Annotated in this window: 36 protein-coding genes and 1 tRNA gene; 15 read left to right on the top strand and 22 right to left on the bottom strand. The window is 73.9% G+C overall.

Features of this window, described 5'->3' with window-relative positions:
- Positions 1-165: 165 nt before the first annotated feature.
- The 3 genes from malQ to AB0I29_RS25980 form a co-directional block, all read right to left on the bottom strand.
- The gene (gene malQ / locus AB0I29_RS25990) at positions 166-2,415 is read right to left on the bottom strand and encodes a 4-alpha-glucanotransferase (RefSeq protein ID WP_285103175.1); all 2,250 of its coding nucleotides are present in this window, start codon (positions 2,413-2,415) and stop codon (positions 166-168) included.
- 81 nt (positions 2,416-2,496) lie between these two features.
- A complete protein-coding gene (locus AB0I29_RS25985; protein WP_285103044.1) occupies positions 2,497-3,552 on the bottom strand; it encodes a mechanosensitive ion channel family protein in 1,056 nt (351 codons plus the stop codon).
- A gap of 192 nt (positions 3,553-3,744) precedes the next feature.
- A complete protein-coding gene (locus tag AB0I29_RS25980) occupies positions 3,745-3,978 on the bottom strand; it encodes a PTS glucose/sucrose transporter subunit IIB (RefSeq protein WP_020018155.1) in 234 nt (77 codons plus the stop codon).
- A 142-nt stretch (positions 3,979-4,120) separates the two neighbouring features.
- Between AB0I29_RS25980 and AB0I29_RS25975 the strand changes: the two genes are divergently transcribed.
- Both AB0I29_RS25975 and AB0I29_RS25970 read left to right on the top strand, forming a co-directional pair.
- Complete coding sequence (locus tag AB0I29_RS25975; protein WP_285103042.1) at positions 4,121-4,507, top strand: globin; 387 nt, start codon at positions 4,121-4,123, stop codon at positions 4,505-4,507.
- A gap of 46 nt (positions 4,508-4,553) precedes the next feature.
- Entirely contained in the window at positions 4,554-5,510 is a 957-nt protein-coding gene (locus AB0I29_RS25970) for an acyl-CoA thioesterase domain-containing protein (RefSeq protein WP_285103040.1), read from the top strand.
- Positions 5,511-5,532: 22 nt separating this feature from the next.
- Here the strand turns inward: AB0I29_RS25970 and AB0I29_RS25965 are convergent, their stop codons facing one another.
- The 12 genes from AB0I29_RS25965 to AB0I29_RS25910 all read right to left on the bottom strand — a co-directional run bounded on the left by AB0I29_RS25965 (position 5,533) and on the right by AB0I29_RS25910 (position 20,435).
- Positions 5,533-6,183, bottom strand: coding sequence for a hypothetical protein (locus AB0I29_RS25965; RefSeq protein ID WP_285103038.1), 651 nt, complete (start codon positions 6,181-6,183; stop codon positions 5,533-5,535).
- A 78-nt stretch (positions 6,184-6,261) separates the two neighbouring features.
- Positions 6,262-6,762, bottom strand: a complete 501-nt coding sequence (locus AB0I29_RS25960; RefSeq protein ID WP_285103036.1) for an acyl-CoA thioesterase — start codon at positions 6,760-6,762, stop codon at positions 6,262-6,264.
- A gap of 28 nt (positions 6,763-6,790) precedes the next feature.
- Entirely contained in the window at positions 6,791-8,563 is a 1,773-nt protein-coding gene (locus AB0I29_RS25955; RefSeq protein ID WP_357486954.1) for a GTPase, read from the bottom strand.
- Positions 8,560-10,725, bottom strand: a complete 2,166-nt coding sequence (locus tag AB0I29_RS25950; protein ID WP_357486952.1) for a dynamin family protein — start codon at positions 10,723-10,725, stop codon at positions 8,560-8,562. Before AB0I29_RS25950 ends, AB0I29_RS25955 begins: the two co-directional genes overlap by 4 nt.
- A 65-nt stretch (positions 10,726-10,790) precedes the next feature.
- Positions 10,791-11,633, bottom strand: coding sequence for a hypothetical protein (locus AB0I29_RS25945; RefSeq protein ID WP_357486950.1), 843 nt, complete (start codon positions 11,631-11,633; stop codon positions 10,791-10,793).
- Between the two features lie 165 nt (positions 11,634-11,798).
- Positions 11,799-12,752 (bottom strand): phosphotransferase, encoded by a 954-nt coding sequence (locus tag AB0I29_RS25940; protein WP_285103028.1) that lies wholly within the window; start codon positions 12,750-12,752, stop codon positions 11,799-11,801.
- A gap of 160 nt (positions 12,753-12,912) precedes the next feature.
- Positions 12,913-14,595 (bottom strand): energy-dependent translational throttle protein EttA, encoded by a 1,683-nt coding sequence (gene ettA / locus AB0I29_RS25935; protein WP_357486948.1) that lies wholly within the window; start codon positions 14,593-14,595, stop codon positions 12,913-12,915.
- Between the two features lie 126 nt (positions 14,596-14,721).
- Positions 14,722-15,264, bottom strand: a complete 543-nt coding sequence (locus AB0I29_RS25930; RefSeq protein ID WP_285103025.1) for a single-stranded DNA-binding protein — start codon at positions 15,262-15,264, stop codon at positions 14,722-14,724.
- 52 nt (positions 15,265-15,316) lie between these two features.
- Entirely contained in the window at positions 15,317-16,897 is a 1,581-nt protein-coding gene (locus tag AB0I29_RS25925; RefSeq protein WP_357486946.1) for a GTP-binding protein, read from the bottom strand.
- Positions 16,894-18,573 (bottom strand): GTPase, encoded by a 1,680-nt coding sequence (locus AB0I29_RS25920; protein ID WP_357486945.1) that lies wholly within the window; start codon positions 18,571-18,573, stop codon positions 16,894-16,896. The genes AB0I29_RS25925 and AB0I29_RS25920 overlap by 4 nt, the downstream gene beginning before the upstream one ends.
- A 121-nt stretch (positions 18,574-18,694) precedes the next feature.
- Positions 18,695-18,768: transfer RNA gene (locus AB0I29_RS25915), tRNA-Arg, on the bottom strand.
- 56 nt (positions 18,769-18,824) lie between these two features.
- The gene (locus tag AB0I29_RS25910) at positions 18,825-20,435 is read right to left on the bottom strand and encodes an alpha/beta hydrolase (RefSeq protein ID WP_357486944.1); all 1,611 of its coding nucleotides are present in this window, start codon (positions 20,433-20,435) and stop codon (positions 18,825-18,827) included.
- Positions 20,436-20,577: 142 nt separating this feature from the next.
- On the opposite strand from AB0I29_RS25910, the gene AB0I29_RS25905 reads away from it, so the two are divergent.
- The gene (locus AB0I29_RS25905) at positions 20,578-21,729 is read left to right on the top strand and encodes a winged helix DNA-binding domain-containing protein (RefSeq protein ID WP_357486943.1); all 1,152 of its coding nucleotides are present in this window, start codon (positions 20,578-20,580) and stop codon (positions 21,727-21,729) included.
- A 102-nt stretch (positions 21,730-21,831) separates the two neighbouring features.
- The gene (locus tag AB0I29_RS25900; protein ID WP_357486942.1) at positions 21,832-23,448 is read left to right on the top strand and encodes an ATP-dependent DNA ligase; all 1,617 of its coding nucleotides are present in this window, start codon (positions 21,832-21,834) and stop codon (positions 23,446-23,448) included.
- A 77-nt stretch (positions 23,449-23,525) separates the two neighbouring features.
- On the opposite strand, the gene AB0I29_RS25895 is transcribed toward AB0I29_RS25900, so the two are convergent.
- The 5 genes from AB0I29_RS25895 to AB0I29_RS25875 all read right to left on the bottom strand — a co-directional run bounded on the left by AB0I29_RS25895 (position 23,526) and on the right by AB0I29_RS25875 (position 29,354).
- Entirely contained in the window at positions 23,526-23,864 is a 339-nt protein-coding gene (locus AB0I29_RS25895) for a YciI family protein (protein ID WP_357486941.1), read from the bottom strand.
- Positions 23,865-24,167: 303 nt separating this feature from the next.
- Complete coding sequence (locus AB0I29_RS25890; RefSeq protein ID WP_357486940.1) at positions 24,168-25,886, bottom strand: ABC transporter ATP-binding protein; 1,719 nt, start codon at positions 25,884-25,886, stop codon at positions 24,168-24,170.
- Complete coding sequence (locus tag AB0I29_RS25885; protein WP_357486938.1) at positions 25,883-26,710, bottom strand: ABC transporter permease; 828 nt, start codon at positions 26,708-26,710, stop codon at positions 25,883-25,885. The genes AB0I29_RS25890 and AB0I29_RS25885 overlap by 4 nt, the downstream gene beginning before the upstream one ends.
- Entirely contained in the window at positions 26,707-27,648 is a 942-nt protein-coding gene (locus AB0I29_RS25880) for an ABC transporter permease (protein ID WP_357486958.1), read from the bottom strand. Before AB0I29_RS25880 ends, AB0I29_RS25885 begins: the two co-directional genes overlap by 4 nt.
- Positions 27,649-27,686: 38 nt before the next feature.
- Positions 27,687-29,354 (bottom strand): ABC transporter substrate-binding protein, encoded by a 1,668-nt coding sequence (locus AB0I29_RS25875; RefSeq protein ID WP_357486936.1) that lies wholly within the window; start codon positions 29,352-29,354, stop codon positions 27,687-27,689.
- A 254-nt stretch (positions 29,355-29,608) separates the two neighbouring features.
- Here AB0I29_RS25875 and AB0I29_RS25870 point away from each other — a divergent pair, with 254 nt between their 5' ends.
- The 10 genes from AB0I29_RS25870 to AB0I29_RS25825 all read left to right on the top strand — a co-directional run bounded on the left by AB0I29_RS25870 (position 29,609) and on the right by AB0I29_RS25825 (position 42,061).
- Positions 29,609-30,826 carry a toxic anion resistance protein gene (locus AB0I29_RS25870; protein ID WP_285103001.1) on the top strand — a complete coding sequence of 406 codons (1,218 nt, stop codon included), beginning with the start codon at positions 29,609-29,611 and terminating at the stop codon, positions 30,824-30,826.
- Between the two features lie 23 nt (positions 30,827-30,849).
- Entirely contained in the window at positions 30,850-31,452 is a 603-nt protein-coding gene (locus AB0I29_RS25865; protein WP_285102999.1) for a hypothetical protein, read from the top strand.
- Positions 31,449-32,846 carry an AAA family ATPase gene (locus AB0I29_RS25860; protein WP_357486933.1) on the top strand — a complete coding sequence of 466 codons (1,398 nt, stop codon included), beginning with the start codon at positions 31,449-31,451 and terminating at the stop codon, positions 32,844-32,846. Before AB0I29_RS25865 ends, AB0I29_RS25860 begins: the two co-directional genes overlap by 4 nt.
- Entirely contained in the window at positions 32,843-34,174 is a 1,332-nt protein-coding gene (locus AB0I29_RS25855) for a hypothetical protein (protein WP_357486931.1), read from the top strand. Before AB0I29_RS25860 ends, AB0I29_RS25855 begins: the two co-directional genes overlap by 4 nt.
- The gene (locus tag AB0I29_RS25850) at positions 34,171-35,208 is read left to right on the top strand and encodes a glutamate ABC transporter substrate-binding protein (protein ID WP_357486929.1); all 1,038 of its coding nucleotides are present in this window, start codon (positions 34,171-34,173) and stop codon (positions 35,206-35,208) included. The genes AB0I29_RS25855 and AB0I29_RS25850 overlap by 4 nt, the downstream gene beginning before the upstream one ends.
- Positions 35,205-36,308, top strand: coding sequence for a hypothetical protein (locus AB0I29_RS25845; protein WP_357486927.1), 1,104 nt, complete (start codon positions 35,205-35,207; stop codon positions 36,306-36,308). Before AB0I29_RS25850 ends, AB0I29_RS25845 begins: the two co-directional genes overlap by 4 nt.
- On the top strand, positions 36,305-38,596 hold the full coding sequence (locus AB0I29_RS25840; RefSeq protein ID WP_357486925.1) for a tetratricopeptide repeat protein: 2,292 nt from the start codon (positions 36,305-36,307) through the stop codon (positions 38,594-38,596). The genes AB0I29_RS25845 and AB0I29_RS25840 overlap by 4 nt, the downstream gene beginning before the upstream one ends.
- A 111-nt stretch (positions 38,597-38,707) precedes the next feature.
- A complete protein-coding gene (locus AB0I29_RS25835; RefSeq protein WP_357486923.1) occupies positions 38,708-39,823 on the top strand; it encodes a protein phosphatase 2C domain-containing protein in 1,116 nt (371 codons plus the stop codon).
- Positions 39,824-39,848: 25 nt separating this feature from the next.
- Positions 39,849-41,168 (top strand): VWA domain-containing protein, encoded by a 1,320-nt coding sequence (locus AB0I29_RS25830; RefSeq protein WP_357486921.1) that lies wholly within the window; start codon positions 39,849-39,851, stop codon positions 41,166-41,168.
- Positions 41,165-42,061, top strand: a complete 897-nt coding sequence (locus AB0I29_RS25825; protein ID WP_357486919.1) for an FHA domain-containing protein — start codon at positions 41,165-41,167, stop codon at positions 42,059-42,061. Before AB0I29_RS25830 ends, AB0I29_RS25825 begins: the two co-directional genes overlap by 4 nt.
- Before the next feature lie 17 nt (positions 42,062-42,078).
- Here the strand turns inward: AB0I29_RS25825 and AB0I29_RS25820 are convergent, their stop codons facing one another.
- Both AB0I29_RS25820 and AB0I29_RS25815 read right to left on the bottom strand, forming a co-directional pair.
- Positions 42,079-43,377 carry an MFS transporter gene (locus AB0I29_RS25820; protein ID WP_357486917.1) on the bottom strand — a complete coding sequence of 433 codons (1,299 nt, stop codon included), beginning with the start codon at positions 43,375-43,377 and terminating at the stop codon, positions 42,079-42,081.
- Complete coding sequence (locus AB0I29_RS25815) at positions 43,374-44,003, bottom strand: helix-turn-helix domain-containing protein (protein WP_357486915.1); 630 nt, start codon at positions 44,001-44,003, stop codon at positions 43,374-43,376. The genes AB0I29_RS25820 and AB0I29_RS25815 overlap by 4 nt, the downstream gene beginning before the upstream one ends.
- A 729-nt stretch (positions 44,004-44,732) precedes the next feature.
- Between AB0I29_RS25815 and AB0I29_RS25810 the strand changes: the two genes are divergently transcribed.
- Entirely contained in the window at positions 44,733-44,882 is a 150-nt protein-coding gene (locus tag AB0I29_RS25810) for a hypothetical protein (protein WP_285102973.1), read from the top strand.
- The last annotated feature ends 219 nt before the right edge of the window (positions 44,883-45,101 follow it).

Here is a 45,101-nt window from a genome sequence, read left to right as displayed (position 1 = left end):
CGAGGCACAGCTCGTCGATGGCGCAGATGTTCTCCCAGGCCTCCGCGGCCGGGTCCGGCGACGCGTCGACGGTGCCCAGGTGGATGCCGTTGGAGCCCGGAACTCACGTGGTTCCGGGCCCGGCGACTGGGTCGATGCGCACCTTCGGCCGGCCGGCGGACGGCGTCAGCGCGCGGGTTCCGGCTCCGGGGGCTCCTCGTTCATCACCGTGACGAGGGAGCGCAGGCGGGCGTTGGTGAACAGGTCCTCCAGCAGCACCACGGCGCCCGCCGAGTCCGCGAGCGGCACCCGCCAGTTCGGGTACTCGGAGTCGGTGCCGGGCTGGTTCTGCGTGCGGCGCTCGCCCACGGCGTCGGCCAGGGAGACCCCCACCAGCGCGGACGGCGTGTCCTTGAGGTAGCGGTGCAGGCCCTCGACGAGCTCGCGCTCGGACGGGTCGAACGTCGTCAGCCCGCGGCGCGACAGCGCCTCCACGAGCGACTCCCGCTCCTGGCGGGCCCGCGCGCGCAGGATCGTCGCGTCCTCCGTGAGCAGGCCGAGCCGCTCCCGCAGGTCCACGTGCTCCCCCGCCAGGTACCCGGCGGTGGGCGGCAGGTCGTGGGTGGTCACGGTGGCCAGGGCCGCGCTGCGGTAGGCCTCCGGCTCGATCGGCGCCCCGGCGGCGTCCCGCTCGAACAGCAGCACGGACGTGCCCAGGATGCCGCGCTCCGCGAGGTAGTCGCGGATCCAGGGCTCGAACGTGCCCAGGTCCTCGCCCACGATCGCCACCCCGGCGCGGTGCGCCTCCAGGCACAGGATGCCGATCAGGGCCTCGTGGTCGTAGGTGACGTACGCACCCGCAGACGCGCGCGCCCCACCCGGGATCCACCACAGGCGGAACAGCCCGAGCACGTGGTCGACCCGCAGGCCGCCGCAGTGGCGCAGCACGGTGCGCAGCATCTCGCGGTACGGCGCGTAGCCCACCTTGGCGAGCGCCCGCGGGTTCCACGGGGGCTGGGACCAGTTCTGGCCCTGCTGGTTGTACATGTCCGGCGGGGCGCCCACGGACACGCCGCGGGCGAGGACGGCGGAGTCCGCCCAGGCGTCGGCGCCGTCCGGGGACGAGCCGACGGCGAGGTCCTTGAACACCCCCAGCCGCATGCCGGCGTCGAGGCCGGCGCGGTGGGCCGCGCGGAGCTGCTCGTCGGCCACCCACTGCAGCCAGCAGTAGAACTGGACCCGGTCGGACAGGGCGTTGCGCAGGGTCTGCACGGCCGACGAACCCGGGTCGGCGAGCTCCGCCGGCCAGTCCCGGCCGTCGAGGTGCTCCTTGATGGCGCACCAGGTGGCGAAGTCGACCAGGCCGCGCCCCTGGGCCAGCACGAACTCGTCGAACGCCGTCTGCCGGGCCGCCGACCGCGGCGCCGTGTAGACCACCTCGAGCGCTGCCTTCTTGGCCTCCCAGACGGCGTCCCGGTCGATCGGCCCGGAGTCCTCGGACAGCTCCCGGACGGGCTCGGCGGCCCACTCCACGAGCGACCGGTCGGCGGCGGAGAGATACGCCGTCTCACGGATGTCCTCGACGCGGATGTACAGGGGCGACATGAACCGCCGCGACGTCGGCAGGTACGGGCTCGGGGTCACCGGCAGCACGGGCTCGGTCGCGTGCAGCGGGTTGATCGCGACGAAGTCGGCCCCGCCGTTGTGCGCCGTCTGCCAGGCCAGGTCGCCCAGGTCGGCGAGGTCGCCCATCCCCCAGGAGTCCCGGGACCGCACCGAGTAGAGCTGGACCATGAAGCCCCAGGCCTGCTTGCGGGCGATCTTCTTGCGCAGCTCCAGCCGCGCGGGCGTCACCACGAGCGAGGCCTGCGCCGTCTGCCCGCCCGACTCCGCGTGCAGCGTGTGCCAGCCGAGCGGCAGGGTGTCCGGGAGCGTGAACGTGGCCCGGCCGACCTTGCGGCTGTCCACGGTGCGCGGCTCGGCGTAGACGTCGGCCTGGCGCAGCTGCACCCGGGCACCCCGGACGGTGGCGAACGAGCCGGACGTGGGGGCGGCTCCGGGCGCCGTCACCCGCCAGGGCGTCGCGCTCGCCGGGACGACGGGCGTCTCGGCCTGCTCGAGCTCGACCCACGCGGTCACGTCCGCGCCGTCGGCGACGTGCACCGGGACCTGTACCTCGGTGCCCTCGCGCGTGACCACCGTGGGCGGCAGCATGGCACGCCACTCGTCGTCGCGGGCGCGCTCCAGGCTGGCCGTGACGGCGCCGGGGGTCGACGCCTGGACCCCGAGCGCCTCCAGCACCGCGACGAGCGTCGAGGGGCTGACCTGCTGCACGCGGCCGTCGTGGTCGGTGTACTCGCACTGCACGCCGTGGGCTGTCGCCAGCTCGGCCAGCTCCTGCGGCACGGTGGAGCCGTCTCCGGTGGACCCGGGCATCGGTTCGTCGGTCACAAGGAAAGATCCTGCCATCTACCGACCCGTACCGGGCGCAACCCGGCCCGAGAACCCCGTGTCACGTCAGCTGACGCCGGGGGTGTCCCCCGTGACGCCCTCCTCGAACAGGGCGGGTGCGGAGCGCGCCACGATCCCCGCGTCCAGCAGGGCGGCGTGCGCGGCCACGCGCAGCGACCGGGCGACCGCCCACTGCTGGGCCGGGCGCACCTGGGCGTGCAGCGTGAAGGTCAGGCCGCCCTGGTCCACCTCGTCGACGCCGCGCACCGACGGGGTCTCCAGGAGGCTGTCGGCCAGCTCGGGGTCGTTCTTGACGCGGTCGACGGCGCGGCCGAGCGCGGCGCGCACGGCGTCGATGTCGGCCCCCAGCGGGACCTGCACCGGGGCGACCGCGCGGCTCCACTCCTGGGTGCGGTTGCCCGCGCGCAGGATCTCGCCGTTGCGGACGTACCAGAGGGTGCCGTCGAACGCACGGACCTGGGTCAGCCGCAGGCCCATGGCCTCGACCGTGCCGACCACGCCGGCGCCGAGGTCCACGTTGTCGCCCACGCCGAACTGGTCCTCGATGAGCAGGAACACGCCGGAGATGAAGTCCTTGACCAGGCTCTGGGCGCCGAAACCGAGGGCCACGCCGACCACACCGGCACCGGCGATCAGCCCCGCAGGGTTCAGGCCCAGCACCTGCAGGATCGACATCACCATGAGCGTGCCGATCACGATGTTGACGGTCGAGTTCAGCACCGAGCCGACGGTCCGGGCGCGCTGGGCACGCCGCTCGGCGGCACGCGGGTTGACCGCGCCGAAGACGTCGGCCAGCGCCTGCGGGGTCATCAGCACGTTCTTGCGCTTGCGCTTGCCACTCGTGCCGGGCGCGGCACCCGGGGTGGTCACCGGGACCGCACCCGTGGTGGTGCCGACCGGAGGTGCCATCGTCTCGACCACGGAGCGCGGCTTCTGGCCGATCGCGATGCGCTCGGTGAGGGCGGTGACGACCCGCCGGAGGACGGCGATGGCGATCATCCCGATCACGACGATCAGGATGACCTTCAGGGGCTTGTTACCGAACCAGGCCCAGAAATCCTCGGCGCTGTCGAACACGGAGGCAGCAAGAGACTCGAACACGGCCCCCAACCTACTCGGGTCGAGCCTGCGGACCGGTACATCTCCGGCCGCGTCCGAGGGACCACTGCGCGACCTTCACAGCCCGTTCGCGCCCCGGTTGCACGCGGCCGACCAGCAGTGAAGCAGATCACGGGCCCGGGAGCTCGTCCCGGGCCCGCGCACGTCACTCTCTACGGGTTCACGCCCTCGTGATCACACCCTGAGCGTGTCGAGCTCGGCCGCGAGGTTGTCCGCCTCGGGGCCGACGATCACCTGAACCACCCTGCCCGACCGCACCACGCCGAACGCTCCCGACGACTTCAGTCCGGGCTCGTCCACGAGGGACGGGTCGCTCACCTCGACTCGGAGCCGGGTGATGCACGGTTCCAGCTCGACGACGTTCGAGGTTCCCCCGAGTGCCGCAAGGATCTGGTCAGCCTTGGTCATGTCTCAACTCCCACCGTGCGTCGCTGCAGGTTTGTCCCCACCCTATCTGTGCTGGCAAGCCCTTCGCCCGGGCAATTGTCGACTTGCTCACACGAGACCGAGTTTCACCGGACCGTCATAGGCGGGTGGCAGGATGACTGGCGTGACACAGGAACCTTCCTTCTTCGAGGCCGTCGGCGGCCACGACACGTTCGTGCGCCTCGTCGACGCGTTCTACGACGGCGTCGCGGACGACCCGGTGCTGCGCCCCATGTACCCCGAGGAGGACCTGGGGCCGGCCAAGGAGCGTCTGACGCTGTTCCTCGAGCAGTACTGGGGCGGCCCCGGCACGTACTCCGCGCAGCGCGGCCACCCGCGCCTGCGGATGCGGCACGCGCCGTTCAAGGTGAACCCGGACGCCCGCGACCGCTGGCTCGCGCACATGCGGACCGCCGTCGACTCCCTGGGCCTCGCCCCGATCCACGAGTCGCAGCTGTGGGACTACCTGGAGCGCGCGGCCTTCAGCATGATCAACACGTTCGAAGACTGACCCCGCTCGAAGCCTGACCCAGAAGAACCGAAGGAGACGCCCGCACGTGGACGCCACCCCTGACCTGATCGCCGGCGACGCCACGTCGGACCACACGCCCGACGCGCTCGACCGCCTGCTGCAGGTGCTCGACCTGCGGCACCTGGAGGGCTGGGGACCGCGCGGCGAGGAGGACGTGCTGCGCGGGAACAGCATGCCCGCCCTGGCGAACCGCGCCTACGGCGGTCAGGTGCTCGCGCAGGCGATCCTGGCGGCGGACCGGACGGTGCCCGACGGCCGCCAGATCCACTCCCTGCACGGCTACTTCCTGCGGGAGGGGCGGGTCGAGGAGCCCATCGACTTCGCGGTGGAGCGGCTGCGCGACGGGCGCTCGTTCAGCGCGCGCCGCACCCACGCGATCCAGTTCGGCAAGCCGATCCTCTCGATGATCGCCTCCTTCCAGGAGGATCAGCCGGGCTACGACCACTCGATGCCGATGCCCGACGGCGTCCCCGCGCCCGACGAGGTCGGCTCCGCCTTCGACGAGCTCGGGTCCCTACCGGACGGCCCCGACGTCCGCGCCCAGTTCTGGGCGGACTCGCCGTTCGAGCTGCGGCACGTGGGCGGGTCGCTGTACCTGCACCCGGACGCCGCGGTGGCCCAGGGCGGCACCCCGCCCGCCACGCAGCTCGTCTGGATGCGCACGCGCCGTCCGCTGGGCATCAAGGACCAGTCGATGCACCGCGCCCTGCTGGCCTACGCGTGCGACCAGCTCATGCTGGAGCCCGCCATGCGCGCGGCGGGCAAGTCCTGGCAGGACGTCGCAGCCACGGTGCCCATGGCCAGCCTCGACCACGGCATGTGGTGGCACCGCGACGTCCAGGTCGACGAGTGGATGCTGTTCGTGCAGTCCTCGCCCACGGCCCAGGGCGGCCGCGCCCTGGGCACCGCCAAGGTCTACACGCAGGACGGCGTGCTCGTGGCCTCGGCGGGCCAGGAGGGCATGATCCGGCTGCCGGCCTGACCCGCACCGCCCGCCTGTCCTGTTACGCCCCGAGCTCCGCGAGCCGGTCACGGGCCGCCTGTACCGCCTGCCGGACCGTGCCGATCTCGTCCGGCGTCGCGGCGACGTCCACCCGCTGCTCCAGGGCGCGCACGAACAGCGCCAGCGCCTCCCCGAGGTAGGGGCGGGCCTGGTCGGCGTGCACCTCGAGCGCCTGGTCGTACCGGCACCGGCCCCAGTGCTGGAGGGCGAAGAACTCCAGCCGGCGCGCGTGCTCGATGCTCGCAGCGTGCTCCCCGTAGTAGAGCGCGGCCTCCAGGGCGAGCCCGAACAGCAGGTCGGCCTCCGCGAACCGGTGCCGCCACTGGAGCACGTGGCCCAGCCGCAGCAAGGGCGGCACGGCGGCGAGGGGCACGTCGGCGGCGTGCGAGTGCGCGGCCGCGGCGTCGTCCACCGGACCGCCCGCCAGGCCGACGGCGAGCCAGCCGAGGCGCTCCGCCTCGGCCAGCTCCGTGTCGGGGTCGTCCGCCTCGGGGGCGAGGGCCCGGGTGAGCGGGACCCGGACGGCGAGCAGCGCCGGCTCGTCGCGGGCCGGACCCCCGGCCAGCTCGGCGAGATACGCCCGGGCGGCCGGGACGTCGTCGAACACCTCGTGCAGGGTGACCGGGTCAAGGTAGTGCTGGGGCAGATCCACTGTTCCTCCGTGGCCGAAACCAAGGGGGATGAATCTAGCAATTCGGACACGCTGAGGGCCACTCAGCGGCGCCCCGCGTCAGCCGCGGTGGCGGAACGTGATCGGGTCCTCCTGGAACTCCTTCCACGCCAGGCGCTCCCCCTCGGTGAGGCGGCGCGGCCGGTCTGTGGCGGCGTCGACGAACACGAGCGTGGTGGTCGCCCGGGCGTAGGGCTTGCCGCCCGACGTCGGGCCGGTCTTCGCCATGCTCGCCGTGCCGTCGTGCACCTCGTAGCAGACCTCGGCGCTCGCCCCGCCGATCCGGCCGAGCCACATCTCCACGCGCACCGGCGTGCGGGTGAACAGCAGCGGGCGCAGGTACTCGATGCGCTGGCCGGCCACGAGCGTGTGGGAGTCGGCGTCGGGTCCGGTCGGCACCACGGCCGTGGGCCAGGCCTCGCCCTCCGGCGCCTCGGGATGCTGCCAGAAGGCGGTGATCCGGGCATCCTCCAGCAGGCGGAACATCGCCACGTTGTTGACGTGGGCGTAGGCGTCCAGGTCGGACCAGCGCAGCGTGACGGGGACGTGCAGGCGTGTCATGGTCCCTATCCTCTCCCGGCGGCAGACCTCAGCTCGCCGCGACCGTCGCCGCCGTCCGGCAGCTCGCGAGCCGGGCGAGCTCCTCGCTCACGGGCTCCCGCACCAGCCGGTCTGCGACCTTGCCCACCGACTGCCGCAGCCGACGGCGCGCCACGTTCGCCCGGCGGCGGGCGCCCAGGGCGCCGAAGATCCGGCACACCAGGGCGACCAGCAGGCCGAGCACCACCGAACCCAGCACCATCAGGGTGGGCCACGGGATGGTGAACGGGTCCACGCCCAGGCCCTCGCCCGAGCCCGACTCGGGCGCCCCCGGGAACACGACACCGTCGCCCGACCAGGTCGGCAGCGACAGCACGGGCGTGGGCGGCGGCGGGAGCTGCAGGTACGCGAACCCGAACAGCACGAACAGCCACAGCAGGCCCGCCGCGAGCACGGCGACGAGGAGCCACTGCACCACGTTGACCAGCGACCACCACATCGGGCGGCGCTGCGCCTCGACCCGGGTCGCGGCCACGGCCTGGTCCAGGGCGTCGGGCAGCGTGTCGATCCCCGCCTGCCCGCGGGAGCGGGCCGCCAGCACCCACGGGTCCGCGACGCCGCGCGTCACCTCCTCGACGTAGCGCCGCACGGCCGAGGCCGCGGTGGACCGCACGGCGGGCCGCGCCGTCGGCAGCGACGTGCGCACCAGGTCCTCGCGGCCCGACGGCGCCCGGTGCTCCCGGTCCGCCGTCCGCAGCCCGAGCCGCCGCAGCGGGTCCTTGCGCAGCCGCCCGATCCAGCGCGTCAACGGCCAGCCGGTCGCCGACCGGGCGTCCCGGCGTGCGGAGACGCGGACGGCGTCGACCACCGTGGGCACGCCCGCGGCGTCCTCCAGGGCGGCCACCAGGTCGCCCGTGGCCTGGCTCCCGGCGCGCGACGGCGGCGGTGTGCCGCACTCGTCGACGATCCGCTGCGCCACCACCCGCTCGTCCGCGGCGAGCCGGGCCGTGGCGGCCTCGCGCCGCGCTGCCGCCTTGGCCAGCAGGCCGCGCAGGTCGTCGATGCCCTGACCGGTCTTCGCGGACACCGCCAGCACCCGCGCGCCGTCCAGGCCGTCCTCGGCCACGAGCCGCCTCAGGTCGGCGAGCATCGCGGACGTCTCGTCCACCGTCAGCCGGTCGGCCTGGTTGAGCGCGACGACCACCACCTCGGCACGCCCCGCGAGCGGGCGCAGGAAGCCCTCGTGCAGCGCGGCGTCCGCGTACTTCTGCGGGTCCACCACCCAGACCAGCAGGTCGGCACGCTGCACCAGGCGCTCGGCGCGCATCCGGTGCTCGGTGACGATCGAGTCGTGGTCGGGCAGGTCCAGCAGCACCAGCCCGGTCGTGTCCCCCGCAGGGGTTCGACGGCGGAACGGCCCGCGGCCGGCGGGCTCGTCGGGCACTCTCGGCGCGTCCTGCCCGCCCGGAGCGGGCTCGGCCGGAGGCCCCACGTGGTGCCGGCGGCCCACCTCCAGCCAGTCCAGCAGCGGGTCCGCGCCGTCGCCCCAGACGGCGGCCATCGGGTGCGACGTCGTCGGACGCCGCACGCCGGGCTGCGCGATCGCGGCGCCGGCCACCGCGTTCAGCACCGACGACTTGCCCGAGCCCGTGGCGCCGGCCAGCGCGACGACGGTGTGCTCCGCGGAGAGGCCGCCCCGCTCCCGCGCCCGGGTGACGACGGCGCGCGCCTCGTCCAGCAGCGCGGGCTCGATGCGGCCGTCCGCGGCCCGGATCGCCGTGTCGAGGGCCGTCGTGCGGTCGGCCAGGTCGAGCCGGCTCACCGGTCACCGTCCCCGAACAGGCGCTTCCAGAAGCCCTTCCGCGCCGGCTCCTCGGCCAGGTCGCCCCGGCCGTCCGCCGGCCCCGTGCCGCCCGCCGGCGAACGGACGCCCCGCAGCCCGCGGCTCTCGGTCAGGTCGCCGACGCCCGCGGGCACCGTTTCCGTCTCAAGGGCCCGCGACCGGCGCTCCGCCGCGGCGGCCGAGGCGACGGCGTCGGCCGCCGTGCGCAGGGCGGAACCGCCCGCCTCCGCGGAGCCGAGCGCGTCGAGCTGCGCGGTGTAGCGGGCGGCCTGCCCGTCCATGACCGCCTGGATGCGGGCCCGCAGGCGGTCGCGGGCCTGCACGGCGAGCCGGCGCACGGCGTCCTCGCCGAACACGGCTTCCAGCAGCCGCTGGGCCAGCACCGCCGAACCGCCCGCGATGCCCACCTCGATGCCGGTGAGCCCGCCCGTCGAGGCGAACACGAAGATCATCAGCGCAACGCCCAGCCCGTTCACGCCGAAGGACAGGGCACGCGCCTTGCCGCGCTTGGACTCGCCCTGCTCGCGCACGAGCCCCAGGACGTCGCCCTGCCAGCCCCGGATCTGCTCGCCCACCTCGGCGCGCAGCGCCGCCGGCGTCCGCGACAGCTCCAGGCCCTCCAGCAGGGCCGTGCCCGCGGCGTCGCCGCGCCAGCCCTGGTAGGAACGCTCGGCGGCCTCCTCGGCGGCGTCCAGCACCACCGACTCCAGGCCGTGGGCGATCGCCTTCTCGACCTGGGGCGCCTCCTGGGGCTTGCCGCGGAAGAACGAGCTCACCGCGTCGCGGAACCGCCCGATGCCCTCCTCGACCGCGCGGAAGAACTCGCCCGTACCCACGAAGTCCTGCCACCGGGCGAGCACCTCGCCGCGCAGCAGCGCGCCGTCCGACGTCGCCGCGGCCACGTGCGCCACCGCGTCCGCATAGGCCCGGTCCACGACGTGCCGCAGCCGTGCGTCGGCGGCCCGCTGCTCGTCGGCGGCATCGGCCAGCCCGCCCGCCCGCACGACGAGGGAGTCCACCACGCCGTCGCGGGTCGCGGCGATGACCCGGCGGCGCGCGTCGGCGTCGCCGCCGAGCCCCGTGAGCCAGCGCGAGACCTCCCCGACGGCGTCCTCGGGCAGCATGCCGTCGTCGGACAGGCTGTCCTCGGGGATGACGAACAGCGGGCTGTCGGTCAGCCCGTGCTCGACCATCATGTCCCGCAGGTCGTCGGCCGTGGCCTCCGCGCCCGGGTCCACGCGGTCCAGCACCATCGCCACCTGCGCCTTGCGCGCGGCGGCCTGGTTCAGCAGGTCCCACGGCACCGCGTCGGCGTAGCGCGCCGACGTGGTGACGAAGAGCCAGAGGTCGGCCGCGCCGAGGAGCTGGGCGGCGAGCTCGCGGTTGGCGGTGTCGACCGAGTCGATGTCCGGCGCGTCCAGCAGCGCCAGGCCCTTGGGCAGCGAGTCGCTGGGCACCAGGCGCAGGGTGCGGGAGGGGTCGTGCGGCGCCCCGTGGCCCTGCTCCGCGACGGCGGGACCCACCACGGACCTGGTCGGCGTCCCGGTGCCCGACGCCGTCACGCGCGCCAGGCCCGGCAGCACCCGGTCGGTCGAGAACCAGCGCGCGTCCAGCGGATGGTGCACCAGGACGGGTGCCTTCGTGGTGGGCCGCAGCACGCCCGGCTGCGTGACCCGCTCGCCCAGCACCGAGTTCACGAGCGTCGACTTGCCCGCGCCCGTGGACCCGCCGACCACGACGAGCAGCGGCGCCTTCTGGGCCCGCAGCCGCGGCAGCAGGTAGTCGTCGAGCTGGTCCGTGGACCGGCGCAGCTCCGTGCGCGCCGCCTCGACGCCCGTGGTCTCCAGCGGCAGGCGCAGGGCGCCGAGCCGGGCCCGGAGCACCTCCAGCGCGCCGGTCAGACCGGACTCCTCGTCGGGGGCGGGGGGCGCGGCGGGTTCCGTGTCAGGCGCGGCGGGCCCGGTCGTGGTGCCCGCGTCCAGCCCGTCCTCCGGCGTCGCGGCCTCGTCCCCGGGCGTCGCGGCGGCGGGTCCCGCGGACGGCGCGGGAGCGGGTCCCGCGGGCAGCCCGGCGGTCTGCCAGGGGCTCACACCGGGGTTCGGTCCGCCGGTCACCGCGCCGTCGTCGGGCTTCTCGGTCATGGCGCTCAGTCTGCCGCAGCAGCGCAGGTCAGGCGCGCCCGTGGCGTGGCAACAGGGTGAAGACGTCAGCCGCCGAGGCGCGAGCGCAGCCAGTCGAGGGCGGCGTGCGCCACCTCGCGCTGCACGGCGCGGCCGTGGGGCGCGCCCGGCTCCGGCGGCCGCATCGACTCGAGCACCAGCGCACCGGCGACCACGGTCACGGCGCAGGTCAACGCTTCGGGGTCGACGTCGGGCAGGGGGTGCCGGTCGAGCACCACCCCAGGCGGCGGAGCGCCGTCGACCCGCAGGTACGGCAGCAGCAGCACGACGTCGAGGAACGACGCGCCGTGGGACGGCATGAACCAGTCGACGGCATGCGCGCTGGTCGCGTCCCAGCCGTGGTCGGTGATCAGGATCGACTCCCGGCGCAGCGCGCCGTGCACCAGGCTCTTGCCGGACATCGCCTCGCCGGAGTAGCGGGCGATCTCCGCGAGGTGGTCGACCTTGTCGGAGAGCCACGGCGTGAAGGCCGACAGGCCGGCGGGCCGCATCGCGGCGATCGTGGCCCAGGCGTCCACGTCGATCAGGTCGAGCGCGTCGGGCAGGTCCGGCGGCGCCTCGGTCGAGCCGATCTGGATCGCGAGCTCGACCGCCGCGGCGAGGTCGCCGTCGTCCCAGGGGTCGTGCGGCGGCCGGATGGGTTCGTTCCGGTAGCCGAGCACCACCCAGCGGCCCGCCCCGGGCAGCACCTCGTCGACGTACCACTCGCGCTCCAGGCTCGGCACGTCGTCGGGCAGCGTGGCCAGCGAGGCCGCCTCCGCGGCCATCCGGTCCTGGGTCAGCGGGGCCTCCGGCCCCACCGCCCGCACGATCGAGCGGGCCGACGCCGTCTGCAGCACGTCGAGCGGGGCCAGATCCGTGCCGCTCATGGGGGCCGAGCCGATCACGCGTCCCCCCATGGACTCGCTGACTCGAGAACGGACAGACGGGGGTAGATCGGACCAAGCCGGTCGCCGCACAGCGCTCATGGCCGGAGTGTGCCGAACTGCGCTTTCACCCGCAAACCACAGCACGTGTTGCGGGAACGACGTGGATCAGAAACCGAGCCTGGTCTGCAGCCACGACACGGCGGCGCGGGCCAGCCGATGCTGGTAGGCGCGCAGCTCCGGCATGTCCGTGGGCGGCGTGTCCATCGACGACTTCACGTAGTGGCCCGCGAGCACCGCGATCCAGCAGGTCACGGCGTCACGTTCGGTGCCGGGCGGCAGCCCGTACCGGCGCAGCGTCGCCTCCGGCGGCGGGCCGTCGTTGGCGCGGACGTGCAGCAGCATCGAGACCAGGTCGAGGTACGGCGCCCCGACGCTGCCCCGGATCCAGTCCGTCACCAGCGGCTTCTCGCCCAGCCGCGCGGGCAGCATCACGTTCTGCACCCGCAGGGTGCCGTGCTGCAGGCTCGTACCGGCGATCGCGTCGGGGGCGTGCGCCACGATCTCCGCGAGACCGTCCAGGCGGTTGGCGAGCCACGGCGAGTGGTTCGCGAGCCCGGCGGGGCGCTTGTCCGCGAGGTACTCCCACGAGTCCGTGGGGAACACCTTCTCCTCGGGCAGGAACATGGGGTCGCCCGGCGCCTCGATCTCGCCGATCCCCCGGACCACCTTGACCATGGTCGCGACGTCCTCGTCGGGCCAGGAGGGGTCGATCGGGCGCACGTTGGACTTCATCGCGTAGCCGACGGCGACCCACGTGCCGAGGTTGGGCAGCACGTCGTCGAGGGACCAGAGGAGCTCCGGGTGCGGAGCGGCGGCGGGCAGCAGCGGCGACAGCGCGATCTCCTGCCGCAGGAAGTTCAGCGGCCCCGGCTGCTCCGTGCCGATCGCCTTGACGAAGACGTGGCCCTTCGTCGTCTGCACCTGGAAGCGCGCGCCGGGCAGGATCCCGGAGTCGTCCGGTTGTCTGGCAGCGATCACACGGGCGCCGAGCAGATCGGTGATGCGGTCTCGCAGCAGGGGCGGAAGCTCTCGCCATCCGGGCCGTAGGGCAGGGCTCACTGCGGCATCCTGTCGAAGATGCCTACTGACAGCAAGGAACATATGCGAAATTCGCCCGTTATGCGGGCGCAGCGGCTCACTTTTGAGGCCCGAGTTTCTTGGCTTTGAGCGGGCTCAAAGCCAAGAAACTCGGGCCTCGAAGGGGATCAGCCGTCTGTCGTCAGTCGCGGGTCAGCTTGCGGTACGTGACCCGGTGCGGGCGGGCGGCGTCCGCGCCCAGTCGCTCGACCTTGTTGGCCTCGTACGACTCGAAGTTGCCCTCGAACCAGTACCAGTTGGACGGGTTCTCCTCGGTGCCCTCGTAGGCCAGGATGTGCGTCGCGACCCGGTCGAGGAACCACCGGTCGTGGGAGACCACGACGGCGCAGCCGGGGAACTCCAGCAGGGCGTTCTCCAGCGAGCCGAGGGTCTCGACGTCGAGGTCGTTGGTGGGCTCGTCGAGCAGCAGCAGGTTGCCGCCCTGCTTGAGCGTCAGCGCCAGGTTGAGGCGGTTGCGCTCACCACCGGACAGCACGCCCGCGGGCTTCTGCTGGTCCGGACCCTTGAACCCGAACGAGGCCACGTAGGCCCGCGACGGGATCTCGACATTGCCGACCTTGATGAAGTCGAGCCCGTCGGACACGACCTCCCAGAGGGTCTTCTTCGGGTCGATGCCGCCGCGCGACTGGTCGACGTAGGAGATCGAGACGGTCTCGCCGACCTTCAGCTCGCCGCCGTCGAGCGGCTCCAGGCCGACGATCGTCTTGAACAGCGTGGTCTTGCCGACGCCGTTCGGGCCGATGACGCCGACGATGCCGTTGCGCGGCAGCGTGAACGACAGGCCGTCGATGAGCACGCGGTCGTCGAAGCCCTTCTTGAGGTTCGAGGCCTCCAGCACCAGCGAGCCCATGCGCGGGCCCGCGGGGATCTGGATCTCCTCGAAGTCGAGCTTCTTGGTGCGCTCCGCCTCGGCCGCCATCTCCTCGTAACGCGCCAGGCGGGCCTTGGACTTGGTCTGCCGGCCCTTGGCGTTGGACCGCACCCACTCCAGCTCCTCCTTGAGGCGCTTGGAGAGCTTGGCGTCCTTCTTGCCCTGGACCTCCAGGCGCGCCTGCTTCTTCTCGAGGTAGGTCGAGTAGTTGCCCTCGTAGGGGTAGAGGCGCCCGCGGTCGACCTCGCAGATCCACTCCGCGACGTGGTCGAGGAAGTACCGGTCGTGGGTCACGGCGAGCACGGCGCCCGCGTAGGACGCGAGGTGCTGCTCGAGCCACAGCACGGACTCCGCGTCGAGGTGGTTGGTCGGCTCGTCCAGGAGGAGCAGGTCGGGCTTCTCCAGGAGCAGCTTGCACAGCGCCACACGGCGGCGCTCACCACCGGAGAGCAGCGTCACGTCGGCGTCCGGCGGCGGGCAGCGCAGCGCGTCCATCGCCTGCTCGAGCTGCGAGTCGAGGTCCCACGCGTCGGCCGCGTCGATGTCCTCCTGCAGCGTGCCCATCTCGGCCAGCAGCGCGTCGAGGTCGGCGTCGGGCTGCGCCATGAGCTCCGAGATCTCGTCGAACCGCGCCTTCTTGGCCAGGATCTCGCCCACGGCCTCCTGGACGTTCCCGAGGACCGTCTTCTCCTCGTTCAGCGGCGGCTCCTGCTGCAGGATGCCCACGGTGTAGCCGGGCGACAGGCGCGCGTCGCCGTTGCTCGGCGTGTCCAGCCCGGCCATGATCTTGAGGATCGTGGACTTACCGGCACCGTTCGGGCCGACGACGCCGATCTTGGCGCCGGGCAGGAAGTTCAGCGACACGTCATCGAGGATGACCTTGTCGCCGTGCGCCTTGCGCGCCTTGTACATGGAGTAGATGTATTCAGCCACTGCCTGTGTTCCACCGTTCACAGAAGGTACGTCGGATGGGTGCGCTCGCACGGAGCGGGTGCCGGGGGCGTCCGCGCAGGAGATGCCTCCGGCACCCGCGGACCGCTGAGCACGACTGGGACCAGCCTACGCGGTCACGAGCTCCCGCTGCCCGACGCCCGCCCCGTCGCCCTGGTCTTCCTCGTCACCCTCGGGGACCGGCAGGTCGACGCCGAACGGGTCGGGCTCACCCGCCCGCGCCGCGACCAGCCCGTCGTCGCCCGGAAGCGCGGGCAGCCCGCCCTCCTCGGGGGAACCAGGCATCGGCTCGTGGTGGACGAGCCGCGAGAACTCGACCTTGCCGCGGGTCGCGTCCACACCGACTCCCGTCGCGGCGATCACCAGCCCGCTCCGGGGCTCGCCGTCCGGGCCTGCCCACTCGTCCATCTCGAGCCGGCCCGTGACGACCACGGGGTCGCCCTTGCGGACCGACCGGACCAGGTTCACCGCCGCCGTCCGCCACGCCTTCACCGTGAACCAGAGCGTCGCGCCGTCGGTCCACTCGCCGGCGTCGTTCACGTAGCGCCGCGTGCTGGCCACGCGGAACATGGCGAACGGCTTGCCCGTGCCCGTGTGCAGCGCCGGGGAGTTGCCGGCGAAGCCGGAGACAGTCACCGTCACGTCGTTCATGGAGCCCTCCTGGGTGTCCGGACCGGCCCTCGCGGCCGGCCCGTACCCAGCATCAGGCGCGGACGGAGCGCAGGTCGGACAGTCCGAAGTCACCTGTTGACGCAACCCGGATCTGGCTGCCTGTGGTCGCGTTCTCTTCCACACGAAGCGGTATCGAGGGTCCGTCGTCGCGCGCACTCTGTGCGAGCTCGCGCACCGCGCGGTGCTCGTCGAGCAGGCGCTGGGTGGGCACGCCGAGGGTCTGGCGCAGCACCCGCTCGAGCGCGGCGCGGCCCGACGCGATGACGGCCTGCGCCCGGCGCGCGGCGAGCGCACGGCGCATCTGCATCGCCACGAGGAACACGACGAGCGCCGCGACCGCTGCGACCACAGCGGCCACCCCGAGCACGGTGGTCCAGGTGTCGCCCACGGGCAGGATCCCCGTCGAGGCCAGCACCGTGCAGATCCCGAGCAGCACCGCGAGCAGCACCGCCCCGAGCGCCAGGCGGCGGGTGAGCGGCTGCGTCGTCGGGCCGCGGGTGTCCAGGGTGACGCCCTGCAGCGCCGTCGACACGGCGCTCGTGACGTCGCGGGCGCTCGCCACGCTCTCGGCGAGCGAACGCTGCCAGCCCGGCTTCAGCGACTCCCCGGAACCGGTGAGCCAGCGCGAGCGGGACAGCGCGATCGAGTCCGGGTCCGGGTTGCGGAACTCGGGCGAGCCGTAGCCGTTGCGCACCGCGGCGCCGACCTGCGCGGCGACGGACTCCAGGCCGGCCGCCCGCGCGAGGGCGTCGATCTCGCGCTCCAGGACGGTGTCGATGTGCCACGGCACCTCTGCCGGGGTCTGGCTGAGCAGCAGCGTCGCGGCGGCGTCCAGCTCGCCCGCGGCGCGGCCGGCCGAGACGGACCGGCGGGCCACGGTCTGCTCCAGCAGCCCGCGCAGGTCGTCGATGCCGATGTCCGTCTTGCTCGACGCCGCGATGACCGGCACGTTGTCCAGGCCGTCGTCGCGCAGCAGGCGCTTCACGTCGTTGACCAGGTTGTCGCGCTGGCCCACGGGCACCGTGTCGATCTGGTTGAGCACCACCACGGTGGAGGCCCGCATGCCGGACGAGTCGCGCAGGTAGCCGGTGTGCAGGGCGTCGTCGGCGTACTTCTGCGGGTCCACGACCCAGACCAGCAGGTCGACCAGCGGCAGCACCTTGTCCACGACGTCGCGGTGGGCGGGCGCGACCGAGTCGTGGTCGGGCAGGTCCAGCAGCACGAGCCCGCCCAGGGCGGCCTCGTCCGCCGAGTCCAGCTCGCCGGCCCGGGTGATGCGGCGCTCCCGCTCCACGCCGAGCCAGTCCAGCAGCGTGGCGGCGTCGTCGCTCCACGAGCAGGCGGTGACCTTGGCGGTGGTGGGGCGCTTGACGCCGACGTCGGCGAAGGTGAGGCGGGAGATCTTGTTGAACGTGCTCGACTTGCCCGACCCGGTGCCCCCCGCGAGCGCCACCACCGTGTGGTCCACACCGAGCGCGAGCCGTTCGCGCACCCCGGCCACGGAGCTGGCGACCTTGCCGAAGACCGTGTCGTCGAGGCGGGATCCGGCGATCTGGAGGGCTCGGCCGAGGTCCTCGGTCCGAGCGCCGAGGGTCGCGTCGTGGCTCGTCATGTCAGCCTCCTGAGCTCGGCCAGCCGCACGCGGAGCGGAGCGGCCGCGTCGTCGGCTAGCGCGGGGACGTCAAGGGCACTCTGGACAGAACGGGCCTCTTCCGCAACCGCTAGCGCGACCTGGTCGGCAAGTTCGCCCTGCAGCTCCTCGATCGAGTCCCCCGCGCTGTCGCCGAGCACGCGGTCGACGAGCGCCAGGGAGTCCTCGTTGCCGAGCGCGGCGGCCTGCAGGAGCGTCGCGAGCCCGGCGTCGCCGAACGCCTTGCGGGCACCGGTGGCACGGGCCACCGCCTCGGCGTCGGACGTCTCGGGGTCGGCGTCCGCCATCCGGCCGACGACGTCGTCGGCCATCCGGGACCAGGCCGCGGCCGCCTTCTGGCCCCAGGCGAGGCGTTCCTTGGCGCGGCTCGTGGCGGACGGGAGGATCGTCTCGCCGGCGGGCGGCGCTCCCGGGCCGGCCAGGGCGCCGCGCAGGCTCTCCTCGGTGCGCACGCCGGCGGCCACGAACGCTCGGGTCGCGGTGGCCTCGACCTCCTCGCGCAGCCGGAGCAGGGCCGTCTCGCGGGCCTTCCCGGCGCGCTTGGTGGTCCGCGCGATGCCGTCGCGGACGGTGACCCGGGAGATGTGGTCGGTGCTGGCGATCTCGGCGAACCGTGCGGCGACCGTGCCCTCGCCGGACGTCCCCGACAGGACGGCGGTCCGGGCGGCGAGCTGCGCGTCCGGGACCACGGCCTGGACGGCGTTGCGCAGGTCGAACGCGGCGGTGCCCTGCTGCTCCACGGCGGTGACGAGCCCCGTCACCCAGTCCGGGAGGGCGCCGATCGCGCCCTTGAGGGTGCGCAGGATGACGGTGCGCGAGCGCTCGGGACCGGCCATCAGGTTGAGCCAGCGCTGGATGGGCGCCACGAGCTTGGGGTCGAGCAGCCCTTCGTGCGGCCCGACGTCGGGCACGATGAACAGCGGGACGTCCTTCATCCCGCGTTCCTTCATGCGGGTGTTGAGGTCGGTGCGGATCGTCGTCAGGTTCTCCCTGGGTACCCGGTTGAGCACCATGGCCACGCTGGCGCCGCGCTCCTTGGCGCGGTCGAGCGCCTGCCACGGGAGCGCGTCGCCGTAGCGGGCGGCCGTGGTGACGAACAGCCAGAGGTCGGCCGCCTCCAGCAGCTGGTGGGCCGTGGAGCGGTTCTCCTTGAGGAGCGAGTCGAGGTCGGGCGCGTCCATCAGCGCGGTGCCGCGCGGCACGCCCTCGTGCTTGACGAGCCGGGCGAGCTCGGTGACGGGACCCGTCGTGAGCGTGTCGACGTCGCGCGGGTGCACGCCCACGACGGGCTCGCGGGTGGTGGGCCGCAGCACCCCGGCCTCGGACACCTCCTCGCCCAGGAGGCTATTGAAGAGGGTGGACTTGCCGGCTCCCGTGGAGCCCGCGAGCACCACGACGGCGGGGCTGGAGAGCTCGGCGAGGCGCGGCAGCAGGTGCTCGTCGAGCTGGGCCAGGAGACGCTCCCGGGACGCCTCGGCCTCCTCGGCGCCGTCGACGGGCAGGGGCAGGGTGGCCGCGGCGACGTCGCGGCGCAGGTCCTGCACGACGTCGTGCACCGTGAAGCCGAGCTGCTCCGCAACGTTCGGGTCCACACCACCCCGACGGCCGAGCACTGCGGAGCGTGTTCCTGGAGTCACGGCTTCATCCTGATAGGTCAAGATCGTTCTGCCAAGCCGTAGCGGCTTGTGGGTGTGCAGAAACACAGGTTCTGTGCAGGCCGCCGGAGTGAGTCTCCGGCGCCCGACGACAGCAGATCAGTGCCCCCGGCAGGATTCGAACCCGCGACCTAGTCATTAGAAGTGACCCGCTCTATCCAGCTGAGCTACGGAGGCAAGCGAGCCGAGTTTAGCCTAGGCCGGGCCGGTCTTGACCATGCCAAATAGAGGCGCTAGGGCGCTCCGCAGGCGACGTCGTGGTCCGGGTGCTCCCCGGTGAGGAGGAACGTCGTCGCGAGGTCGTCGGCGCAGTCGTTGCCCAGGCGCAGGTAGGACAGGTGCCCGCCCTGGTCGGCGGTCACCATCCGGGCGCGGTCGCCGAACGCGTCGCGCAGCGCCGTCGCACCGGCCAGCGGCGTCGCCGGGTCGCGGAGGTTCTGCAGGATCAGCACGTTCGCCGGGCCCTCGTCGGTGATCTCCACCCGGGGTTCGGCGGGCTCCGACGGCCAGTACGCGCAGGGCGTGACGTTCGCACCGGCCGCGCCGAACATCGGGTGGCGGACCCGGTCGATCGCGACGTTGACCTGGTAGCGCCACACCTGCTCCGGCCAGTCGGAGTCGTTGCAGACCACGTGGAGCTGGCTGGCGATGTAGTTGTCCGCCGGGATCCCAGTGGCCGCGGCGGGCCGGGCGGGCGCGGACGGGTCGCCGACGGCGGCCCCCGGCACCGGTACGGGCTCGCCGGCGTCGAGCGCCCGCCAGGTCTCGGCGAGCTGCGGCAGGTTCGCGTCGTAATAGAGGGCGGCGAAGGTGGCGAACCGGAAGGCCGCGCCGGTGTAGCCGTCGGGGCTCGGCGTCCGGTCCAGGCGTGCCGCGAGCTCGAAGTACTTCGCCCGCACCTGCCGGGGCGTCTCACCCAGGCCGTACTCCGGACGCGCGGCGACGAACCTCGCGAAGTCCGGGAACCGGTCCTCGACGCCCTGGCCGAACAGGCGGGAGAACGACGAGTCCCAGCCCCCGGGCCCGGTCGCGCTGTCGAGCAGGAAGCGGTCGCTGTGCCCGGGGAACATCGAGGTGTAGACCGCGCCGAGGTAGGTGCCGTACGAGATGCCGAAGTAGGACACCTTCGCCTCGCCCAGCGCCGCCCGGATCCGGTCCATGTCGCGGGCGGTGTTGGCCGTGGTGATGTGCGGCAGCAGGTCGGCCGTCGCCGAGGCCCCGCACTTCTTGGCCACGTCGGCCACCCGGGTGGCCTCGCTCCGGACGTCGGCCGCGTCCCGCGCGAACATCGGGATGTTGGTCGGGTGCTCCGCGGGACTCAGGTCGCAGGTCACCGGCGTGCTGTGGCCCACACCGCGCGGGTCCATGCCGATCACGTCGTACTGGTCCAGGATCTCCTGCGGCAGCCTCAGGACGTCGCGCAGGCCGGCCGGGTAGGCCAGCCCCTCGCCGCCGGGGCCGCCGGTGTTGGTCAGCAGCACCCCGCGACGCTGCTCCGGGTTGGTGCTCGCCAGCCGCGAGACCGCGACCTCGATCGTGCGCCCGTCCGGCTCGGCGTAGTCCAGCGGGACGTCGATCGTGGCGCACTCCAGCCCCGGCGCGGCGACGGCCTCCGGGCAGTCGCCCCAGGTCAGGGTGGCCTGCGTCGTGGCTGTTCCCGCTCCGGCGGGCGCCGTCGGCACGGACGACGCCGACACGGGCGCCAGGGTCGCCGCGAGGAGTGCCACCGCGATGGTCAGCACGGAGACGCGCGTCACCTTGCCCGGTCGGGTCGGCCCGGGCCCGTCGGTCGTGGTCCCGTCGGCCACGGGCCTGTGGGCAGGGTTCGCTGGTGTCGAGGTCATGCCCCGATCCCATCGGTCCGGGCACGTGCCCGCCAGTGCGACCGCGTCACCGCTCCCCCGTGACATACCGCAGGCCACGGCATGACACGGCGTCACTGGCGCCGGCCCGGTGAGTGTCACAGGCGCGACGTACTCTTCCCGCATGCCCTCCGGAACCACGGACCTCGCCCCCGACAGCGCGCGCCGGCTGCGTCTGCGCACGCAGGGACTGGCGCTGCCCGGGGACGGGCCGAGCCCCGCGACGCCGGGTGACGTCGTCCGCCGGATGGTGGCCCTGCAGGGACAGGACCTGCCCGCGGTGCTGCGCGCGATCGCCGTCCGGTCACGCCCGGGCACCACGATCGACGACGTGCGCGCCGCGTTCGACAGCGGCGAGCTGGTGCGCGGCTGGACCCAGCGCGGCACCCTGTTCGCGACCACGCCCCGGGACCTGGCCGCGCTCGTCTCGCTGACGGGCGAGCGCGTGACCCACCTGGGCCGGCGCGTCCGCGAGGCGGAAGGGCTGGACGACGCGCTCGTGGACCGCGCGGAAGAGATCACCCGGGAGGCGCTGGCGGCGTCGGACGGGTTCACACGGGCCGAGATGATCGACCTGTGGCAGCAGGCCGGGGTGCCCATCGAGGGGCAGCGCGGGTATCACCTGATCGTCACCCTGGCACTGCGCGGGGTGCTGCACTGGGGCCCGTTCGCGGGGGTGCAGCAGAGAATGGTCGCGTCGCCAGGAACGGGTGGCTCCGAGGGCGCCGGCGTTGGCGGGCGCGGGCCGGCCGAGGAGCCTGGTGCCGCCCTGCGCCGCATCGCCCGGTCCTACTTCGCGAGCCGCGGACCCGCCACCGTGGACGACCTGGCCTGGTGGCTCGGCCTGCCCAAGACCCCCGTGCGCGCCGCCGTCGCCGCACTGCGCGAGACCGAGCCGGACGCCGTCGCCGAGGTCACGGTCGACGGGCGGCCGATGCTCGTGGGCCGCGCGGCGGACGGGCCGGATGCCGGCGTCGCGCCCGAGCGCGCGCCTGACCTCAGCGTGCCCGGCGGCGTGCTGCTGGTGCCCGGGTTCGACGAGATCGTGCTGGGCTACCAGGACCGGGACCTGGTCGCGGACGCCGAGGCGATGCGGACCGTCGTCCCGTTCACCAACGGGATCTTCCGGCCGGCAGTGCTCCTGGACGGACGTCTGGTCGGCACCTGGCGCCGCGCGCCCAAGGCGGGCGAGGCCCCGTACGAGCTCGTGCCGGGCGTTGCCACACCGGTCCGCACCGCCGTCGAGCAGGCGGTGGCGGCGTGGCCGCTGGGCTGAGTCCTAGGTGTGATGTCCAGGGACGTTGTTCAGCCAGGTCAGTTGACCACAGCGGCCGCTGCCAGGCCAGGCGTTGGATCGGGCGGCGCGTCAAGATGGAGCATGCTTCTCGCCGAGGTCGCCGCCACGTCCGACGCCGTCGCCGCCACGCGCTCGCGCCTGGCCAAGCGGGCGGCCATCGCCGACCTGCTGCGCCGGACGGCGGACGGCGGCGCCGCTGACACGAACCCGGGAGCGGTCGCCGACGACCTGGAGATCGTCGTCGCCTACCTCGCCGGCGCGCTGCGCCAGCGCCGCACGGGCCTCGGCTACGCCGCGCTGCGCGACCTCCCGCCGCCCGCGGCCGAGGCGACGCTCACGGTCCGCGACGTCGACGCCGCGTTCGCCGCGATGGCCGCCCTGGAGGGTTCGGGCTCGGCCCAGGCGCGCTCCACCGCGGCCGCGGAGCTCTTCGGCTCCGCGACCGAGCGGGAGCAGGCATTCCTCCGCGGCCTGGTCGCGGGCGAGCTGCGGCAGGGCGCGCTCGACTCCGTCGTCGTCGACGCCGTCGCGGAGGCCGCCGGGACGCCCGCCGACGCCGTCCGCCGCGCCGTCATGCTGCGCGGGGCCACCGGGCCGGTCGCGAGCGCCGCGCTCCTCGCGGACGACCCGCCGGCCGCGCTGGCGGCCTTCACCCTGGAGGTGGGGCGGCCGGTGCGGCCGATGCTCGCGCAGTCCGCCCCGGACATCGCGGCCGCCTTCGAGAAGCTTGCGTCCGGCGACGAGCCCGGTGAGCTGTGCGTGGACGTGAAGCTCGACGGCATCCGCATCCAGGTGCACCGGCTCGGCGACGACGTGCGGGTGGTCACGCGCTCCCTGGACGACATCACCGAGCGCGTGCCCGAGATCGTCGAGGTGGTGCGCGCCCTGCCGTCGGACCGGCTGGTGCTGGACGGCGAGGCGCTCGGCGTCGGGCCGGACGGCGTCCCCCGGCCGTTCCAGGAGACGGCGGCCCGGTCGGCGACCCACGAGTCGACGCGCGGCTCGGCGCGCGGGCCGGCCCGGGCGACGTCGGCGGAGGAGGCGCTGGCCGACCAGTTCGAGCTCACCCCGTTCTTCTTCGACGTGCTGCACGCCGACGGCCGCGACCTGCTCGACGCCCCGCTGCGCGACCGCCTGGCGGTGCTCGACGAGGTCGCGGCGCCGCACACCGTACGCCGTCTGACGACGTCCGACCCGGAGGCGGCGGCCGAGTTCTTCGCGGGCGCGGTCCGCGAGGGCCAGGAGGGCGTGGTGGTCAAGTCGCTGGACGCCCCCTACGCGGCCGGACGACGCGGCGCCGGCTGGGTCAAGGTCAAGCCCCGCAAGACCCTGGACCTCGTGGTGCTGGCGGTCGAGCGCGGCTCGGGCCGCCGTCAGGGGTGGCTGTCCAACATCCACCTGGGCGCGCGGGACCCCGAGGGCGGCTTCGTGATGCTCGGCAAGACCTTCAAGGGCATGACCGACCAGATGCTGGAGTGGCAGACCGAACGGTTCCGCGAGCTGGAGGTCGAGGACAACGGCTGGGTCGTCACCGTCCGGCCGGAACAGGTCGTGGAGATCGCGTTCGACGGCCTGCAGCGCTCGACCCGCTACCCCGGCGGCCTGGCGCTGCGGTTCGCGCGCGTGCTGCGCTACCGCGACGACAAGACCGCCGCGGAGGCCGACACGATCGACACGGTCCGCTCGCTCGCCGTCTGACCGCTCCCCTTTGAGGCGATGTGCGCCACGCATCCGGAAGAGGACGACGCGCGCCGCTGAGGACTCCGGGGCGGAGCTCAGGACTCCGGGTCGTACATGAGCTCCCGGACCTCCTGGGCGCAGCGGCAGCCCTCCGCGATCCGGGCCGCCCACTTCAGCGCCTCCTCGCGGCTGGCCACCTCGAGGATCGAGAACCCGCCGATCACGGCCTTCGTCTCCGGGAACGGGCCGTCCGTCACGGTGCCGTCGGTCGCGACGACCGACGCCCGCTGGCGCTCCAGCCCGGCGCCGAAGATCCACACACCGGCGTCCTTGGCCGCCTGCACGACGGCGTGCGAGGCCTCGGCCACCGCGGGCAGGTCCTCCTCGGGGAACGTCATCGCGCCGTCGTCGAACGAGATCAGGTATCGCGGCATCGCAGTCCTCCAGGTCTTGGCGGCCCTGTCGGGCCGGTTCCGGAGAGGTGGACGCCGTCCACCCGCGAAACTCATCGGCACGTGTCAGGACACGTCCCCGACGGGCCGGCGGCCGTTCCGGAGGATGACCTCGTGGAGTCGGTGACTCGGCAACGGCGTCCAACCCGGAGCCCGACTCCGGGGCGGACGTCGTGCTCCTGGGTGGGTAACGCTGTGCTAGCAGTGGTAGCTCAGCGTTACCTGTCCGGGGCGCACATCACTCCCCCGGAGGTCGGCCAGGACACAGGCCGCGCGCAGCGGCTCCTAGAGCCGGACGGCGTCCCGCAGGAGCCGCGCGTACGGGTGTTCCGGGGCGTCGAAGACGCTCGCCGCCGAGCCCTGCTCGATGATGCGGCCCTCCTGCATCACGGCGAGGTCGTCGCTCATGTGCAGCGCGACGCCGAGGTCGTGCGTGATCAGCAGGTACGCGAGGTCGCGTTCCCGCTGGAGCCGGTCCAGGAGGTCGAGCACCTGCGCCTGGACCGAGACGTCGAGCGCCGAGACCGGCTCGTCCAGGACGAGCACCCGGGGCTCGGCCGCGAGCGCCCGCGCGACCGAGACGCGCTGCCGCTGCCCGCCCGACAGGTGCAGCGGACGGCGGGAAGCCAGCGCGGGGTCGAGGCCCACCGTGTCGAGCAGGTCCGCGATCTGCGCGCGCACGGGTCCGGGCCGGAGCGACCGGCCGCGGGTGATCGCGTCGGCCAGGACGGCACCGACCGTCCAGCGCGGGTCGAACGAGCTCAGGGCGTCCTGGAACACCGCGCCGATCAGGTGCCGGCGCGGACGGCGTCTGGCCTCCGGGAGCGGGTTCCAGGGTTCGCCCAGCAGCGCGACCTCGCCGGCGTCGGGGTGCTCGAGCCCGAGCAGGAGCCGCGCGGTGGTCGACTTGCCCGAGCCGGACTCGCCGACGAGCCCCAGGGTGCGGCCCGCGCGGAGCGTGAACGACACGTCGTCGGCGGCGACGATCTCCCGCCCGCCGACGTGGAAGACCCGCGACAGCCCGCGCGCCTCGACGAGCACGCGCTCCCCGGCGTCGGTCCCGTCGAACGTAGAGTCCGTCGCGGTGTCAGCGCTCTTGGAGCGACCATCACTACGTTCGCCGACGCCGGGCCCGGCCGACGGCGGGAGAGCCCCCGCCGACACAGACAGCGACTCACCCCGCGGCCGCCCCGCCGGGACGGCGTCGACCAGCTTCCGCGTGTACGGGTGCTCGGGCCGCTCGAACACCTCGGCCGGTGTGCCCTCCTCGACCACCACGCCGTCGGTCATCACGAGCACCCGGTCCGCGATGCCCAGCACCACCGACAGGTCGTGGCTGATCAGCAGCACGCCGGTGCCCTCGTCGCGCAGCTGCCCCAGCAGCCGGAGCACACCGGCCTGGACGGGCTGGTCGAGCGCCGTGGTGGGCTCGTCGGCGATGACGAGGCGCGGGTCGGCCGCGATGCCGGCGGCGATCAGGGCGCGCTGCCGCTGCCCGCCCGAGAGCTGGCCGGGGCGCTGTCCGGCCCGGAGCTCGGCGTCGGGCAGACCGACCCGCTCCAGGAGCGCGACGGTGCGCGCGCGGCGCGCGGCGGCGTCGAGGTCGGTGTGCAGGGCGAGCGTGTCGGCGATCTCGCGGCCGACCGGGCGCAGGGGATCCAGGGAGACGAGCGCGTCCTGCGCGATGAGCCCGACGGTGCCGCCGCGCAGCTTCCGCAGCCGCCGCCCGGACAGCGACAGCACGTCCTGACCCGCGACGGACAGCCGGGCCGCCGAGACCCGCGCGCCCTCCCCTGCCAGGCCGACGACGCTGCGCGCGGTGACGCTCTTGCCCGAGCCGGACTCGCCGACGATCGCGACGCACTCGCCCGCCGCGACCTGGAGGCTGACGCCGTCGACCACCCGCCGGCCGGAGAACGACACGACGAGGTCGCGGACGTCCAGCACGGGCCGGTCCGGCACCGCCTCGCCCGGCGTCGCCGACGTCCCCTCCACCCGGCTCATGCGCCGCTCCTGTTCCGCTTCTGGATGCCCCGGCCGATCACCGTCGCGGCGGCCGCGCTGGCCACGATCGCGAGGCCCGGGAAGAACGTCATCCACCAGAAGTTCGCGATGTAGGTGCGCCCGGCGGCGAGCATCGCGCCCCACTCCGCGGCGGGCGGCACGGCCCCCAGGCCGAGGTAGCTCAGGGAGGACACCCAGATGATCGCCTGCCCCAGACCGAGCGTGGCCAGCACGAACAGCGCGGCGGTCACGTTCGGCAGGATGTGGCGCGCGGTGATCCAGAGCCGCCCGCGGCCCAGCACCCGGGCGGCCTCGATGAACTCGGCGGACGCCGTGCGGCGCACCTGGGAGCGGATGATGCGCGCGTAGCCGGGCGCCGTGGCCAGGCCGACGGCGATGGTGGAGCTCAGCACGCCCGGCCCCGTGACCACGATGAACAGCAGCGCGAGCAGCAGGCCGGGGAACGCGAACAGCACCTCGACCACCCGGGTGGTGCCGAAGTCGAGCCAGCGCGGACCGAGGCCGGCCACGAAGCCGAGGACGATCGCCAGGCCGATGCCGATCGCCGTGGCCAGCACGCCGATCCGGAGCGACTCCGATGCCCCGTGCACCACGCGGGTGTAGATGTCGCGGCCGGACTCGTCGGTCCCGAAGAGGTGGGCGAGCGACGGCGGCTGGAAGGCGTCGGCGTGCGAGACGGCGAGCGGGTCGCCGGGGGCGAGCAGGCTCGGCCACAGCGCGGCGACCACGAGCAGCAGCAGGAAGACGGCGGCGACCGCCTCGGCCACGGTGAACCGGAGGCCGCCGACCCGGGCGCGACTCATTCGGCCACCGCCCGGGTGCGCGGGTCGATGACCCGGTCGGCGAGGTCAGTGACCAGGGTCATCACCGTGTACGCGAGCGCCACCACCAGCACGATCCCGGTCACGAGCGTGACATCGCGCAGCTGCACGGCGGACAGCAGGCTGCGCCCCAGCCCCTGCCGCGCGAACACGGACTCGACCACCACGGCGCCGCTGATCAGGGATCCGAAGGCCCAGCCGGACAGGCCCACGGCGGGGATGGCCGCGTGCCGCAGGGTGTGCCGCCAGAAGATCCGCACCTCGCTCTCGCCGCGCGCCCGGGCCGTGGTGACGAACGGCGACTCCATGGCCGTGAGCAGGGACTCGCGCATGACCTGGCCGAGGAACCCGGCGAGCGGGATCGCCATGGTGAGCGCGGGCAGCACGATGCCGAGCGGCCCGGGCACGCTGACCGGCGGGAGGATGCCGAGGGTGAGGCTGAAGAAGAGGATGAGCACGGTCGCGAGCCAGAAGTGCGGCACGGCGGCGGCGACCAGCTCCAGCCCGGAGCCGATGGTCCAGGCGACCCGGCCGCCCCGCACGCTCCATGCCGCCAGGCCCGTGGCGAGCGCCCAGGCCAGCGCGAGGGAGACCAGGGCCAGCGTGAGCGTGGCGCCGAACTGCTCGCCGATCGCGGTCAGCACCGGCTTGTGCAGCGAATACGACTGGCCGAGGTCGCCGGTCACCAGCCGGCCGAGGTAGGTGAGGTACTGGACGACGAGCGGCTGGTCGAGGCCGTACTCGCGGCGTACCTGCTCCAGCGCCTCCGGCCCGGCCTGCGAGCCGGGCCCGCCGAGGATCGCCTCGGCGGGGTCGCCCGGGACGAGCCGGAGGGCGAAGAACGTGATGGTCGCGGCCGCCCACAGGACGAAGACGACGCCACCGGCGCGCAGCAGCAGCCAGTGCCGGTTGCCCGGCACCGGCCTCCTGCGCGCCCCGGTGGTGGCGACCGGAAGGGTCAAGGCGCCAGCCATGCCCCGGCGAAGGTCGGCGTCGACACCGTCGGCATCGCCCGCAGCCCCTGCACGGTGGACGAGCGCAGGAAGTGGTTCTGCTGGTCGTACAGCGGCAGGATGTAGTAGCCCTCCAGGATGATCTGCTGCGCCTGCTCGTAGAGCGCGGCCCGCTCGTCGGCGTCGCTGGTCGCGGAGGCCTGGGTGAGCAGGTCGTCCAGCTCGGCGTCGTCCACCTGCGCGAGGTTCGCGAAGTAGCCGCTCGGCGCCGGGGTGATCGAGTCCGAGTGGTACAGGATGCGCAGCACGTCCGGTCCCACCTTCGTGTACGGGGCGCTGACCAGGTCGTAGTCGTTCTCGGCGAGCACGCCGTACCAGCTCGACAGGTCCAGGGGCTGGAGGTTGACCTCGAAGCCGGCGGTCTTGGCGTCCGCCTGGATCTGCTCGAACAGGGACTGCTCGGCGGGGATCGACTGGTTGGTGCTCACCGGGAAGTCGAGGCTGAGGCGCTCACCGTCCTTGACGCGGTAGCCGTCGGCGTCGCGCTCGGCCCAGCCGGCGTCGTCCAGCAGGTCGGACGCCGCGTCGGTGTCGACCGTGAACAGGTCGGGCAGGCTCAGCCCCAGCGGCTCGACGCTGGACAGCGGCGAGTACGACCGCTCGGCAGTACCGAAGAACAGGCTCTGGATGCCGTCGTCCACGTTCACGGAGCGGATGAACGCCTCGCGCACGCGCTCGTCGTCGAACGGCGCCTTGCCCGAGTTGAGCTCGATGCGGTTGGCGGCGCCCGGGCGCGGAGCGTCGAGTTCCTCGATCGCGTCGTCCGACTCGGCGGACCGGATGGTGTCCGGCTGCGCGTTGTCGATGACCTGGACCTCGCCGGACTGCAGCGCGGCGTAGCGGCTCGCGGAGTCGGGGATGAACCGCCACACGATCGAGTCGAGGTACGGCAGGTCGCTGCCCTCGGTCGCCTCGGCGACGTCGGCCGGCGGCGAGTTGTAGTCGTCGTTGCGCACCAGGGTCACCGAGTCCTGGCGCTCCCACGTGTCGACGACGAACGGGCCGGTGCCGACGGGCGCGGCGCAGTTCTCCTCCTGGCTGCGCTCCAGGGCCTTCGGCGACTCCATCGCGACCCAGACCTGGGACAGCGACTCCAGCAGCGCGGAGTCGGGGGCGCTCATCTCGAGCCGGACCAGGTGGTCGTCGACGGCGACGACGTCCTTGATCTTCGCCAGCGCGAGGTACCCGGTGGACGACGCCGTGGCGGGGTCCTGCACGTGCGCGATGTTCGCGGCCACGGCCTCGGCGTCGAACGGGGTGCCGTCGGTGAACGTCACGTCGTCGCGGAGCGTGAACTCCCACTCCAGGCCGTCGTCGCTCACGTCCCACTCGGTGGCGAGCCACGGGATGACCTCGCCGTCCTCGTCGAGCGAGACCAGCGACTCCAGGTACTGGGTGGCGATGAGCGCCTGCGGGTAGTTGCCGCCGACGTGCGGGTCGAGGCAGGACGGCTCGGCGTCGCCCGACGCGTAGGTCAGCGTGCCGCCCGTGACGGGTTCACCGGACGGTTCGCCGCTGGTCCCTCCCCCGGGAGAACAGGCGGCGAGCAGCAGGGCGACGGCGGCCGTGACGACGACGGCGGCACGCGGGCGGGAGAACCGGCGCGAGGGCATGGCTTCGTGTACATCCTGTCTGGAAGGGTGTCCGAACGACTCCGTTCATGCTCCCAAACCTCGGGGCCCGGCGGGCCTATTCCGCGAGAGGACGCCGGGTGAGGCGCACCACACCGAGCAGTCACCCGCCGCCCCGGGAACTCTGTCCGCCGCCCCCTCGTTCTCACCCCGCCGAGCAGCGCTTCCGCCCCTCGTCGACGGTAGCCCGCGGCATATACTCGCCGCGTTCGGACGCCCTATCTCGAGGAGCACCGATGACCGAGCCGATGCCGCTTCAACCCCCCGCGCCAGCAGAGCCGCTCGTGCTCACGGCGCCCGACCCGGTGCAGGCCGTGCCCGCGACGCAGGCGCCCAAGATGGCGCCCAAGGTCGACCCCGCCGTGGCGCCCGCGCTCGACCAGAAGGTCACGACCTACCTCGACGGCCTGCTCGGCACCGACACCCGGTCCCCCGAGTTCGCCCGGCGCGCCGACGACGTACGCACCATGGGCGACCAGGACATCCGGCAGGCCGCCGACTCCAGCAACCGCCTGCTGGCCACGCCGGTCCGCGCCCTGAAGGAGGGCGGCCTCGCCGACGGCTCGAAGGTGGGCCAGACCCTCCTGGAGCTGCGCCGCACGGTGGAGGACCTGGACCCGTCCGAGGCGAGCGTGGGCCGCAAGATCCTCGGCGTCATCCCGTTCGGCGACAAGATCCAGGACTACTTCCGCCGCTACGAGTCCGCCCAGGGCCAGCTCAACGCCATCATCCAGGCCCTCTACAACGGGCAGGACGAGCTGCGCAAGGACAACGCCGCGCTCAACCTGGAGAAGCAGAACCTCTGGGACACGATGACGCGGCTCAACCAGTACATCTACGTGGCCGAGCGGCTCGACGCCCAGCTCTCCGCGAAGATCGCCGAGCTGCAGATCGCCGAGCCCGAGCGGGCCAAGGCGCTGTCCGAGGACGTGCTGTTCTACGTGCGCCAGAAGCACCAGGACCTGCTCACCCAGCTCGCGGTCTCGATCCAGGGCTACCTCGCGATCGACATCATCATCAAGAACAACGTCGAGCTCACCAAGGGCGTCGACCGCGCCACCACGACCACGGTCTCGGCGCTGCGCACCGCCGTCATCGTGGCGCAGGCCCTCGCCAACCAGAAGCTCGTGCTGGACCAGATCGGCGCCCTGAACACCACGACGTCGAACATGATCGCGTCCACGTCCAAGATGCTCGCCGACCAGTCCGCGACCATCCAGGAGCAGGCCGCGAGCTCGACCGTGGGCATCGAGCAGCTCCAGTCGGCGTTCGCCAACATCTACGCGACGATGGACTCCATCAGCGAGTTCAAGACCCGCGCGCTGGACTCGATGTCGCAGACCATCGGCGTGCTGCAGACCGAGACGACCAAGGCCTCCGAGTACGTCGAGCGGGCCCGGCGCACCAACACCGACGGCGTGGCGAGCGGCTCCCTCGACCTCGGCAACCGGTGACGGCAGCGGGCACGGGGGAACGCATGGGTTGGTGGCAGCGGGTCTTCGGCGGCGGACGCACCGAGGCGGAGCCGCCCCTCGCGATCCCGGCGCCGCCCACGACCGAGCAGATCGTCACGTCGGTCGACGCCGTGCTGGCGCGCGCGTCCGGGAAGGCCCCCGCTGCCGTCACGGCCCGGGTGCAGCGCGTCGCCGAGACCGTGCACGAGATGGCGCCGCGGCTGGACCGGCTCGGCGCGGGCTCCCAGCAGGCACACACCGTCGTGGCGACGGCGACGAGCTACCTGCCGGAGGCCGTCGATGCCTACCTGCGGCTGCCCCGCGACTTCGCCGACCGGCGCGTCGTGGACCGCGGTAAGACGTCGCTCCTGATCCTGTGCGACCAGCTGGACCTCCTGGGCGCCACGCTCGACAAGATCTCCGACGCCGTCTCCCGCGCCGACGCGGTGGCCCTCGTGGCGCACGGCCGGTTCCTGGAGGAGAAGTTCGGCACCTCGGGCAGCCTCACCCTCCCGAGCGCCGGCCAGTCGCCGTCCGGCCAGCCCCAGCCGGGCCAGCCACTACCAGGTCCGGGCACGGCAGGCCCGGGCCCGACGGCGGGCCCCGGCCCCCTGGAGGCCCCGTGACCACGACGGCGCTGGCCACCGCCCTCGACGCCCTGGCCGCAGCCGGCGCCGCTACCGGTCTGGGTGGCCCGGAAGCGCGCGCCGAGGGCGAGCGGCTGGCCGCCGCGGTGGCGGAGTCGTCCCCCGGCGCCCCGACGGACTGGCTCAAGGCCACCGCCGCCGACGTCGGCCCGGAAGGAAGCACCGGCCGCCCGACGTCGTCCACGCTCCAGCCGTTCTTCGACGCCGCCGTGAGCGCCCGCCGCTGGCGCTCCGCCCCGACCGACCTGCTCGAGCACCTCATCACGACCGCCCCGCAGCACGCCCCGGGCTACGCCGACGCCCTGGCCGCAGTGGTCGACGCGGCCGCCACCCTGGGCGACCCGAGCATCAGCGCCATAGCCGCCGCAGAGGGCACGAAAGCAGTCCACCGCAGCGCTGCGGCGGGCCGCGAGACGGCGCCCCGGGCCGGCGCCGACCCCGGGCTCAGGCTCGGCGCACCGGCTCCCACGCCGTCCGCCACGGAGCCCGAGCCGGCCACCCAGGCCGCCGGGACCGAACCCGAGCCGGAACCCGCGGACGAGCCCCGCCCGCTGGCCGAGCTGCTCGACGAGCTGGACCAGCTCATCGGCCTGGGCCGGGTCAAGGACGAGATCCACCGGCAGACCGAGCTGCTGCGCATCGAGCGCCTCCGCGCCGAGGCCGGCCTCACCTCCCCCACGCTCACCCGCCACCTGGTGTTCGTCGGCAACCCCGGCACGGGCAAGACCACGGTGGGCCGCCTCGTGGCCGGGATCTACCGCGCACTCGGGCTGCTGGACAAGGGCCACCTCGTGGAGGTCGACCGGTCCGAGCTGGTGGCGGGCTACCTGGGCCAGACCGCGGAGAAGACGACGGCTGTGGTGCAGCGCGCCCTGGGCGGCGTGCTGTTCATCGACGAGGCGTACGCGCTGGCCGAGGACCAGTACGGCCGCGAGGCGGTGGACACCCTGGTCAAGGACATGGAGGACCACCGCGACGACCTCGTGGTGATCGTGGCGGGCTACCCGGGCCCCATGGCCCGGTTCGTCGGCACCAACCCGGGCCTGGAGAGCCGGTTCTCGCGGACCATCACGTTCGAGGACTACTCCGCCGCCGAGCTGCGGCAGATCTTCGCGGCCATGGCCGGGGCCGCCGACTTCGAGCCGGAGCCCGCCACCCTCGACCGCTTCGACCGCCTCGTGGCGGACCAGGTGCGCAGCGAGGGCTTCGGCAACGGCCGCTGGGCACGCAACGTGCTCGACTCCGCGATCGCCCGGCACGCCTGGCGCCTGCGGGACGTTGAACGACCGACGGTGGACCAGCTGCGCACGCTGGTCCCGGAAGACCTGGAGGACGTCGTGGACATCGGGACAGACAGCGAGGCCACCCTGTGACGGCACCCCTGACCACCACGGGCCCGCCCCGGAGCGAGCCGGGCCCGTCGTCCGGCGCCCCGGACGACGGCCCCGCGCGCACCTCCGTCCGGGACCGGATCACCGCGGAGCTCGCGACCACGCCGGGCCGGCTGGCGCTGGCCACCGCCGTGGCCGTGGTGGCGTGCCTGCTGCTCGCGGTCACCGGGTTCCTGGCGGGCAGCAGCCAGTCGGCGGCGCTGCGGGACGCGCAGCGGGACGCCGCGCAGCTCGTCGGCACGCAGGAGCTGCGCAACGACCTGGTGTCGGCGGACGCGACGGCGACCAACGCGTTCCTCGTCGGCGGGCTGGAGCCCACGGAGGCCCGCGAGCGCTACGAGGCGAGCGTGTCCGAGGCCGCGGAGGCGCTGCCGGCGCTGGCGTCGACGGCGCAGGGGGCGGACGAGACCGCGGACCTGGCCACGGTGTCGGACTCGGTGCAGCGGTACGCGGGCCTGGTCGAGTCGGCCCGGGCGAACAACCGGCAGGGTTTCCCGGTCGGCGCGGCCTACCTGGACCAGGCCTCCGCCGCATTGCGCGACGAGGTGCTGCCCACGCTCGACGACGTGGCGGTCTCGACGTCCGAGCGGGTGGACGACGACCTGACCTCCGTCTCCCTGAGCCAGGCGCTGCTGCTGTTCGTGCTGCTCGGCCTGGTGGCGCTGGCCGCCGTCCAGCTCTGGCTGGCGCGCCGCACGCACCGCCGGCTGAACCTGGGGCTCGCGGCCGCGAGCGTCGCCCTGCTGGTGGGCGGCATCGTGGCGACGGTGGCCGTGCTGGGCGGCAACGGCGTGGCCCGGTCGGTGGCGAGCGGCCCGTACGCGGCCACGGTCGCCACGTCGCAGGCCCTGTCGCTCGCCACGGACGCCAAGTCGATGGAGTCGTTCACGCTGATCAAGCGCGGTTCCGGCGCCGAGTTCGAGGAGTCCTACCAGACCTCGGTCGCCCAGGCCCGCGACCTGCTGACCGAGGCGCAGGACGCCTCGGACACCGGCTCCGACCCGCTTGCCCTGCTGAACGCCTGGGACGAGAAGCACGCCGAGATCCGCGCGCTGGACGACGGCGGCCAGTGGGACGAGGCGGTCGACGCCGCGACGTCCACGGCCGACGACTCGGCGGGCGCGGCCTTCACGGCGTTCTCCGACCAGGCCCACGCCGACGTCGAGACCACGAGCACCGCCGCGGTGGACCGGCTCGGCTCCGCGGCGACCACCGCCCAGATCGCGGCCTGGGTCGCCCTCGTGCTCGGTGTCGCCGGCGCCGTCGCCGCGGCCGCCGGGATGAACGTCCGTCTGAAGGAGTACCGATGAGCACGCGCGCAGCCTGCAGACCGATCGTCACCGCCCTGGTGGCGCTGGCCCTCGTCGGCACGACGGCGGCGTGCGCGCCCCAGCCCACGACGCAGCTCCTGACGGGCGCGGCCGGGGCGGGCTCGGCCGCGCAGGAGTCGGTGCAGGACTCCGCTCAGGACTCTGCGCCGAAGGCGGCGGCGGGCGCGACGACGTCGGGCACGGCCACGGCCGCGGAGGACTGCAGCGACGGGCTGCCGCCCGTCGCGTCGATCGACCCGGGCGGCAGCCCGGAGGTGACGTCCGGCTCCACGATGGCCGAGATCCGCGAGCGCGGGACCCTCCGGGTGGGCGTCTCGGCGGACACGCTGCTCATGGGCTCGCGCAACCCGTTCACGGGCGACATCGAGGGCTTCGACATCGACGTGGCCCGGCAGATCGCCGACGCGATCCTGGGCGACCCGGAGAAGATCCAGTACCGGGTCATCACGTCGGGCGACCGGGAGGCCGTCCTGGAGGACGGCGACGTCGACATCGTGACCCGCGCGTTCACGATCAACTGCGACCGGTGGGAGAACATCGCGTTCTCCGCGGAGTACTACCACGCGGGGCAGAAGCTGCTGGTGCCGTCGACGTCGAAGGTGGAGAGCATCGACGACCTGGACGGGCAGCGCGTGTGCGCGCCCGAGGGCACCACCACCCTGGAGCGGCTGGAGCAGTGGGAGGGCGTCGAGGCGGTGCCCGCCGCCACGCACACCACGTGCCTGGTGCTGTTCCAGCAGGGGGCGGTGGACGCCATCACGGGTGACGACACCGTCCTGGCGGGCTTCGCCGCCCAGGACCCCTACGCCAAGGTCGTGGGCGACGCCGTGAGCGACGAGCCGTACGGCGTGGGCATCCCCGCCGGCAACGCGGACATGGTGCGGTTCGTCAACGGCGTGCTGGAGGACATGGTCGCGGGCGGGCAGTGGGAGGAGTCCTACGACCGCTGGCTGGGCGACGCGCTCGGCGCGGCGCCGTCCGCGCCCGAGCCCGTGTACGGACGGACGCCGTGAGCCGGACGCAGCGCGCGCCCGCGCCGCCGGGCGCCCTGGGGGTGGCGGCCGAGCCGGCCGCGCTGCTGGCGTACCTGTCCGACCTGCAGGCGTGGCTCGACGTGCGCCGCGCCGACCTGGACCGGCTCGACGCCGCGGCCCGGCAGTCCGGCGCGGACGCCGTCACCGCCGACGTGGTGCTCGCCCTGACCCTGTGGCAGGCCGTGCGCACGCGCACGGACGAGCTGGTCGAGGTGTGGGACTCGGGCCGGGCGGACGCCGTGGCGCGCGAACGCATGTCGCAGCTCGTCTGGGGCCGGCTCGGCGGTGACCCCGCCACGTCGCTCCTGTCCCTGGTCGACGCCGCACGCCTGTGCGACGCCCAGGCCGACCAGCTCGCCTCCCGGCTCTCGTTCGACCCGCACGCGGCCGACGTCACCGCCCGGTTCCGGGCGCTGGCCGCCGGGATCGTCCGGGCGGAGGACGCCGCGCGGGCCACGGCCGCGACGGAGGACGACGCCGCCGTGGCCCGCCTGCGCGACCGGCACGCCCGGCTCAAGGCCGACGCCGCCCGCGGCGCCGACGTCACGGGCCCCCTCGGCGCGCTGGAGGACGAGGTCGCGCGCACCGAGCGCGACCTCATCGTGCACGCCGCCCGGAGCCGGTCGCTCGCCAAGGACCGGCAGCGCGCCGTCGAGCTGCGGGCCGCCCTGGCCGACCGGGCGCCCCGGCTCGCGCAGCTCGCCGAGCGCTGCCGCCGGGAGATCACCGACCCGCCACGGCTCGCGATCCCGGACGTGCACCGCCTCGGCGAGGTCCCGGACGAGCCGGCGCGGCTCACCACCTACGTCCAGCGGCTGGGCTCCGTCGAGCGCGCCATGGAGCAGGTCGAGGACGCCTACACCGCACCCCTGCGGGAGCGCGCCGAGCTGCGCTACCGCGTGAAGAACCTGATGACGAAGGCCCAGGGCAACGGGCGGGCGTCGTCGTACACCGTGAAGGCGGGCGAGGACGAGGTGCGCGAGACGCTCGACGCGACCCCCTGCGACCTGGCCCTGGCCCGGCACTTCACCGAGCAGCTCGAGACGCTCGTGCGCGATCTCCCGGAGGGACACCGATGACTGAACAGGCCTGCGCCGAGCCGGGCTGCACCGGCACCATCGAGGACGGCTACTGCAACGTGTGCGGTACACCCGCCGGCGGCAACCCGGCCGGCGACGGGCTCGCCGCCGTCGCGGCGTCCTGGGCCGACGGCGACCTCGACGCGACGACCGTCCGCTCCTCGGGCTCCGTGCCGAGCGGCATGGCCGAGCCGACGACCGGGCGCACCAGCTCGTCGCGCCTCGCGTCAACCGCCCTGGGCTCGGCGCGCGTGACGGGCGGCACCCGGCAGACCCGCCGGGTCGGCACCGGGTCCACGCGCCTGCGCGGGCACCGGCTCGGGGCGGGCCTGACCACCGTGCCGCACACGCCGGTGGCCGACCCGCTGCAGGCCGTCATGGAGACGCCCGAGCTCGCCGAGTCCAAGCGGTACTGCCCCACGTGCGGGCAGCCGGTCGGCCGCGCCAGGGACGGCGTGCCCGGCCGCATCGCCGGGTTCTGCGGCCACTGCGGCGCGCGGTACGACTTCGCCCCCGCGCTCAAGGCCGGCGACCTCGTCGCCGGGCAGTACGAGGTGGTGGGCTGCCTCGCCCACGGCGGGCTCGGCTGGATCTACCTGGCCCGCGACCGCAACGTCAGCGGCCGCTGGGTGGTGCTCAAGGGCCTGCTCAACGCGGGCGACACCGAGGCGTACGAGGCCGCGGTCGCCGAGCGCCAGTTCCTGGCCGAGGTCGAGCACCCGCTGATCGTCGAGATCTTCAACTTCGTGCTCCACGAGGGCCTCGGCTACACCGTCATGGAGTTCGTGGGCGGCCGGTCGCTCAAGGACGTGCTCAAGGACCGCCGCGAGCAGGACGGCGGGCAGCCCCGCCCGCTGCCCGTGGACCAGGCCATCGCCTACATCCTCGAGGTGCTGCCCGCGTTCAGCTACCTGCACGACCACGACCTGCTGTACTGCGACTTCAAGCCGGACAACATCATCGCCCAGGGCGACGGCGTCAAGCTGATCGACATGGGTGGCGTGCGCCGCACCGACGACCTGACGTCGGCCATCTACGGCACCGTCGGCTACCAGGCGCCCGAGGTGCCGGAGGTCGGGCCGTCCGTGGCGTCCGACATCTTCACGCTCGGCCGCACCCTGGCGTCCCTCGTGCTGGACTTCCGCGGCAACACCACCGTCTACCAGGCGTCGTTCCCGCCCGTGGCCGACACCCCGGTCTTCCAGAAGTACGACTCGTTCTACCGCTGGCTCGCCAAGGCGTGCGCCCCCGATCCCGCCGACCGGTTCGGGACCGTGGACGAGGCCCGGGTCCAGCTCCTGGGCGTGCTGCGCGAGGTGGTCGCCACCGACAAGGGTCCCGGGTACACCGCCACGACGTCCGCCGAGTCGCTCCTGTTCGGCGTGCCGCCGCTCGACGGCGCCGACGGCGCCCTCGACTGGAACGGGCTGCCGCTCCTGAAGGTCGACTCCGCCGACCCGATGGCCTCCTGGCTGGCCGGCGTCAACGTCGCCAACCCCGTGGAGCGCATCAAGGCCCTGGCCGACCCGGACGAGCACACCGTCGAGGTGCGCCTCGCCGTCGCCCGCGCCGCGATCGAGGCGGACGACGCCGCGCTGCTGCGCACCACCGTGGCGCAGATCCTGGAGGACGACGCGTGGGAGTGGCGCGCCGCCTGGATGGAGGGCCTCGGGCACCTCGCGTCGGGCAACGCCGCCGCGGCCCGCGCGTCGTTCAACGCCGTCTACGGGCAGGTGCCCGGCGAGCCGGCGCCCAAGCTCGCGCTCGCCACGAGCTGCGAGCTCTCGGGCGAGCCCGGCGTCGCCGAGCAGCTCTACGGCACCATCGCCCGGGCCGACGCCAACTACACCGGCGCCGCCGCGTTCGGCCTCGCCCGCGTGCGGTCCGGCGGCGGCGAGCTCGACGGCGCCCTCGACGCCCTGGAGCTGGTGGGCCCCACGCGCGGGTCCTTCCCGGACGCCCGCCTGCAGCGGGCCCGGCTCCTCGTCTCCGCGCACCGCACGCTGCTCGACCTGGCCGACGCCGTCGCCGGGCTCGACGCCGCCCACATCCCCGACCGGCCCAAGGCCCAGGTCACCGTCGAGGCCCTCGACGAGGCGCTCGACATCGTGCTGCGCGACGGGCCCGTCCCGAGCGTGCGGGTGGCCGGTGCGAGCGCCGAGGAGCACGAGCTGCGGGACCGCCTGGAGCTCGCCCTGCGCAACCTCGCCCACCTCACCGACGAGCGCTCGGAGCGCGTCGCGCTCGTGGACCGGGCAAACTCCGTACGGCAGTGGACGTGGCGATGAGCGCCCCGCCGGGCCGGACCGGGCGCCACCGACGGCGCCCGCAGCCGGAGACCCGCTGAACCACAGTCGCGGGGCGGGAGCCCTGACGAAGGCAAGGAGATCGACCCCGACATGACCGCCGACGACAGCGTCCTCGTCCGTTGCCCGAGCTGTGGAGAGAGCGCGGCACCCCGCGCCAGGTTCTGCGAGAACTGCGGCACGGCGCTGGGCGCCGTCGCGGACGACCCGTCCCTGCCGTCCGAGGTGACCCTGGACGTGGCGCCCACCGTGCTGGACCTCGACCCGCCGACGGGCGAAGCCGGGCGGCGCAGGTGCGCGGCCTGCGGCGGCCTCATCGCCGACGACGGCTACTGCGCCGACTGCGGCACCCCCGGCCAGTCCGAGCGCGACCACTTCGAGGAGCGCCCGGCGGCCTGGGTGGCCGGCGTCTGCGACCGGGGCATCCGGCACGCCCGCAACGAGGACGCGATGGCGCTGGCCGCGAGCAGCACCTTCGCGGCGCTCGTGGTGTGCGACGGCGTCTCCAGCGCCCCGGACTCCGACGTCGCCTCGCTCGCCGCGAGCCGCGCGGCCCGGGACGTGCTCGTGGCCTACGGGCCCGAGGGGTCGAGCTCGGTCGCGGGTGCCACCAGCCGGCGCATCGCCGGCTGGACCGACGCCATGGTCGCCGCGTCGCGCGCGGCGGGCCAGGCGGTGCGGGGCGCGGCGGAGCAGCTCGCCGCGACCAAGGGGACGAACGTGGCGGACGACCCGCCGTCGTGCACCTTCGTGGCCGCCGTCGTGGACCGCGACCTGATCGTCGCCGGCTGGCTGGGCGACTCCCGCGTGTACTGGCTGCCGGACGCCGGTCCAGCCGAGCAGCTCAGCGTCGACGACTCGTGGGCGCAGGAGATGATCGCGGCGGGCGTGCCGCGCGCCCAGGCCGAGACGTCGCCGCAGGCGCACGCCATCACCCGCTGGCTCGGCCCCGACGCCGCCGACACCGACGCGCGCTGCGCCGCGACCGTCCCGTCCGGGCCCGGCTGGCTGCTGGTCTGCTCGGACGGCCTGTGGAACTACTGCTCCGACGCGCACGAGATGGGCGAGCTCGTGCGCAGGTTCGCCGGCTGCGGCGAGCCCCACGCCGCCGCGGCGGCGCTCGTCCGCTGGGCCAACGCCCAGGGAGGGCGCGACAACATCACCGCCGCGCTCGCCCGGATCGCCCCGACTGTCACCGAGCAGCGCTAGCCTGCCGTAACCGAGAGGAGCCACCGTGGCCGAGTTCTCCGCCGAGGTCTTCCAGAACGAGTTCCTGTCCGACGGCGGCACCGACGTGCACGCCATCGTGTCCGTGACCTGCGCCGGCGCCGGGGCGGCCGGGGCCGTCGGCGTCACCGCGGGCGCGAGCGCCACCACCGACGCCGTCGGCGCGGGACAGGTCGCCGAGATCGTCGCCGTCGACACGTCCGGATCCATGCAGGGCCGCAACATGGAGGCCGCCAAGCACGCCGCCGCCGTGGCCGTGGACCAGATCCCGGACGGCACGCTGTTCGCGATCATCGGCGGCTCGCACGTGGCCACCCGGATCTTCCCCTACCCCAACGCCCGGGTGCCGATGGTGGCCATGGAGCCGGGCGCCCGCAACGAGGCCAAGCGCGCCATCTCCACGATGTCGGCCAGCGGCGGCACGGCCATCTCGACGTGGCTGCGACTCGCGGACGACCTGTTCGCCACGGTCCCGGCGGCGCAGAAGCACCTGATCCTGCTGACCGACGGCAAGAACGAGTCCGAGCCGTCGATGCACCTGGACCGGATGATCGCCGACGTCACGGGCCACTTCCAGTGCGACGCCCGCGGCGTGGGCGACCGCTGGGTGGTCGAGGAGCTGCGCAAGATCTCGACGGCGCTGCTGGGCACCGTCGACCTCATCGCGCGCCCGGAGGACATCGCCGAGGACTTCGCGGCCCTGGTGCGCAAGTCTATGGCGCGCGGCGTCGCCTCGGTGGACCTGCGGGTGTGGGCGCCGCAGGGGTCGCAGGTCCTGTTCGTCAAGCAGGTGGCCCCCGAGGTCGACGACCTGACGAGCCGTCGTACCGAGGTGAACCCGCTGACCAGCGGGTACCCCACCGGCGCGTGGGCCGACGAGACCCGCGACTACCACGTGGCCGTGCGCGTGGCGGCGAAGCCCGTGGGCTCGGAGCAGCTCGCGGCACGGGTGCAGGTCGCGGTGGGCGGCGAGGTGCAGGCGTCGGGCCTGGTCAAGGCCAAGTGGTCGGACGACTCCACGCTCACCGCCCGGATCAGCCCCGAGGTGGCGCACTACACGGGCCAGGCCGAGCTCGCCTCGGCCATCCAGGAGGGCCTCGCGGCCAAGGCCGCGGGCGACGAGGCGACGGCGACCGTGAAGCTCGGCCGCGCCGTGCAGCTCGCCGCCGAGACCGGCAACGACGAGGCCACGTCGCGCCTGCGCAAGATCGTGGACGTGGAGAACGAGGAGGAGGGCACCGTGCGGCTCAAGCGGAACACCGCCAAGCTGGACGAGATGGCACTCGACACCGCCTCCACCAAGACGACCCGGGTCCGGCGCGCATGACCGTCGTCTGTCCGGAGGGACACACCAGCCAGTCCACGGACTACTGCGACGTCTGCGGCACGCCGATCCCCGCGGGCGCCGGCGCCGCGTCGTCCGGCGGGTCCGGCGCCGCACCCGGGAGCGTCGCGACCGGCACCGGAGCGTCCGGTGGTGCGCCGGCCGCGCCCACGGAGGCCTCCGCCGGCCCCGTGACCTGCCCGAACTGCGGCGACCTGTCCCCCACCGACTCCCTGTTCTGCGAGAACTGCGGGTACGACTTCACCACCGGGACGCCGGCTCCGCCGCCCCCGCCGACGTCCGGCCTGGACCTCGGCGACCTGGACGCCACACAGCCCGCGAGCGGTTCCGTGCCGGGGGCCGGTGCGGCGTCGGCGGGTTCGGCACCGATGGCGGCGGGAGTACCCGCGCCCGCCCCTGCGCCGTCGCCCGCGCCCGAGCCCGCGCCGTCGCCGGACGGCGGCGGCCTGGCCGCGCCGCCCGTCCCGGGCGAAGACGCCTGGGTGGCCGAGATCTGGGTGGACCCCGACTGGTACGCGCACGAACGCCCGGAGGACCCGATGCCGTCCGCGGGCCTGCCCGGCCTCGTCACGCTGCGGCAGCGCAGCCTGCTCGTGGGGCGGCCGTCGAGGTCGCGCGGCATCCGGCCCGACATCGACTGCGGCAGCGACCCCGGGGTGTCCCGGCGGCACTGCCAGCTCACGACGGACGGTCAGCGCTGGTGGGTCGAGGATCTCGGCTCGTCGAACGGGACCTTCGTGGCGGCGGCGGGTGACCCGCTCCCGGACGGCCCGCTGAACCAGGGCGTGCGCCGCGAGATCGAGGAGAACGACCGGGTCTTCCTCGGCGCGTGGACACGTCTGGTGATCCGCAAGGCCCTCCCGGGCGAGGCCTGACCTGACGTGTCAGACGCTCAGGTCACCCGGGTGACCTGAGCGTCTGACACGTCCGGGTCGGCCGCGTGGCGCAGGCGCAGCGCGACCAGCCCGGCCCCGACCACCACCACGACGTTGGCGAGCACCAGCAGCCGGTAGTCCACGACCGCGAGCAGCCCCGCGCCGATCGCCGTCACCACGGTGCCCGGCAGGTTGTTGACCAGGTGCCCGGCGGCGGCGACCCGGCCCTGGAGCCGTTCCGGCGTCCGGACCTGGCGCTCGGTGACCCACGCGATGATCGCGGCCGTCACCCCGAAGCCGAGCAGGGCCTGACCCGCGATCGCGGGGATCACCCAGCCGAACATGAGCGGCACCAGGGCCGCGCCCGCGGCGAGGATCCCCACCGCGTAGACGCGCGGCCGGCCGAACCGCAGCATGAGGCGCGGCGTGACCGCCCCGGCGACGAACCCGGTCACCCCCTGCAGCACCGTGAGCGGGCCGAGCCAGGCCGCGGGCAGCCCCAGCCCCTCCAGCACGGCGAACGCGACGGCGTTCACGAGGCCGACCGACGCGAACACGATCACGGCGTTCCACGTCATCCCGCCGAGCGGCTGGGTGCCGAACAGGTGGCGGAACCCGGCCGTCGTCGCCGCCAGGTACGACTCGCCCGGCTCACCCTCGAACCGCGACTCGGTGATCCGCACGAGGCCGAGCACGACCGCCGCGCCCACGAACCCCGCGATGGCCACCACGACCAGCGGCACCACGCCCACCAGGGCGTAGACCGCCGCGCCGAGCAGCGGCAGGGCCACGCGGAACACCTGGTCGATCATCGACAGGCGCCCGTTGGCGTGGCCCAGGGCCTCGGTCGGCAGGAGGTCCTTGAGCAGACCCGACTGGCAGGCGCCCGTCACGTACGCGACCGCCGAGTACACCAGCGTGGCCGCGAAGACGATCCAGACCTGGTCCGCCCGGGTCACCCAGAACAGCGGCACCAGCCCGAGCGCGCCCACCACGTAGGCGACCACGAGCATGCGCCGCCGGGACACCCGGTCCGCGAGGTACCCCAGGAACGGCGAGGCGAGCGCGGGCAGGCCCAGCAGGGCGAACGTCGCACCGCCGAGCGCGGCGCTGCCCGTCAGGTCCGCGACCCAGACCGCCATGAGCAGCGTGAGCAGCGAGTCCGCCACGTTCGCGAGCGTCCAGCCCACCACGAGGGTCCGGAAGAGCGGGGTCCGCAGGTACCGGGCGGGGTCCGCCGGCACAGGCTGCCCGACGGCGGACGGGTCGCCCGGGGCGGTGCCGTCACCCGGCACGGTCGGTCCGGTGGTGGTCATGCGTCCTCGCCCTCCGGCTCCGGGATCTCGGCCCAGACCGCGCCGAACAGGTGCGCGCGGCGCGCGCCTTCCGGACGCTTGCCGGGGTCCACCGCGCGGCCGCGGAACGGCGCGGTGATCTCCTCCAGCCGCCGGGAGAGATCGTCCAGCTCGTCGCGCGTCGCCCAGAACTCCTGGGCCGTCTGGGTGCTGGCGAACACCCAGGCCGGGTCGTCCCGTCCGGCGTCGGCGAGCCAGCGCTGCAGGGCGGCGAACTGCTCGGCCACGAACATGCTGCCGAACGCCTGGGCGGCGGGCCACGACTCGGGGTCGGCGAGGTCGGGGCGCACGCTGAACCCCCTGCTCACGGCCCGCCACGGGCGCTCCTTGCCGTGCGCCTCGGCGCGCTCGACGTGCCCGTACTTCTCGAGCTGGCGCAGGTGGAACGAGCAGCTCGCCACCGACTCGCCCGTGCGCTCGGCGCACTGGGTGGCGGTGAGCTCCACCCCGGGACGGAACAGGCCGAGCAGGCGGATGCGCAGCGGGTGGGTCATGGCCTTGATGGCGTCGGCCTGTGAGATGACGGCATCCTCCGGCGGCGTCGGCCGGGTGAACCCCTGGGTCTCTGGCTGCATCTGCTCGGGCATGCGCCGAGCGTAAGACGCTAAAGAGAACTTGCGCAAGGAATCTCTAGCGTCTTTGCCCGGGCGGGTCGGGGGCCCAGGCCAGGCGTCCGGGCCGGGCGTCCGAGACGTCCGCGAAAAAAGCCGTGCGCGGCACGCCCGTCTCCTGGGAGGCTCAAGGCACACCGCGGTGACGTCCGTCCGGTCCCATACCGGGCGGTGGACAGGGTCCGGCCAGACCCTCCTGTCGGGAGACCGGCAATCCAGCGTCACGAAAGGCACTCACGTGCACACCGAGTACGAACTGGCGCAGGCCCTTCACCGGGAGCGCCTCCAGGACGCCGAGGAACACCGGCGTTCTCGCAGGCTCCGCGAGGAGCAGAAGCGACGCAGGGCCGAGGCCCGCGCCGCACACCGCGACCACCGCGCACCGGCACCCGCCCTGCGCGTGCGGTCCGCATGACCCGTACGGCGCCCGCCGGAGCTCCTCCGGCGACCGGCGCGTCCGGCATCCCGAAGCAGAGCGTGTGCCCGTCACACGCTCTGCTTCGTCGTTTGTGCGGGCGCGACCTCCCAGCGGGCCGCTGACCTGCGGAAGGGTGCTGCAGATCACCCCTGTCCGCCTTGCGCGGCATTTCCGGAATCAGGGATGATGTAACACGACGGAAACACTGAGGAGCACCGGACCGCGACCCGGCCGGAGCACGCCCGCTGCGCCCGTCACCTCTCCCCACCCCTGGAAGGACCACGGACATGCACGCCGAGACCGCCTACTACATCAGCCGCGCACAGGTCGCCGAGATCGCCCGCCGCGCCGAGGTCGCCGAGGCCCAGGAGCGCGCTCTGCGCGAGCGCCCCGAGCGCGGCACGGCCAGGCGCACCAAGCGGTTCCGCCTGATCTGACCGTCGGCCACTGGCCCGACGTCGCACATCCTGGCCCTTCCCCGGACGACCACAGTCGTTCCGCGGAAGGGCCTTCGTGCACCCGCCGCCCGTGCGCACGGGCACAGCCGCCGTCCGCCATCCCCGCGCGGCACTTTGCACTGCAAACTCGGCAGTTGGCATCGAGATCGGCACAGGCCTGCCTTCGGACGGCTGGTCCTGTCCGAACTGCTCACCCGT

Source organism: Promicromonospora sp. NPDC050262, from assembly GCF_040655935.1.
In the GTDB taxonomy this organism is placed as follows: Bacteria; Actinomycetota; Actinomycetes; order Actinomycetales; family Cellulomonadaceae; genus Promicromonospora.
The sequence above is the reverse complement of the archived record's forward strand: the minus strand, read 5'-3'. Positions and strand labels throughout refer to the sequence as shown.

Bases quoted from the DNA above. Each gene is read 5' to 3' on its own strand.
- malQ (WP_285103175.1), bottom strand. From the start codon at position 2,415: ATGCCCGGGTCCACCGGAGACGGCTCCACCGTGCCGCAGGAGCTGGCC.
- AB0I29_RS25980 (WP_020018155.1), bottom strand. From the start codon at position 3,978: ATGACCAAGGCTGACCAGATCCTTGCGGCACTCGGGGGAACCTCGAAC.
- AB0I29_RS25960 (WP_285103036.1), bottom strand. From the start codon at position 6,762: ATGACACGCCTGCACGTCCCCGTCACGCTGCGCTGGTCCGACCTGGAC.
- AB0I29_RS25950 (WP_357486952.1), bottom strand. From the start codon at position 10,725: ATGACCGAGAAGCCCGACGACGGCGCGGTGACCGGCGGACCGAACCCC.
- AB0I29_RS25945 (WP_357486950.1), bottom strand. From the start codon at position 11,633: ATGAGCGGCACGGATCTGGCCCCGCTCGACGTGCTGCAGACGGCGTCG.
- AB0I29_RS25930 (WP_285103025.1), bottom strand. From the start codon at position 15,264: ATGAACGACGTGACGGTGACTGTCTCCGGCTTCGCCGGCAACTCCCCG.
- AB0I29_RS25925 (WP_357486946.1), bottom strand. From the start codon at position 16,897: ATGACGAGCCACGACGCGACCCTCGGCGCTCGGACCGAGGACCTCGGC.
- AB0I29_RS25910 (WP_357486944.1), bottom strand. From the start codon at position 20,435: ATGACCTCGACACCAGCGAACCCTGCCCACAGGCCCGTGGCCGACGGG.
- AB0I29_RS25905 (WP_357486943.1), top strand. From the start codon at position 20,578: ATGCCCTCCGGAACCACGGACCTCGCCCCCGACAGCGCGCGCCGGCTG.
- AB0I29_RS25900 (WP_357486942.1), top strand. From the start codon at position 21,832: ATGCTTCTCGCCGAGGTCGCCGCCACGTCCGACGCCGTCGCCGCCACG.
- AB0I29_RS25895 (WP_357486941.1), bottom strand. From the start codon at position 23,864: ATGCCGCGATACCTGATCTCGTTCGACGACGGCGCGATGACGTTCCCC.
- AB0I29_RS25890 (WP_357486940.1), bottom strand. From the start codon at position 25,886: ATGAGCCGGGTGGAGGGGACGTCGGCGACGCCGGGCGAGGCGGTGCCG.
- AB0I29_RS25885 (WP_357486938.1), bottom strand. From the start codon at position 26,710: ATGAGTCGCGCCCGGGTCGGCGGCCTCCGGTTCACCGTGGCCGAGGCG.
- AB0I29_RS25875 (WP_357486936.1), bottom strand. From the start codon at position 29,354: ATGCCCTCGCGCCGGTTCTCCCGCCCGCGTGCCGCCGTCGTCGTCACG.
- AB0I29_RS25870 (WP_285103001.1), top strand. From the start codon at position 29,609: ATGACCGAGCCGATGCCGCTTCAACCCCCCGCGCCAGCAGAGCCGCTC.
- AB0I29_RS25865 (WP_285102999.1), top strand. From the start codon at position 30,850: ATGGGTTGGTGGCAGCGGGTCTTCGGCGGCGGACGCACCGAGGCGGAG.
- AB0I29_RS25850 (WP_357486929.1), top strand. From the start codon at position 34,171: ATGAGCACGCGCGCAGCCTGCAGACCGATCGTCACCGCCCTGGTGGCG.
- AB0I29_RS25840 (WP_357486925.1), top strand. From the start codon at position 36,305: ATGACTGAACAGGCCTGCGCCGAGCCGGGCTGCACCGGCACCATCGAG.
- AB0I29_RS25835 (WP_357486923.1), top strand. From the start codon at position 38,708: ATGACCGCCGACGACAGCGTCCTCGTCCGTTGCCCGAGCTGTGGAGAG.
- AB0I29_RS25825 (WP_357486919.1), top strand. From the start codon at position 41,165: ATGACCGTCGTCTGTCCGGAGGGACACACCAGCCAGTCCACGGACTAC.
- AB0I29_RS25820 (WP_357486917.1), bottom strand. From the start codon at position 43,377: ATGACCACCACCGGACCGACCGTGCCGGGTGACGGCACCGCCCCGGGC.
- AB0I29_RS25815 (WP_357486915.1), bottom strand. From the start codon at position 44,003: ATGCCCGAGCAGATGCAGCCAGAGACCCAGGGGTTCACCCGGCCGACG.
- AB0I29_RS25810 (WP_285102973.1), top strand. From the start codon at position 44,733: ATGCACGCCGAGACCGCCTACTACATCAGCCGCGCACAGGTCGCCGAG.